Origin of the sequence: Leuconostoc suionicum (assembly GCF_001891125.1) — a bacterium.
Classification (GTDB): domain Bacteria; phylum Bacillota; class Bacilli; order Lactobacillales; family Lactobacillaceae; genus Leuconostoc; species Leuconostoc suionicum.
Genome location: NZ_CP015247.1, coordinates 372,328 through 429,998, shown reverse-complemented (window position 1 = coordinate 429,998; position 57,671 = coordinate 372,328). Strand labels below are relative to the sequence as shown.

The following is a 57,671-nucleotide window of genomic DNA, read 5'->3' as shown; positions in this document are numbered from 1 at the left end:
CATATTCGGCATTCTCAAACCCTTGCATTGAATCATCGGGATTTTCTGCGAGAATGAGTTTGACATTATCAGGCAATACCAGATCATTAATTTGTCGCTGTAAAACAAGATTCATTAGTTCACCTTGTACCGCTTGTGATCCTCGGTTGAATTCATCTAAAAACCAGATAATGGTTCGGTCCGGCTCGATTTCAGCTTGTTCTATAATTTGTATCAAAGTGTGTGTATAACCAAATTTAATATCAGCCAATTGACCATAATTTTTAGTTTGCAAGAATGATGTCTCATTCAAAGGTGGGATTGGAATTGCTAAATCTCCTTTTTCAGATAGTGAAACTACTGTTGTAAAAAGTTTCGCATCCAATTTTTTAGCTACTTCAGCAACAAGGGCAGATTTTCCAATTCCAGCTTCTCCCACAATGGTTGGTACGTTACCGCCACGCAAAATTAAAGGTACAGCTACTAGTAATTTTTGATAAGTTAAACTCATATAAACCTCATGTTTTATGTATAGATAACCGTGTCTAAAAGCCAATAATTATCGCCACGTTTATTTCTATACCCTTTCTAAGTATATTCTACCGCAACACAAACAATCGTGCTAAAATGAAGACATGACAAAAAACATTTTAATCCTCGGTGCCAACGGTCAAATTGCTAAAATTGTGGTTGACATACTGGCAAATACCGATACAAAAATTACATTAACTTCTCTTCACGCTCGCCCTGAAAAGTCAATCAAATCACTTGATGCCACTAAAGAAGAAAATTTAGTTCGTGCGCTAAAAGACATTGATATTGTTTATGCAAATATTGGTGCAGAAGGTCGACAAAAAAACGCCGCTAATGCCTTAGTTAACGCAATGCACACTGCTGGCGTTAAGCGCTTAATTTGGGTCGCAACAATCGGTATTTACAATGAGATACCTACTGAAACTGCTGACATTTGGCGTAATATTTTGGGTACCCCAGACAATGAAAACACCTACATGGGAGATCAAGCTGCTGCAGCTAGGCGCATCGAAGAATCTCAATTGGACTATACAATCATTCGACCCAACGAACTAACTGATGATAATAAAATGCAACAACTGAATGTCCAAGCTGATCCTCACGAAAAAATTATTGGTGGCCCAATCACTAGAACAAGTGTCGCAGAGTTTATTGCTCAGCTATTATTAAATCCCGAGCAACATATTGCAGAATCCATTGCGATTTCTTCAACTAAATAACAATAATTTGGCCAGAATTTTCTAATACGGAAGGAGATTCTGGTTTTAATTTTTCTCAATTTAAATAAAATTTGGTATGCTAATACTTATGAAAAGTAAAATTAAAAAATACACAATTTCACCGCTTGCACTCAGTTTTTGGATTCCTTTTCTTGTTCTAATCGGATATTTTGCTTATCGGAAAATGGCACCCTTTGGTTCCAACTCTATACTGACTGTTGATCTTGGTCAACAATACATTGATCAATTTGCAGCATTCAAATACACTATTTTACAACACCCATCCAGTTTCTTCTATTCATTTTCAAACGCATTAGGCGGAGATATGTTAGGTGAATGGGCCTACTATTTGATGAGCCCATTTAACTTCATTTTTCTTTTTATATCAAACGCTAATTTACCTGCTGCGATTCTATTGGTTATCTGTTTAAAGATTGGTGCAGCTGGTCTCTCAATGGGTTACCTTTTAAAAAAACTGCATTTACAACACGGCTACTATATTACCCTCTTTGCCATCAACTTTGCCCTATCTGGTTGGTTTGTCGCTAATAATCTCAACCTACTATGGCTTGATACAGCTGTCATGCTGCCACTTGTAATTTATCAGCTTGAACAAGTATTCTACCGTCAAACATGGTGGCGTTATAGCGTCTTATTTGCTATTACTATCATCACGAATTATTATATTGGCTTCATGGTAGCCATCTTTATTGTTCTTTATTTTTTGTGGCGCCTCACATGGCCTAATGTTAAACATCGTCTAACTATTTTATGGCACTTTACTCTTGGTTCTATTATTGGTGGCGCATTGTCCGCGTGGCTTATTTTGCCCACCTACTTCCAATTGACGCTTGGTAAATCACAATATAATTCCGAATTTTCTTTCAAATTTGATAACAATCCATTGCATCTACTTCTCAAGTTAATTCCGGGTAGCTTTGATTTTGACCAAATGCAGAGTGGTCAAGCCAATTTCTATGTTAGCGCGTTTATTTTAATCACATTGATTACCTTTATTACCACTCGTGTCATACATTGGCGTGTCAAAGTTGGTGCGTTTGCTATTTTAAGTTTTCTCTTCTTGGCAACAACATGGGCACCCCTAACCTTACTTTTTCATGGTTTTCAATATCCAGTTTGGTATCCTTACCGGTTTAGCTTCCTAATTAGTTTTTTTGTTATATACTTAGCCGCAATGAGTTGGCAGCCGACTTGGCGACCACAAAAAATAACGCTTGTTTTGCTATTTGTTTCTTTTGTAGGCATCGCGGTATATGCGTTTATAAATGATCAAAAGACAAGCTACATAGACAGTAATAGCATTGCCATTTTTATTGGATTAGCTTTATTAACGTTAGTCCACTTTACTTTTAAAAGTCACGATCGTATTTGGTTGCCGCTGCTTAGTCTAATCACCATCGTTTCTCTTGGCGCCAATGTAGCATTAACACTCAATCATTTTTCATATCTTACAAACACCGAATACCAAAATGCCATTCGCGCCCTTACCGACGCAACTCAAAAAATTAAAAAAGATCGTTCATGGTACCGCGTGGCACAAACATTCCAACGAACACGTGGCGACTCTATGATGCTTAACTATTACGGTGGTGCTCATTTTAGTTCTGCTTTACCAAAAGCGACACCAACTTTCTTTGGTAATTTTGGTCAACCAGATGGTGATAATTACGTTGTTTATAGTAATGGTAGCGTATTATCTGATGCCTTTTTAGGAATGAAGTATTTTATCACGGCGAATGGCAAAGATAATGGAGACGCTGGTCAGCCTAGCCAACATCTAATTGGTTTTCGTCCTGATACCAAAAATTACAAGCTTAAGGCCACTACCAAAACCACAAATATTTATCAAAATAAAAATGCTTTGCCACTCGCATTTGCAGCTAGTTCCGGTGCATTGAATACCAAAATGCTTTTCAATAATCCACTTCAAAATCAAGGTAATCTTTGGCAAGGTATAACTGGCTCAACGACCTCAACTGTTCATGTTGACAACTTCCAAAAATCCATCGGAAATAACCTTACTGCACCAAGTATGATTACTGGTTCAATTATCACTCGACAAAATGCTGCAAAACCTGCAAGTCTTGACTTACAATTTACGCCCACAACTAATGATAGTTATTATCTGACGATTGGTAGCGGATTAGACATTAAAAATTTTGATTTATTAATTAACGGCAAAGTAATTACGCAATTCAATACCTATCGACATACTGTTGTTGTTAATTTGGCTACCAATGCCAAGGATAAATTACAAACTATTACATTCAGGCTTAAAGATACCCAGACGCTAGCGCTGACAAATGTGACTCTGTATCACATCGATAATAAGCGAATAGCCAAGGATTCGACTAATCTGAAACAGAATAGCCTAAAGATAAGCAAACGCTCACAGCGACGCATTGAAGGCACTATCAAAACAACGACCAAAAAGCCACTCATTATGACAACTATTCCGTCGATTCCGGGCTGGCAAGTTAAGGTTGATGGTAAAATAGTCAAAACGACCAAAGTAGCCAACTATTTTATAGCAGTAAAAACGAGACCTGGTCTCCATAAAATCTCCTTTGTTTACACACCACCTCTTTTCTATTACGGGGTGATAATTAGCTTACTCGCCTTATTGCTATTGTTAATAATTAATCGAAAATCTATTGCAAAAAAAATCCACACATGATATGCTTTTTCCGTTATATTTTGCGGAAAAAAGCGCAAATTGAAAGGAAACACTTATGTCTGAAGAAAAAACATATCCAATGACTGCTGAAGGCCGTGACAAGCTTCAAATTGAGTTGGAAGATCTTATTGCTAATCAACGACCAGAAATTACAAAACGTATTCAAGTTGCAAGATCATACGGGGACTTATCAGAAAACTCAGAATATCAATCAGCTAAAGATGAACAAGCCTTTGTTGAAGGACGCATTCAAACTTTAAAAAATATGATTGATAATGCTGAAATCATTGATTCTAATGCAACAGCCAAGGACGAAGTTTCATTAGGTAAGACGGTGACATTCAAAGAATTACCAGATGAAGAACCTGAAACATATGCTATTGTTGGTTCTGTAGAAGCTGATCCTTTGGCAGGAAAAATTTCTAACGAGTCACCCATGGCCAATGCCTTAATTGGTAAAAAGGTCGGGGAAACCGTTGCTGTTCCATTGCCAAATGGCATTAGCATTGACGTCGAAATTATTAACGTAACTAAATAATTCCAGTGTTAAAAAAGCACCTGCCTAGGTGCTTTTTTAAATTATGCGAAAGTATAAATATTGCCGATGATAATTGCGCCAATAACAACTAATATTGTACCAATCACAATTAACTTCATTTGATAACTTGACTTCTTTTCTCCTAATATATAGATACCACCAAAAGTACCAACAATAATACCTAATTGTGAGAATGTCGTTGCGATGGTTTGACCAACATCAGGATTGGCAGCTGAGATGAACATGAAAATATTACCAGCAGCCCAAACTAGACCTGTTACAATGTTACGCCAAGTTGGTAACTTAAACATGATACTTGATTCTTTCAGAACAAAGACAACAATCAGAAAGGCGCCAATAACTTGACCGATAGCTTGTGGTCCAACAATGGCAGTCATATAATCGACACCATTACCACGTGCTTTAATTGCATCAGAAATGTAACCAACTTTATTTAAGAAGTTTGGTAAAACAAAATAGAACATGAATCCGATAGTTGAAACAATCAGGTAGATAAGCCCTTTAGTCCAGTCCTTTTTTTGCTCTTGTGCTTCGATTCCTTCGCTGTTTTTTGCTTTATCACGAGCTGAAATCAAAGTTGCACCGATAACAACAGTAATGATTGAGATCACACCAATTGCCCACATTTTAGCAGTTTTCCATTCACCTAGGACAGCGGCCGCCATTAAAGCATTTGCTACAATTTGACCGGCTGTTGACAATGGAATAGCAAGCGAAACGCCCAAATCCTTAATAGCCAAAAACTGCCCTGCTGTTCCAACTGCCCAAACCAAACCAGAAACGACACCGACAACCCAAATATGACTGCTTAATTCGATGTGGCGTGGCATTACAAAGAAAAACATTGTTGCTAGGCCAAATATCAAAGCACCAAAGGTCATGCCTAATGTCTGTTGACCGGCTGTCCCTCCCATTTTTGTATTGACGATTCCAACGGAACCCCAAGCTAGTGCCGGCACTAAAGCCAGTATGATTGCTAAACTCATGCTAAATATTGCTCCTTTTCCATATGATGTTCTGTAAAACATCACTTTTTCACACTATTTATTTTACATTAGTGAAACCGTTTACACAAGCCTTTTTTACAATTTCTGTAAACGGTTTCAAATACTTGTTAATTTCTTAAAAATTTTGAATGCAAATCATGAAAAAGTTTACGTTATAATACTACTGGTAATCCTGATTACTACTGGTATACACTTACTTTTATTAAGTACGATATAATTATTTACAAGATGATTTTTGTAAATTTACATCATTTTTTAAAATATTAAAATTAAATAAGAAATATATATTGAAAACATATTCAGTAATATCGTATATTAAAACCCGATTATCTAGAGTGTCTAGATAATCGGGTTTATATTTATTTATCAAAACGTTGTAAATTCCATGTTTCGACCAAATTTATAATCAATTTTGGATAATTAACATCGGTTGCGTATGAATCTTTATACAGAGCTTTAGCAGCTTCCTTGTAGTTCTTTGCATCCAACACATCTTGGAATTGATTAGGATTCCAAGTATTACCATTCACTAATGTTTCAGCATGTTCTTTCATGCTATCTTTCCAATTGCTATACACAGCAAAACGCGCTTTTTGTGTCTCAGGTTTCCCATCAACATACTCAGTTGTTTCCAAAACAACTGATTTTCCTGCTGTCTCATCCTGAGTTTTAACACCAAAATAGTTATTGTATTTAGATGATAGTTTTGAGTTATCCCAGTTTGATTCGTGTGCTGCTTGAGCTATCGATATTGATGCTAAGATACCATATTTTTTACTGAGTGTCTGAGCATATGGTGCAATTTTATTGACAAAAGCCAAACGATGTTCGAATTCGCTTTTACCCGAAGTAGCCATCAATGTTATAACAGCAGGCTTATTTATACCATCTTTATTCAAGTCTTTATAATACGACTTTAGTTGTTTATCTGAAGTTGCCAACAATTTCGTCATTAAATCAGTAACATCTGTCACTTTATTTAAATCGTAGGCAGCTGGGTAAACATAATCTGCCAAGCTACTCTTAGAAGACATATTTTTCAATAAATCAGGATACTTTGCCTTCATTTTAGCAATAATAGATTTATCACTAAATGCCTTATTCACTTTATCTTGTGACAATTTAGTCTCACTAGCAACGTTTTTGGCAATAGCCGACCGATCCTGACCCGTTGCTACCAAAACATATCCTTTGCCCAATTGTGGTCCAGCATTAGGTCCTAGCGTCATCTGTTTGAAAATCAATTGAACCGTTTGAGAAGGTGATATTTTATAAGTACCTGCTTGGAGATCTTCAGCACCGTGCTTTAATGAATATTTGTAAAAGGCCTCAGAACTTTTAATAACTTTTTGTTTTTGCAATGCTTTTGCCATCTGAGAGGGTGTAGATCCGGATGGTATTTTCACAGTTTTAAACGTTGTGTCATTCGGATCTAATGCAGCTGTATTATCTGTCAATAAAACTTTTAATCCGAAAAACAAACCTATCACTATGACTAAAAGTAACAAAAGTAATATCAGACGATTAGGCTTTTTACGTTTTTTTCTAGGGTTACCGCTCTTATTCCCACTATTCATTGTATCAGCAAATGGATCGAGGCCTTTCTCAATCGCCTCAGCATTTTTGATCTCATGCTGATGTCTTTCTTTTCTGGACTGCATATCTCATCTCACCTCTTACAGCGTAATAAAGCGGCTAGTGTAGTCCACTAGCCGTCCACATACTCTAACATCTAACTATGCTTTCAAAGATTCAACATCTCTAGCAATCATTAGTTCTTCATTGGTTGGGATCAACAAGGCTTTGACCTTGGAGTCATTCGTAGATATTTCAACTTCTTTGCCGCGAACATTATTTTTTTCTTCATCTAATTTCACACCAAAGTAGTTTAATTTATCAATAATCATTTTACGAACTGGGACCGAGTTTTCACCAATTCCTGCTGTAAATACGATGGCATCAACGCCTCCCATTTCAGCAACATACTGTCCCACATATTTAACAACACGATTAATAAATATTCTAATAGCCATGTTGGCGTGTTCATTAGTGTCCTGAACATCTAGTAAATCGCGCATATCACTTGAAATCGTTGAAATACCAAGCAAGCCGGACTTTTTATTCAATATATTCAACATCTCTTCATTAGTTAGTCCTTCACGTTCTTGAATATAATAGACTAGTGAGGCATCGACATCTCCTGAACGCGTTGCCATAGCAACACCCGCTAAAGGAGAAAATCCCATAGAAGTATCTAATGACTTACCATCCTTAATAGCCGTAATTGATGCACCTGCACCCAAATGTAATGTAATCAATTTCAAGCTCTTCAGGTCTTTTCCAAGTAGTTCGGCTGCACGCGATGCAACATATCGGTGCGATGTGCCATGCGCACCATACTTGCGAGCACCATAACGTGTGTAGTATTCATAGGGTAAGGCATAAAGAAAGTTTTCATCTGGCATTGTTTGATGGAAAGAAGTATCAAAGACTGCCACTGACAATGCATCAGGAAGAAGCTTCTGGAAAGCACGAATTCCCATAGCATTGGCTGGGTTGTGAAGCGGTGCATAATCTGCAAGACGATCAATTTTAGCCAGTACTTCATCTGTTACTACCACGGAATGATTAAACCATTCACCACCAGCAACAACACGATGTCCGACACCAGTAATTTCATTAAAGTCCTTAATAATCCCCAGATCTGTTAACTTTTGCAACATGAAGTTAATAGCTTGTTGGTGGTTTTTAATTGCAGTAACGTTTTCATACTTCTTACCTTTGCCGTCTTTGGACAAAGTAATATGTTCGTCATCTTCTGAATGGCCAACCAAGCGCTCTGCATTGATTTCTGCACCGTATTTAATCGTTACTATTGCATCGTCCATACCAATGCGTTCGATAACACCTTGTGCAATTACTTGTTCTGCAGGCATCTCTAATAATTGAAACTTTAGTGATGAACTACCTGCGTTAACAGCCATTGTTTTAGCCATGATATTCTTTTTACCTGTCTTTCTTACCTAAATTCTAAGTGACAATGCCACGAATACAACAATTTTACTCATTCTCTAGTTTAACCCACGCTTTGATTTCTTGCAAAAAATTTTGCAATGATTTCAAATCCTTGAGCGAAGGATATTGACCCATGAGTACTTCACTATTTTTAGATTTTTGCTTTTTAAGCACTAAAATAGCTTTTGCTGCACGCGGATCTTGGAAAAATTCGTTTGGCAATTGTAGAAACGCTTTAAGTTGTGCTTGTGATGTAACAAATTGTAGTATTTTCTTTGCTTCATCGCCGTTCAAAATATTTGCGGGTACAAGTAGGTATATCCATCCATCATCTGTAACAAAGTCCAATGACTTTTCAATAAGTAGATGATGAACAAAAGAATATCCATTTTGATTACGAGTTATAAATTTGTCACTTGGCTGAAGTGGATAATACCCAACCGGTAAATCAGCTATAACAACTTTGGCTTTAGGAGCATCTTCTACGCTGATGGTATCCTCTTTGTATAGAGTTGTTTCATCGCTATTGATTATTTCATCTGTGGCGGACGCGAGCGCTAGTTGTGTTTCATCATTGTCAATCCCCACGCGTTTAATTGACACGTCTAGCATCTCATTTATTGTCCATAAAAGATTACCTGAACCAACGTTCATGTCGATAATCGTATCGCCATCTCGTAACCCGGCTGTCTGGTTAATAAAATCAGCCAGCAAATAGCCAATTCCATCGGGAGTAATCTGATAATTAGAAGGAATTTGATCCTCACGATTAGCTTTCAAAACAGCCAACTGTAGTGCTTTGCGTTTTTCAGCTGGTGATAATAAAGACCAGTTCATATCAATTGTTGACTGTATTATTTGCACCACATCGTTACTTGGCTTATCAAATTCACGATGGACAGTATGCGAATTAATATCTTCAAGTATCTCAATTAGTGCATCGATATAACTGATGTTCGTGTCTTTAACCAAAGATTGCGAAGCCCTAGTTAAAGCATCAAAATATTGTGCTATTTTTTCTTGTGTCATAGGTTTATTTTAGCGGTTTTAGGACCAGTTTTCAAGGTCATTTCACAAGCAATTCACGCTGATATATACGCTTTCCTAAGTAAATTTTTATTTGCTTATCCATAATGGTGACTTTAGCCTCATCAAAATTGAATTTGGTGGCATTATGTTTGTATACTTGTGTACTGACAATCATTTGTATCTTGTCAATCTTTGCCATTTCAATCAAATGTGCTCGCGCCCGCAACTGTTGATTAAAAGACATATTCTGCAAAATAAATAACGTGCTTAATGCCCCCAGAACAAGAATGGTTGGTACTAAGACATAAGCATTTTTTTTATTCATTTTGTACCGTCTTCTTTAAATGTAGTATACTTGAAAATTTACCTTTGTTAGTTGTAATTGTTAAGTTTAAGTAATTATTGCTATTATCCACCGCCAAATCTGTTACGTTTTGCATTAAAATTATCTGGCCCGCACTACTGCCACTTAATTGTAATTTATCATTTTTGACTTCAAGATACATATCTTTACCCTCATAGCTTTTGAGTCTCGCTGATGTCAATGTTGCTGACGTTATAGTATATTTTTGTGTTTCGAGTTGATGCGTGATGGTTTGCAGTACTGTTCCCTTTGGAGCATCAGAGATTTGCTTTAGGAGCGGAACAACAAACTGTAAAGAAATCAAAACTAACGAAGCTATAAACAATGATATCAAAGCTTCTACCAATGTAAATCCATCATTTTTCATTTGACTCTTCCCACTGATTTATAGCATCAATTCGCTCTCGTTCTGCAACTTTTAGTTTTCTTTCCAAGTTGCTTTTGTGAACATGAAATTGATGAACTTGTTCATACTCAAATGACATGCACACTGATACTAATATTAAAGCTAACATTGATTCTGCCAAAACAAATGCGGACTGCTTATTTTGAATTATTTGTTTCAACACGATATTCTCCTCCTCCAAGACTAAATATTAGTTTTATCGTCTGTTCTCCTGTTAGTGTCACTGTGGTTGGTGCAACATAGCCTGTTGTTAAGACATTTATTTTTTGTCGCGTATCTTTTTTTATACCTGCTGGATAAACTAATACTTGATTATTAAGTCTAACTTCCTTCTCATCAAAAATAACCTCAACTGTTTTTTGTTCATGTTGTGCTGTTAGTCTTGCGTTTTGCCAGTAGGTTTGAAATGTTGCTAGCCATTGTTGAGTGTCTGTTTTGGGGTGCGCCGATGTTTGTACCCCGACAAAAAGCAGCAAACTCACAATCGCTAATGTTACAGCTGACTCGATTAATGTAAACCCACTATTTGCGTGCTTCATTATGAACAATTATTATTTTAAGATCTTGTGCTTTTTGAAACTGTTTCTCAGTTAAATAATTTTCTGACTTTAGTGCAGCGAGAGTCACATTATCCTGATTGGGATGGTCATTTTGATATAAATCAATTTGTGTTTGAACAGTTGATACCATCGCTGTCGCATGGTTTTCTATAGCGTGTTTACGCTGTGCATTTAAATTTGGCAGAATAAGTAACATTAATAAACTAATAATAAAGAGTACAATTGCTGCTTCAATTAATGTAAATGCTTTTTTTGATTTCTTAAAAATGGTCATTGATATAGTCCTCCGATTGTTTGATACATTGGTAATAGCATGCTTATATAAAGACCAACAATTGCAACGCCAATAATACCAAAGAATAATGGTTGTAGTGTACCGATAAAGCGGTCAGTTTGTTGCATAAGTAATTGAAATTGTGTTTTTGAATAATAATCGAGATAGCGAGCAAGCACCTTAGGCTTATGCCCACGAATAAAATATCCAGCCAATGAATCATTAACAAATGACTGTGATAATATATATCTTTCGACATTACCGCCTAATTTGAGCTGTTTTTGAATATCATGCGCAAGCGCAACTGCGTACGATTTATTATTTTGTTGTGCAACTTCATCAATAATTTCTGGTAACGTTAGTCCACTAAACATTAACATTGATAATTGTTGGCTAATTTGATAAGTAACAATACTGCGCACTACCGTCCCCATAAACGGCAATTTAGCTAGTATATTTAATTGTTGGATCGATGATAAATGATGCCAATACCATAACCACAGTGTTAAGAAGATTAAAGCTAAGATACCGGTGCAGAACATAAATACATACGGATAATTAGTCGCTTCTTGATTAGTTTCTCGCCATTGATTGATCATTGGATATAAAAAACATTTTAGTCCAATCAGCAACAAACCGAGGATACCCAATAAAATAATTGGATAACGCATGACCTGTGATAATTTGTTTTGTTGTTGTTGAAATTTGGCAAGGGTCTGCCCAATTCGAACCAGTGTATTGGAAACATTCCCATGTTGGTCTGATAACCGCAATTGTAATAAAATATTTGGACTAATAAATGCCTCGAGAGCTTGATAGAATGGTTGCCCTGTTGATAAACCCTCCTGAACCTGACTAAGGATTGATTGCCATTTTTGATGTGCACTAGCTAAAATATCAATACTCTGCGCGATACTATAGCCAGATGATAGGAGCTCACCCAGCTCTTGAAAAAATAATACCTGGTCCCGCTTATTAAAGCGCGCTAAACTTTTGATAGGTTTCATTTGTTATCTTTCCTTCTTTCACGGCATCCGCCAGCGTTTCTCGCCATCTATTAGTAAATTTTGGTGAATTTTTTAAAGGCATTCCTTCTACAAAGTCAGCAACGGCAGCTTGCTTATTATCTGTCGTGGGCACTAGCCTTTGATAAACAATTTTTGTTAGTGCTGCTTCAAGCTGACTTTTATCAACACCTAGTTCCAACAAACGTAAAGCAACATCTTTTGTTGACATTGCGTGAATAGTACTAAATACTAAATGTCCACTCAAAGCCGCTTGTATCACAGCTTGAGCTGTTTTGGCATCACGAATTTCTCCGATTAGTAAGATTTCAGGTCGGTGGCGTAAAGCTACTTTAATTAATTCTGTATAGTCAATGCCCGCTGTTTCGTTAACCTGCAACTGCACAAACTCTGGGGCATTAATTTCTACGGGATCTTCAATGGTTAATACTAATTTATTTTCTGCAATGCTTTTTAATAAATGATAAAGTGTTGTTGTTTTACCTGATCCCGTTGGTCCTGAAATTAAAAATAGTCCTGAATCAGGTAACTTTAATGACATCTCATTAAATTGCTTTTCTGCCAACCAATTTTGCGCATGCTGTGCAGGATAAATTATCCGTAAAACAACCGTTTCTCGATTCAAAAAATCTCCCACAGTTGAAACACGTATCCAAATATCCTGTTTTTGAAAACGTCCGAGTTGTGGTCTTCTCCGCTCAGAAATATTCATCTTAGCACGATATTTAATAGCTGAAATCATTTTTTCAGCAGCTTTATTTTCCAAATATTCTTGAGTTACTATTGAACCACCAGTATGAAACTTTATAATAAACCTATCATTGTTAGGCAATATGTAAATATCACTAACTTCCTCAACAACAGCGTTATCAAGTAATTGATTAATTTCCATTATTAACTCCTTTCTCTTTTTTGAGCTCACAGTATCATACGAGTTTAGATATCTTTTCGCACAAAAAAGCATCTGACGAATATGCCAGATGCTTTTTGTTTGTCGTTTTATTGATTTTGTTCTGCTAATGTTACTGTATTTTCTAACAACGTTGCGATAGTCATTGGTCCAACACCACCTGGGACGGGGGTTATATAATCGGCAATCCCCTGGGCTGAGGGGAAGTTCACATCCCCCGTAGCTTTCCCATCAACAACATTCATACCAACATCGATTACTGTAGCGCCTTTTTTCAGGTCTTCACCTTGAATAAAGTTTGGAATACCAACACCAACAACCACAATATCTGCATTTTTCAAAAGTGACTTTAAAGTCGTTGGTTCGGTATAGCGATGTGCTAGGGTTACTGTAGCGTCTGCGTTAGTGAGCAAAGCAAACATTGGCCTACCAAATAATTGTGAGCGGCCAACGACCACAGCATTTTTCCCTTTTAAAGGAATATTATATTGCGCCAAAAGTGTCATCACACCTTGAGGCGTTGCCGCAACAGTATAATTTTCCAAAGAATCACCGAATAACATTCCTTGAACTGTTGCTCCTAGACCGTCAGCATCTTTATGTGGTGCTACAGCAGAAAAAATTTGTCGTTCTTTAATTCCTTTGGTTAACGGACTCTGAACCAGAATTCCTGTAATACTTTCATCGTCATTTAGCTCTTCTACTAATTGAATAACACTTTCTGTTGTTGCATCAGTTGAGATTGGTATATCTTGCGTTGCAATACCGAGTTTAGCTGCTTGACGTGACTTCATACCAACATATAACTGGCTTCCATCATTTGAAGGGTCATAAATAACTGCTAAAGTGACAGGCTTTTTTTGTTTAGCCACACGTGCTTTTGTTTGTTCATTGATGGTTTTTGCAACCGCCTTACCATCTAAAATTTCTGTCATATTTTTTTACTCCTTCAAATAAAAATGTGTTATTATCATTCTAACAGATTTATTTGATAAAGGAAGTTATTCATGGCAGATCAGCGTATTAGTTGGCATCAATATTTCATTGCACAAGCAGCAATTTTATCCACACGATCTACCTGCACGCGATTACATGTTGGTGCCATTATTGTCCGTGACCATCGCATTATTGCCAGTGGGTACAATGGCTCTGTATCTGGCACTCCTCACTGTACAGAAGTTGGTGACTTGATGGTTGACGGTCACTGTATTCGAGCAGTTCACGCAGAGCAAAACGCCTTGATGCAAGCTGCAAAAATGGGTATAACAATTGATGGATCGGAAGTTTATGTAACAGACGTGCCTTGCGTTCAATGTACTAAATTACTTTTACAAGCCGGTATCAATAAAATTTATTTTATGAGAGATTACCGAAATAATACCTTCGCCGAAGAACTATTAGCACAAAAAGGAATTGAATTAAAACAAGTTCCACTTTCAGCATTAACAGCGAAGCAAATTGATATGAACCAATTCATTGTATGAATACGATATCCCTTAAACTTTTTTAATCCAATAGAAAGAGATATCACATCGAAACCCCCGTTAAATCATTTGCTATTTAAGGGGGTTTTCGTTAGTATTTTAAGTAAAGATTAATTTTGAAAGGAAATGTGTTCGATTAGGAATCGCCTGGAGGCATTGTATGCCCACGATTCAGTCACGCACATTACGTATTTTGACATATGTCTCAAAATGAACAACAATATCTCGACCTCGCAAAAAAGATTCTTGATGAAGGATCACATAAAGGAGACCGCACTGGTACTGGAACACGTTCATTGTTCGGTACGCAAATGCGGTTCAACCTGTCTGAAGGATTTCCCCTTTTAACTACCAAAAAGGTTTTCTTTGGTTTGATTAAAAGTGAACTATTATGGTTCTTAAGAGGAGATAATAATATCCGATTCTTGCTTGAACACAATAATCATATCTGGGACGAATGGGCGTTTAAAAAATGGATTGAATCTGATAAATATACCGGTCCCGATATGACTAATTTTGGTCTTCGTTCACAAACTGATGAAGATTTTGCCCAAATATACAAGGAACAAAAAGAAATTTTCGTTAGCAACATTCTCAATGATGATGAATTCAAGGAAGAATTTGGTTATATTGGAAATGTTTATGGAAAATTGTGGCGCAGCTGGGAAACAAATAGTCTGACCGCTGGTGATGAAACCGTTGATCAAGTAGCCAGACTTATTGATCAAATTAAGAAAACACCGAATTCACGTCGCCTTATTTTAACAGCTTGGAATGCAGAGACCACACCGCAAGCGCCCCTACCTTCTTGTCACGTACTTAGTCAGTTTTATGTTGCTGACGGTAAACTCAGCTTGCAAATGTATCAACGCTCTGGTGACTTTTTCCTTGGTGTTCCATTCAACATTGCCAGCTATTCACTTTTGCTACACATGGTGGCAGCCCAAACCGGCTATGAAGTTGGTGAATTTATCCATACTATTGGTGACACACATATCTACAACAATCATGTTGATCAAATAACAGAGCAATTGTCACGACCTATGCACAAATTACCCAAACTATGGCTAAACCCGGAAGTTAAATCATTGTTTGATTATACGATGGATGATATCAAAATATTAGATTACGATAGTGAACCAGCCATTAAAGCGCCCGTAGCTGTCTAAATAAAAAAGTTATCTGAAAAATCAGATAACTTTTTTTAATTGTTGATTTTCTGACATACTCCAATACTCATTTTGCGTCACAACAAACGAGTCAAATAAACGTAAATCCATTTGATGACCGATTGTTGCCAAACGCTGGCTGAAAGTAATATCTGCATTGGAAGGCATAATATTACCGCTAGGATGGTTATGTGCAATCATGAATCCAAATGCATTAGCTTTTAACACGCGTTGAAATATCTCACGTGGTGACGCTTGCACTTGACTTAAAGTACCCACAAAGACTACTTCCCAACCGATCACATTCAACTGCGTATCAAGCAAAGCAACACTTAATTGTTCCTGCATCAAATTACCAATTTGTTGTTGCGCAAACCGACCTATTTCTGCTGAATATTTGGCATTTAGTAACTGTGGCCGTCGCTGGTGCGCAACATGTCTGCCAATTTCAATCCCCAGTAGCAAAGCTTCATTAGCAATCGGATTGTGAGACAGAAAATCTTCCACTATATCATTTGTCAATTCATTTAAATTATAGTTATTTGGAAAGTAACGTTGAAACGTATGAATATCTTTCTCTTCTGTATACCCCAAAACATTGTAAAATTTCTCTACTTTTTCTTTCACCATATTGTTTACCTCTACAATATGATACGTCATTCTCTCTATTTTCTTGTAGAACTTAAAGCACTTAATGAAAGAATGGTCGCTAAAACAATCAGTACTATGTCCACTCTAAATGTCCATAATGCACCAATGTGAGTTGACGAAGCCAACTCACGTACGTTAATTGCTTGCTTTTGAAATGTAGCAATAATGCCAGCAGCAAGTGCAATACCAACTGCAGCGGAATAGTTCGTTGTTGCTGAAAAAATAGAATTTCCGGAGCTTTGAAATTCAACCGGTACACTGCTTACCGAATAGGTCATGTTGTTACCAAACCAAAAACCAGCCCCTATTTGCATAACCATGAATCCACCGGTTAAACTAATGAGATTAATTGGGATAAATGCAATTAGTAACGTTCCAACAAACATCAATGTCACACCAATTGTAATTGGTAGCCGTGCACTATATCGATCATATAGGCGACCTGAAATTATAGCCATCATAGCATAACTTAAAGCACCTGGAAGTAAAGTCAAACCGGAAACTTGTGGATTTTTGAGTAAAACAATTTGTAAAACCATAGGTATTGCATAGTTAAACGTTAGATTGACTATTTGAGCTACAAATGCCGCTGCTATACCAAAACGAAAAACCTTAAACTTAAATATTTCGGGTCTTAACAATGGATTGTCAACTCTTTTTGCATAAAGAATATAACCAATAATACCCACAAACATCGTCAAAGTCATCAATAAACTTAAGGGATTTACTAATCCATGTGTGCTGATTCTTTCGATGACAAAAATACCAGAGACAAAAAACAGACTTAACAACAGCCAGCCAATAATATCTAATTTTTCTTTTTTAATTGTTGAAACTTGCCTGATTGTGGCCCACCCAAGTATGAGAGAACCAATTTGAACGGGCAGCACAACCCAAAAAACCATATGCCAACCGTAATTTTGAGTTAGATAACCACCAAAAGCTGGACCAATTGCTGGGGCAAACGAAATAATTAATGAGCCAAGTCCAACCATCGTGCCACGCTTTTTTTCAGGAACTTGTTCAAAAATAACATTATACATTAACGGTAAGCCAACTCCACCACCAATCCCTTGTAACAACCGGCCGAACAACGTAATCACAAAGGTATTGCTCACAGCATCAATCAGCACACCTACAATCGATATAACAGTGGCAACAATAAACTGACTCCGATTAGTGAAGTTTTTCTTTAACCATGGCGACAAAATAACTATCATACTTGTCAACAAGATGACACCTGAGGTCAACCATTGTACGGTGCTAGAAGTTATCTTAAATTCTGTCATCAACATTGGAAAGCTGACATTCAAGGCAGTTTCTAACATAATATCAGTAAATCCCAGCAATCCAATCGCTAAGACACTTAGCACCAAACGTGGGGATAACTTATCATCTATCATATTGCTCTCTTACCTCACTTATAAAATATAATGATCCAGTTAATACCGTTAAATCCGCGGTTGATTTTTCAACCGCTTCTTGCCAATGTGGCATCGCAGATACCTGATACTTTTTTAATGTCTGATCAATGGATAAACTAGGACGACCATTAGGTCCAGTAAATGGTACAAGAACAATGTTAAATCTGTCATCTTGCAATATTTCATTGAATTCAGCAGTAACATTTTTATCCATCAAGCTACCAATAATCAAGGTAATTTTTTTCTTTGGATATGCCACTAACAACGACTTGTATAAAGCACGAAGTCCTTGAGCATTATGAGCACCATCTACCATAATATTTGGTGCAATTAGTTCAAACCGTCCCGAAAAGTGGCTCTCTTTTAACCCTTTTTGAATTGTATCATCAGAAATATTCTGAGCAAAAGCACGCACTGCTGCAACAGCAGTCGCTGTATTTTCTATCTGATATTCTCCTGGCAATCCGGATTGAAATTCATGGCGTAGACCTTTTATCACATGTGAGGTTTTCTTTTCAATGACCAAGCGTGCTTCATCTGGTAAATCACCGGTAACAACAGCAACATCATCATGAATAATACCGGCTTTCTGTGCTGCAATTTCAGTAATTGTATTACCTAACATTTTCTGATGATCTAATCCTACGCTAGTGATGACAGCTACCTTTGTATTTGGCATCACATTAGTAGAGTCAAGTAAACCACCAATACCCACTTCTATCACTAGTGCATCTAATTTTTTTGAAGCAAAATAGGTGAACATAATCGCTGTCAAAACTTCGAATTCAACAGGAATATCCGGATATAACTCTGCATCAACGTTTACTAATACTTGCGCAACTTTGTTAGTAGCATGCAGTAAATCATCTTTCGAAATCATCTCATTATTGATTTGCATTCGTTCCCGAAAATTAGTGATGAAAGGTGAAACAAACAAACCAGTGTCATAACCTGCCACACGTAAAATGTTACTAGCCATCGTTGATACTGAGCCCTTACCATTCGTACCAGTGATATGTATGGCATACGGTAAATCATTTTGTGGATTTCCCAAGGCTGCTAACAATGTAGTCATGCGGTATAGTGACTCTTTTTGACCACCTTTTGGCCGATTATGAATATAAGATATAGCATCTTCAACTGTTTTCATTTACTTTCTCCAACTAAAAACCGTCCAAAATGTTTGGACGGTTTCATCGTGTTACAAAATGTGTGGATGACAACTCAGTAATAGCTGAGCACCATTTTCCATAAGACATCATACAAAGATGTCTCAAACAGCATTTTAATTTATTAATCTTTTTCACGTACAGTAAATTCACGACGTGATCCGCCACTACTGTTGCGACGACTTTCAGTTGAGCGACCGTCACGACGCTTGTAATCTCCAAAACGGCGTTCGCTAGAAGCAACCCCACCGCCGCCTCGACGGCGATCATTACCGCGGGTGTCACCATTACCACGACGTTCGCGATTGCCACGGTAACCACCACTATTACGACGTCCACCGCCATTGCGTGAACCACCGCGTGAGCCACCATTACCACCCTTGCGACGTGGTAATGGACGTTCACGAGTAATCTCGACTGGTGTATTTTGCTTTTCTAAATCAGCAACGCTAGATAATAAAGCCGCGGCCAATTGTTCAGCAGTATACTTTGCTGTCAACGCATCTACCTGAGATTGAATTTCTGAAACCTCAGTTGTATCAATTAACTTAGCAACTTCACCAGCAGCATTGTTAATCTTTCCAATACGGGCGTCCTTTAGAGATGCTGGTTCAAGAGGCGTCATACGCTTCTTAGTCAAATCTTCAACAGCACGTAAGTAATCCATTTCGTTTGGTGCAACGAATGTGACAGACACACCCTTAGCTCCGGCACGACCAGTACGCCCAATACGGTGGACATAAGATTCTGGATCTTGTGGAATATCAAAGTTATAAACGTGAGATACGTCCTTAACATCCAGGCCACGTGCAGCAACGTCTGTTGCAACTAAAATATTAATTTCATGTGACTTAAATTGAGCCAACACACGTGAACGCATTTGTTGTGTTAAATCACCATGCAAACCAGCAGCATGATAACCACGTGCTTCTAATCCTCGGGATAATTCTTCAACTCGACGCTTTGTACGACCGAAGACAATCGCCAATTTTGGTGCCTGTACATCAAAGATACGCGTCATAGTATCAAACTTTTCGTTTTCACGCATACGAACAAAGTATTGATCAACCAAATCAGTTGTTAATTCTTTTGCTTCGATTTGAATATGTTCAGGGTTCGTCATGAACTTGACACCAATACGCTTAATTGCTGGTGGCATTGTTGCTGAGAACAACAGTGTTTGACGCTCTGCTGGTGTCTTTGAAATAATTGCTTCAATATCGTCTAAGAAGCCCATATTTAACATTTCATCAGCTTCATCCAATACTAATGTACGAACATTATCAATTTTTACAGTCTTACGGTTAATGTGGTCAAGTAAACGACCGGGTGTACCAACTAGGATTTGTGGATGTGACTTCAAATTTTGGATCTGGCGGCGAATATCAGCACCACCAAAGACAACCTGTACATCAACTCGCTTGTCGCGTCCTAGCTTTTTTAATTCTTCAGCTGTTTGAATTGCTAATTCACGCGTTGGTGATACAATCAACGCTTGAATGTTTTTATTATTTAAATCAATGTGCTCCAAGATTGGCAAACCAAATGCTGCTGTTTTACCAGTTCCTGTTTGTGCTTGTCCAATTACATCACGACCTGCTAATGTTAATGGAATTGTCTTTTCTTGGATTGGTGTAGCTTCAACATATCCATGCGTTGTAATAGCATCCAAAATGTCTTGTGACAAACCTAATTCACTAAATTTCAAAATTTTTCTCCTTGCGCTTTGTGCGCGTTTGCCATTACTTTGTTGGAATGGCAGTCATTTTTGTAAATAATTCTCTGGCTAATGGTTGAAAACTGTGATTCTTATAATATTGATTACTAAGCAATATTACCGCATCTTGTCCATTATTGCTTATAACAACCGTGGGTTCAAATCCTGGCAAAACCCCGTGAGCATTGAGGTATTTTCCCTCGTGATACATTCCCGCAGCATAGGTCTCACCGGCTCGCGTTTGCCATAACTGACTGGGATGTTTAATGATAACTTTATCAATCATTAATCGATAAAAGTGATATAATTCTCCAGTTGTCATGGCAACATTTCCGGTACCAGTTTCACGGTTGTACGCCACTTGATCTTCACTATAAGCTTTATCGTAACTATTATCATACCCAATAGAACGATGTTTGGAATTGATGAAATCTTGGTAATTTCTCACATTTAAATGATAAGTATTATTGAATACTTGGTTCAACAATACGGCAAACGTTTTATTAGTGAGTTTCATCAAAATACCTGCTAACAAACGATAATTAACCGGTTGGTAAGACCAACCGATCCCAGTACCAGGTTCACCAATTTTAACAGCATGAGCAGCAGAAAAATCAATGTTATCTTTTTCGGACTCAAATGTCGTCGGTTGAATGTGTTGACTTAAACCACTAGTCATGGTGATTAAATCTCTAATCGTAATACTATTAGCATTCACCACATTCGGATAATAATCACTCAACTTAGTATCAAATGACAGTTTACCAGATTCTATTTGCTGCATTATTAATACAGCAGTCATGGCTTTTTCAATTGAGGCAAGCTGAAAAAGTGTTGAAGCATCGTTATCACGATGCATTTTTTCATCAGCCTCACCATAGCCCTTTTGCAAAATAATTTCATTATGGTGCACAATCAGCGCTGTACCTATATAGTTTTCTGACTGAAGTTTTTTATCCAACGTCTCAGCAAATTTATTTTGTGGTGAGATGTTGCTTTTTAGTGCTGACATACTGGTAGCACTATACTTATTATCAGCGATTGGATTAATCGTATATTGACCGTTATTCAACCGTTTCGGCCATAATAATAATCCCGTGATACAAACTAATATTAAGAACACAGACCATTTTCTGATCTTAAATTGTTGCTTCTGACTGCGTTTCATTTTGTGCCCCTCAACACATAAAACTATTTTACCAATGCGTTAACAACGTTCTCAAGATGAATCCCATGACTTGCTTTTAACAAAATCACGTCCCCGTTTTCACCTAACGTCTGTAAATCTTTGATTAATTCGGCTAACTGATCTGTTTCATATTGGTGCAAGTGCGCTGAATCAAAGCGTCGTTGCAAGATTGGATATAGATATTTATTCATCAATGGTCCAACCAAGTAAACGCCATCAACATTCGCATCTATCACCGTTTCTGCCAGACAAGCGTGCAAGCTTGCAGCCTGTTCGCCTAATTCTAACATATCACCCAACACAACATACTTGTGTGTGGCCGGTATGATTTTTAATGTTGCCAAGACAGCAGCAACAGCCGTTGGATTTGAGTTATAAACATCACTAATTAAGTTCACGCCGTGAGATGTGGTGAGCTGTTCTGTGCGATTTTTTGTCAAATCAAAATGCTGAAGCGCTTCCGCAGCGTTTTTTAATTCAATATGTAATAAGATACCCGCTGAAATCGCTGCGAGCGCATTCATTATATTATACCGACCTAACAGTGGAATAGCAAATCGAGTATTTTGATAAGTAAAAATCGTCTTGGACGATGACGAATTAATATCTGTAATATCTTGTCCAAAGGTTTGCACATGTTGTTTAACTTGTGCATTTGTCAGAAGAGGTTCATCATAAGGAATCAATAATGTTCCTTGTGATTTGAGGCCTTTAGTAATTTCGAGTTTTGCCCTAGCGATTTTTTCACGTGTTTTGAAAAACTCAATATGCGCCTCTCCAATCATAGTAATGATGGCAATGTCTGGTTTCACTAACTCAGATAATGTCGTCAGCTGACCAGGTCGATCCATACCTAATTCTACTACCAAAACCTCTGTATCATCTGGCATGGTGAGCAACGTCAAAGGTACACCAATTTCATTGTTAAAGTTTTCAGGTGTTTTGAAGGTTTTGTATTGAGAACCCATGATTGCCGAAGTCATGTCTTTAGTTGTTGTTTTACCATTTGAACCAGTAATAGCAACAACTTTAGGATTAATTTGGTGACGCCGATATTCTCCCAATTGCTGAAGAGCTAACAATGTGTCTGATACAATGATAGCTGGTATTTTTGAGTCAATTTGATGCCTATCGTCCACTAAAACGGCTGTGGCCCCTTTCGTCAACGCCTGTTGCACATAATCATGCCCATCATTTTCAGCAACCAGGGCAACAAATAAATCTCCAGATTTAACTTTACGAGAATCAAAAGACACACCAGTAACTATTTTGGAGTCTATCTGTGTTGTCGCATTTAATATCTGACCTATCTTTTTTACTGAGTAATTCATTTTAATCCTTCCGGAACACTGTAATACTTTCGACGTGAGAGGTCTGTGGAAATTGATCCACTGGTAAGACTGAACCATCAATATGATACCCATTTTCAATAATTTCAACGGCATCACGACTCAAAGTTACTGGATTGCAGCTAATATATACTATTTTTTCTGGTGACATATCAGTTGTGGCGTTAATGAGGGAAGTCGTTAAGCCACGTCTCGGTGGATCAACGAAAACAACATCTGGCTTCAAACCTTGTTCTTGCCACTTTTTAAATTGGACAGGTGCATCAGCCAAAATATATTCGGCATTAGAAATATTGTTGACCTGTAAATTCAATTGTGCATCAGCAACCGCACCAGGAACAACCTCAACACCAAGTACTTTTTTAACCCGACTAGCAACGCTAATTCCAATAGTTCCAATACCTGAATAAGCATCAATAATAGTGTCTGTCGGCTTCAAATCCGCTTTTTGGGCAGCTAAATCATATAGAACTTCGGTGGTTTGCGGATTAACTTGATAAAACGAATTAGGACCAATAATGAACTCATATCCGAGCAAAGTATCATAAATTGCTTTCTCGCCCCATAGTGTTCGATTATTTGGACTTAACAAAACATAGTCTTTTTTGGGACTATAATTTAAAATCAAGCTTTTTAATTCTGTCAATTGATTTCGAATATCAGTAATAATTTCTGTTTCGTGCGAAATGACTTCTTCATTTGAAACCAATACGACCATTAATTCATGAGAATAATAGCCGCGACGTATCATTATATAACGAATGGCACCACGCTCCAAATCAGGATCAAATGCTGTGATATCATACTTCTCCAAAATATTTCGAACCACGATAATTGCCTGGTCAATTTTTGCATCGTTAACAAAATAATCATCCATGGGTACTAAATCATGAGTACCTCTCTTGTAAAACCCGCTGGTCAAATGATCATTCTGCCATTTTACTGGCACAATAGTCTTATTACGATAGTATGTTGGATTATCCATCCCAATCGTTCGGTCAACTGACACATCAATATGCTGATTTTCAAACAGCCTCTTCACTTGGGCTTGTTTTAGTTCAAGTTGTGCATCATATTTTAAGTTTACTAATGGTGCTGTACCGGCATCAATCAAATACTGCCGGTCACTATTTTGACGTTTATCTGAACTTTCCAACCGATCAAGAACTTTAGCATAGCCAGAAAATTTGTCTACTTGAGTTACCAGTAAATGCACCTTTTCTCCTGGTAATGCATCAGCAACATACAACGGATACTTTGCTGTGACATAAACAATACCCATGCCATCAATCCGAATATCATCGACTACAACGATCAACTCTTGATTTAATTTTACTGGTAAAACTGTGCGTGCGATAATTTTCACCTCATACATAAAAAGCGTTCACTAAAGTGAACGCTTCTAAAAGAACAATTACTTGTCTTCGTTGTTCTTGAAACCAAATCCAGCAAACTTCTTGTTGAACTTGTCGACCGCACCATCGGCTTGCGTAAACTTTTGCTTACCTGTGTAGAATGGATGTGAATCAGATGTAATATCCATACGAATTGCTGGATATTCTTTACCTTCAAAATCAGTTGTGTCATTTGATGTTACAGTTGAAGCTGACAAGAACTTCTTTCCTGTTGATGCATCAATGAAAACAACTTGATGATAATCTGGATGGATTTCTGCTTGCATTGTTCATTTCTCCTTAGCGCCCTGAGTCTCGTGACCCAGAGTCAGTTATTAACTAAACTAGTATACCAAATATTGATTCGTAACGCAATACATTATGGCATTAGATTGATAAGGTCGATGCCTTCAATATTAATATCGGCACCTAAACTTGTTAACTTCTCTTGAATACGATCATATCCACGTAAAATGTGATCGGCATTGTTAATGATTGTCTCACCATCAGCCATAATTGCTGCAATAACTAATGCTGCTCCTGCGCGAATTTCTGCCGCCTCAACATCGGTACCAACCAAACGCGGTGACTGATTAATTTTAATTTCGCCCGGCTTAGCTGAAGCAATATCACCACCCATACGACGTAACTCAGCAATATGCTTCACTCGTTTTGGATAAATGGTATCAATAATAGTACTTTCACCCTGAGCTATTAACAGTAAGGGAGTAATAGGTTGTTGCAAATCAGTAGCAAAACCAGGGTACGGCATCGTTTTGATAGCGACCGGTTTTAATGCATCTGATTTGTATACATGAACTGCATCTTCACCAATATCAAGGTTAACACCCATTTCAATTAGTTTTGATGTATATGATTCTAAGTGCTCTGGAATAACATTTTTTATAGTCACGCCATCCCCGTATGCTGCTGCCATACTCATGTATGTTCCAGCTTCAATCCGATCAGGAATCACAGTATGCGTATTGCGTGCCTTTAAAGTCGGTACGCCAGCAATACGAATAGTATCAGTTCCCGCACCACGGATGTTAGCACCCATATTGTTCAGAAATGTTGCAATATCAATGATTTCAGGTTCTCGTGCAGCATTCTCAATAACCGTTTGGCCTTTAGCACGAACCGCAGCTAAAACGATATTAATAGTGGCACCAACAGATACGGTATCTAAAGCGATACGTGCACCAATTAGACCATGATCCGTTGCATCAATATGAATAATATCATTGCTTTCAGTCACCACGGCACCTAGCGCTTCAAATCCCTTAATATGCTGATCAATAGGACGTCTGCCTAAATTATCGCCACCAGGGAAAGTCACTGTTGCACGGCCAAACCGGCCAAGTAATGCACCCATAAAATAATATGAAGCGCGTAATGACTTAATAGCGCCACTAGGCAAATCACTTTCTTCAATGCGTGTTGGATCAATATCCAACACCCCATTTTCAAACTTAGACGTCACATTCATTGCTTGCAAAATCAATTGCAGGTTTTTAACATCTAGAATTTGTGGTACCGTATCAAATTTCACCGGCGTATCAGCTAAAATGGCCGCCGGGATTAATGCTACTGTTGAATTTTTAGCGCCACCAATTGTGACTTCTCCACGTATGCGTTTACCGCCGTGTACGATTATTTTTGCCATGAAATTATCCTATAACTTTATAGTCTGCAACCCATTATATCGTATTTACAATGACAACTCAAATAACATTAGAAAAATAATTAACGTATTTCTACATTAAATTTAGATTGTAATTCACTCATAATATATTCAAAATCAGAGTTCACATCAGTTTCTATCAACGTGCCATCACTGTCTTGATAAGTTAATGTGTAAGCAAGTGATTTTTTGCCTTCTGGCAAATTTTCACCTGTATAAACATCAAACAAAGTCACATCAACTAAGTGCTTCCCTGCTGTTTCTAAAATTGTTGCACTAATTTCACTATTTGTTATCGCCTGATCAACTAGTAATGCGGCATCTCGACTAATCTGTGGAAAACGTGAAATAGGATTAAAATGAATGCCATCTATCACATGATCAAATACGGTAAATAAATTAAGTTCAAAGCCAAATACTGGCGCTAACTTTTGCTTTTTTGTAACCTTGGGGTGGATTTGACCAACAAAGCCGGCATATTGTTCTCCAATATAAATATCAGCCGTTTGACCAGGATGCATATTTTCATGGCGTTCTGTCGCAACATAACGGACGTTATCGACACCAATCTGATCTAAATAACTTTCTACAATTCCCTTGATATCATAAAAATCAACGGCTTTTTCTTGCTTAGATTTTTGCCATGACGATTTTTGTAAGTTACCAGTTACTACTCCCGCTATATGCTCAATTTCTTTTGGTTGCTCATTAGGTTCATTTGCAATAAACACTCGACCTTGTTCATATAGCGCGACGTTAGGTACAAAATGGCTCACATTATAACTGACATCATCTAATAATCCTGCTAACAAATTTTGACGAGCCGTTGTACGGTCAGAGCTCATAGGATAGTTTAATGTTACGACACCATCTGCTTTATCCTCAGCAAATAACTGGGACTTTTCACTCGTTGTTAATACATATGAAATTGCTTGATTTAATCCTAAACTCTCCATAATATGCCGGCTAGCACGAATTTGACGTTGCTGTCTAGACAATTTACCAGGCGTTGTGGGGCCGTAAGGCAATGTAACTGGCAAGTTGTCATAGCCATACAAACGTGCTACTTCTTCAATTAAATCGGCCTCAATAGAAATATCAGCACGACGTGCTGGCACATCAACAACTATTTTTTCACCATCTTTTTCATAAACAAAGTTCAGCTCATCAAAAATGTTAGCAATTTCATCTGTTTCTAATGATGTACCCAAAATATCATTTACCCGTTGCGTCGATAATGACAATCGGATATCTTTACGAACATCATCAGCAGCAACAATTTGGCCACGTGCTACTTGACCGTCGGCTAATTCATCCACTAAACTAGCCGCATGATCCAAGACATTAAGTGTTTCATCCCAATTTAATCCACGCTCAAAGCGTGATGAAGCCTCAGAATGTAAATTATGTCGTCTTGCAGTTGCTCGAACCAAACTTGGGTTAAAGATGGCACTTTCAATCACAATATTTTTCGTATTATTATCAATTTCAGAACCCAAGCCACCCATAACACCAGCTAACATTAATCCTTCTGATTCATCAGCAATGACAATGTCTTCACCAGATCGCAATGATCGCTCTTCACCATCGAGGGTTATCAACTTTTCGCCATCTTTCGCACGGCGTACATAAATATCTGAACCATTTAACTTATCCAAATCAAATGCATGTAGCGGTTGCCCATAGGTTAACATCATATAATTAGTGATATCAACGATATTGTTGATTGGACGCATACCTGCATTCCACAGACGTTTTTGTAACCACAAAGGAGAATCTTTTATGGTGACATTGTTCACAACGCGCAATGCATACTTTGAAACTAGTTCTTGATCATCAATCTGAACAGCAACTTGACTATCTGCTGTTTTTTCGTACTCCACCAATTCAAATGATGGTAGAGTAACCGGTTTATTTAACATCGCCCCAAATTCATAGGCTGTACCGATCATTGATAGCATGTCTGCTCGATTAGGCGTTAAATCAGTATCTAACACCGGCTCATTCATTCCCAAAGCTACAAGCGCATCATCTCCAGGTTTGACATCATCAGTTTCATTAAAAACATAAATTCCTGCTTCAAACGCTTTGGGGGCAATTTTGTCACTAAATCCAATTTCCTGCAGCGCAACTAACATGCCATAAGATAATTCTCCACGCAATTTAACTGCATTTAGTTCAATTAGCTCACCATTTTCACGGTTAATAATATGCGCACCAACTTTAGCTAAAATAACCATTTGCCCTTCAGCTACGTTAGGCGCTCCCGTGACAATTTGTATCGGTTCTGGTTCACCAGCATCAACCTGAGTAATGACCATGTGGTCAGAATCTGGATGTGGGATTACTGACAATATTTTAGCTACTACAAGACCGTTTTGCCCTGAAGCAATCGTTGTATTACTGTCGACTTCTACACTTGTACGCTCTACTTTTTCCGCTAAATCACTCACTGCTTTTGGGTGCAAGTCAATTGCATTATCCAAGTATTCATTTAACCATGTTAAGCTTGTCTTCATAATCAGTTCCCCTTTCGATTGAATTGTGACAAGAAACGCACATCATTCAGGTAAAATTGACGTATGTCATCTACGCCATATTTCAACATAGCAAATCGATCTGGTCCTAAACCAAAGGCGAAAGCTGAATACTTTTCAGGATCAATACCATCCATTTTTAACACATTCGGGTGTGTCATTCCAGCGCCAAGAACTTCAATCCACTCAATGTCTTCTGGATTCATATCTGGTGTAACTTCATTCCAAGAAACATCTACCTCCACAGATGGCTCAGTGAAAGGAAAATAAGAAGGTCGCATGCGAATTTGATGTTTTTCACCAAATAATTCTTGCATAATAGAAAGCAATGTACCTTTTAAGTCAGCCATTGTGATATTTTCACCAACAACCATACCCTCAACTTGATGGAACTGATGGGAGTGAGTGGCATCATCCGTGTCACGACGATAGACTTTTCCAGGAGCAATCATTTTCAGTGGTCCCTTTGAAAAATCATGTTTTTCAAGCGATCGAGATTGAACCGGAGATGTTTGCGTACGCAATAAAATCTCTGGCGTAATGTAAAATGTATCTTGCATATCCCGAGCAGGATGATCCTTAGGCAAATTTTCACGTTCAAAGTTATATTCGTCAGTTTCAACTTCTGGTGAATCAACTGTATCATCGATTATTTCAAACCCAAGGCCCAAGAAATGTTGTTCAATTTCGTCAATAATTTGTTGTAAAACGTGTGGTTGTCCTACCTGATGTGCGCTACCCGGCAGAGTAACATCAATTTTTTCTGCCAATAATTGTTGATTTAAAGCATATTCTTCTTGCGCTTGTTTTTTTTGTTTCAACAACTCTGTGATAATTTGACGAACATCATTACCGACTTCACCAACCATTTTGCGATTTTCTGCGGCGACGTCCTTCATCCCCTTCAGCAAACCTGTTAACTCACCCTTTTTCCCTAATAACTTCACACGTAATTGCTCAATATCAGCATTTTTATCATTAATTCGTTCTACTGCTGAATTTTTTAAAGCCGTAAGATCTTCAATTAAGCCCATATTTTTTCCTTTCACTATTGTGACCATTAACTTTTATCTTTACCAGCCACCTATACTTTACAAATTAAAAGCCCCATGTAATTCTTCCAAAAAAGAACTACATGGGACGTTAAATACCGTGGTACCACCCAAATTCCTGGATAAATCCAGCTTTGGTGTCCATAACGGAGACAACCGTTGGCGATTAAACCAATACTCCTGACTGAATTTCATCGTATTTTAGCCACGGCCTTTCACTAATCACCGTTCGCTGAGGGCATCAATACAATTACTGGGTCATTCATCGTATGCTTCTTTAGTATATCAAAATTTTGTTGCACTGTCAGGTTCTTCCAGGTTAGCAACGTTATTGAATTGATCTGACCATTCATGAATTGCTTTCATCATAGGTCGCATAGCTTCTCCCGCCTCAGTTAATTTATACTCAATTAAATTAGAATCTTCATAAGTTTGACGAATTACTATGTTTGCAGCTTCTAACTCTTTTAAGCGCTCAACCAACACCCGATCCGAACATCCTGAAACAGCACGTGATATTTCTAAAAACCTTTTTGCACCACTAATCAGCAATGTTTCAATAATTAGTCCGTTCCATTTACGCCCCAAAAGTTCGAAAGTACACGTAAAGTTCTTGCACAAAGTATTTTCAGTATTTTTTGTTTTTTTAACCATCATAACCCCCTGTTTTTAGTTAATTCACTTGAAATACAGCTCGTTCACCTTCCAAGACACGAACGATATCCTCTGCCGCTTTCAAAGCTACATTATCCATGGCCTCCTTGGAAATCATAGCGACATGTGGTGTAACAAATGCGTTAGGCAAGTGTAACAATGGATTTTCCGCTGTAATTGGTTCTTTTTCAACTACATCTACCCCAGCGCCAGCAATTTCTTCATTAGTTAATGCCTCAACCAATGCTTCCTCATCAACAAGCGCTCCACGTCCAATATTAACTAATACGGCACTCTTTTTCATTTTTCTAAAAACACTCGCATTAATCATATGCTTTGTTTCAGGAGTTGCTGGCAGCGCTGTCACTACAAAATCCGCTTGTTCATAGATTTCATCTAGCGTTGCCATATGACCATTAGTTACCTCATGTTGATGTCGTGCATAAGCCAATACTTTTACATTAAATCCTGTCAACATCCGATTAATTTCTTGGCCGATGTGCCCATAGCCAATAAGGCCAACTGTTTTCCCAGTTAACTCCTGACCGTGATGCGCGGCTAGGTAACGCTTGTTCGCATTATCAGTAATAGCTTGACGACGCTGATAAAACATTCGTCCAGCCATCAACATATGCATCATAGCCGTTTCAGCGACCGCGGTCGCATTCGCTCCAGGCGTGTTGGTCACAACAATATCATGTGCACTGGCTGCATCTAAATCAACATTATCATATCCGACGCCATGACGTGCAACAACCTTGAGATTGGGCATTTTGGACATCAGACTTTCACCAAAAGGATGCATCATAATTAGAATGCCATCAACATCTGCATGCTCCAGAAAATCATCATCTGAGGCCTGATCATTTTTAATCACTTGATATCCCTTGGATTCAAGATAGTCGACAGCTTTTTGAGATGTCATATTAGCTACTAATACTTTTTTCATTAGAATAGTTCTCCCGTAAATGGTAACTTTGGTGTTTGATCAAAATCATACGTTGCAATATCGTCCGAATTTGTGATGTAGGCAGTCAGTGATTCTGATAGCATCAAATTCACTGGGAACTTCAATTCATTAAATACAATAATTGGCTTTTTTTGTACCCACGCCATGCCCTGCTCAAAGGCTGTTCCTGAATCGGCATCATCATCACGATAATCAATAATCGACAAAATAATGCTCGCATCTGTGACATTCTTGATATCACGTTGAAAAACCTCTGCCGCCCATGGTGCAGTGAATTCAGGGTTTTCAGTCTTTTGATGTTTTCGGGGTGAATAATAATCAGTAACAGTTGGATTCGAATCAAGAGCAGCTTCAATACGTTTCACACGATCGATTTGTTCATCTGAAAAAAAAGGTCCTGCAAGATAGATTTGTGACATTATTATTCTTCTTTCTTTATTGTAATGAATTAAAGGATCCCGGCATTAGTTCTGCAATATTTGTTTCAATTTCTTTACCTTGCTCGTTAATCAACCAAATTGGCATTTCAGGATCAAAAAATTCCACCATCACCTGCCGACAAGCGCCACATGGAGCTATAGGTTCATCTGTACGACCTGAAATAACTAACCCATGAAAATGGCGTTGCCCTGCTGCTATTGCTGTAAAAATTGCAGTTCTCTCGGCGCAATTGGTTAGACCAAATGATACATTTTCAATATTAACGCCCTTGAAAATTTCACCGTTTACGCCAAGTAACGCAGCACCTACAGGAAAATGAGAGTAAGGGGTATATGTATCGTTAAGTGCTTGATTTGCAACGTCAACAAGTTTTCGTGGGGCCATGATCATTTTCTCCTAATATTATTTTAGCAAAAAATCAGCCGCAGGGACTGATTAGTTTTGCTTTTTATATACATGTTTAGCAGTTACTATTTAACAGATAGACAAATATTTTACTTTAACATGATTTTTTCAAACTCATTTAATCGCTCTTCAAACACTTTGAAAGCTTCATTTAAATAGTCCGGTTGACTCATGTTAACGCCAGCTTTTTTTATCACATTCAAAGCATAATCTGAATTACCTGCTTTCAGATAGTTCTTATAATCCTCAGCACCATTTTGTGTTAGTATGCGTTCTGCCAAAGTTGTGGCAGCAGCTTCGCCAGTAGAATATTGATAGACATAGAAATTGTAATAAAAATGTGGAATACGTGCCCATTCATAAGCGATAGCTTCATCTGGAAATAAGTCCGATCCATAAAACTTTTGATTCAATGATCCATAGAATGTACTCATTTCGTCAGCTGTCAAAGCCACTCCAGCCGCACTTTGTTCATGAATCCATTGCTCAAACTCAGCAAATTGAGTTTGGCGGAAAACTGTTCCTTTGAATCCATCTAGATACTGGTTCAATACGTAAGCCTGAAACTTGGGATCATCATTTGTCTTTAGCAAATAATCCGTTAATAATCCCTCATTAGTAGTTGAAGCAATTTCGGCTAAGAATATTGGGTAATCACCATAATGATACTCTTGATTATGACGTGTAAAGTATGAATGAACCGAATGTCCCATCTCATGAGCCAACGTATAAACGTTATTCAAATTATTCTGCCAATTGAGCAAAATGAATGGTTTTGTGTCATAAGAACCACTTGAATAAGCGCCAGTACGTTTCCCTTTATTTTCAACCACATCAATCCATCGTTCATCAAAAGCCTTTTGAACAATAGCAATGTAATCATCCCCTAACGGTGCCAAAGCCGCCAAAACAATGTCTTTTGCCTTTTCATATGTTACTTCAAAATTAATTTCGTCAACAAGTGGTACATATAAATCGTAAGAATGTACATCGTCAACATTAAGAATTTTTTTACGTAATGATACAAAACGGTGTAGTAATGGCAGATTGGCATCAACAGTTTTGGTTAATGTTTCAAAAACTGACTCAGGAATATCATTGGCTGTTACGGCAGCTTGACGAGCTGAATCATAGTGACGGGTTTTAGCTAAAAAGTTATGTCCCTTGACATGTGAAGATAAAGTTGAGGCAAATGTATTTTGCAAAGCAATATAACTATCATAAAGCGTTGTGAATGCTTCCTCACGCAATGAACGATCTTTAGACTCCAACAACAATGAATAGAGGCCATTTGTCAATGGCACAATTTCACCTGTTTCAGTATGGACATCACCAAAAACAATATCTGAATTATCCAATGCACCAAACGTCTGTTCAGAAGCATTAAAAATATCGCTTGCTCCTGCTAGTAAGGCTTCCTGTTCTGCAGGTAGCGTATGCGGTTTACGAGCTTTTAAAACTTCAAAGAAGTGTGCATATTTTTTCAAACCATCTGTCGCTAAGTATGCATCTAACTTCTCGTTTGACAATGCTAACACTTCAGGCTGGAAGAAGGCTGTATTCGCACTTAATTCAGCATACAATCCTTGAACACGAGCATTATACGCACTGTACTTTTGGTTAGTTGTATCTTGATCATAAATTTGATGAGCATATACGTAGACTTTTTCGAATTGACGTTCTACTGCCAAATCTGCTTCTAATGCTTCTCTCAAAACATCAGCAGAATCCCCGACGTGTCCAGCATACTTGCTTAATGCTTGTGCAGACTTTCGTGTTTCATCAAAAGCAGCTTCCCAAGCTTCATCTGTCGGAAAAATTGAGGATAGATCCCATGTGAGATTTTCTGGTACTTGATTACGTAATAGTTGTTTTTCAGACATAATTATTTAATTTGCGATCAAACGCATACTCCTTATCATTCAGTACTAATCATTTTATCATATTTTCACTATACTTTGTTAACGCGCATTTTTCCACTGTGGCAAATGCCGCACTAATATGTAATTATCTTGTTGCAAGATGTAATCATGTACTTCGAGATCATGGTATAATTCTGCAATTTGTTGTTGCTTAAATGTATTATCACCTAACAAAAAGGGGATTAGCTTACCTGTTAGTTCTGCCTTTTTCACAACATTTTGTTGACCTATTTTTTCTAGAAATAGAATAGTAATCAAGCGCCAATACCAATTAGGTACCTTAAGCCCGAAAGTATTTCCACCATGTACCCATACGGGCACATTCATTAGCAACCGATTCTTTTTGTATAGATAATCAACCAACTTAGAATCGACTCGCTGCTGCAAAATTAAGCTTTGCAGTTTATAGATTTGTTTAGTAACATTTAATCTCGTTCTTTGTTTTGGAACTTTCGCATTAAATAATGTTGTATCTATTTTATCAACAAAATGTACACGTGAAAAATCTTGTTTTCTAAAATGCTGCCGATGCACAAAATACTGTTTATCGGGCAAATAGAAAATCAATGCATTATCAGCCATGAATTTCAAAATTGTTCCTTGTGTCATTGTTCTATTAAAATAAGTTTGCCCTAAAATCCAAATAACATAAATATTTTCAGCTAAATATCCTTTATTTCTCATGTCAAGTTTTTTTTGCGATATGGGACTGCATTGATACTCGATAGCTATTCTTTTATGGTTATGTATTAGAAGTATATCTGGTCGCTGTTGAATTTCTGGCAAAACTGCTTCAATTTGTACATCACCATAACACTGTAGTTTAGACGCGAGTTGCAACTTTCCAGACAAATGTTGTATCGATTCGTTTTCAGTAAAAGTCACACATGCCGCACCGGCACAATGGGAAAAATGTTTTTGTTTGACTTCGCCATTCTTTAAAATAACTTTTTCCTGGCATCCAGGGCAAAAATAATTATTTCTTTTATTTGCTTCGTCGGCCCGTACATATTTCTTGTTACTATCACATGCAATAATCATAAAAACACCTCTAATTCATCATACGAATTAGAGGTGTCCTTATCACTGTATTTTCTTTTGAACCCAGTTGCTCAACCATGTGAGTAATGTAATAATTATCAAATAAATAATAGCGATAATTGCCCAAACACGAAAACCTTGTGAATTTCGCGCCACGATTAAGGTTCCAGTTTGTGTTAACTCTAAAATACCGATAGCTGACAAAATTGAGGTATCCTTCAACGTGATGATAAATTGGTTAATGAAACTTGGCACCATAATCTTCAATCCTTGTGGCATGATGACCTTACGCATCGAGCGATTATAAGTGAATCCCAAGCTTCGTGCTGCTTCCATCTGACCTTTATCAACGGCTTCAAAGCCACCACGCACAAAGGCCCCTGTATAAGCACCTTCATTTAAGATTAAGGTAATTAGTCCTGCTGTAAAGGCGGGTATCTTTGTCCCAATAACTCCTGGCAAACCAATATAAATGAAAAATGCTAATACCATCAATGGCAACCCACGGAAAATATAAATCAGTGTTGTTGACAAGCCACGAAGTGCACTGTTTTGACTAACACCCATGACACCTAGAATTACACCCCAAATTGAGGCTAAGATAATTGCCAATACAGTCAGCTCAATTGTTAACCATAATCCTTTTAGAAATGCACCATCATTGGCTTTTAAAATACCTAGCACTGAATTATTGTTTTTCTTAGAACCAGTAAACGTTGACTGTGTCGCACCAAGATATTTTTTGATAATTTTGTCGTAGGTGCCGTCTTTTTTTATTGATGCAAATCCTCTGTTGAAGGATGCCAACAATTCTTTATTTTCGCCTTTTTTAACAAAAAAACCGTATGATCCAGCATTACCTGGATTATTGGTATTCATTACCTTAAGCTTTACACCATTTTTTATAGCATATTGAATGACTGGCATATCCTCAAAAGTGGCAGCAGAGTTACCCACAACGACATCATTATACATCGTATCAGTATCATTAAAATATTTGATGTTAAAACCGTATTTTTTTTGAAGTGACTTACCATATTCAGAGGCAGCTGTGCCCGTTTTCAAAGCCACTGTTTTTCCTTTCAAATCTTTCAAAGACTTAATTTCGCTGCCATTTTTTACAATCCAAGCAACACCAGTTTTATAATACGGCGTCGAATTATCATAAACTTCTTTGCGTTCATCTGTAATAGCCATACCGGCAATAATGCCATCCGCTTGACCATTAGCCACTAGTTGCGCAGCTGAGGTAAAGCTCATTGGTTTAAGTGTATAGGTAAAATTTTCTCGTTTAGCAATTTCTTTCAAAATATCTTGATCAATACCAATATAATCATTGTTCTTATCCTGAAAGTCAAATGGTGGATAAGTGGCATCTGTGGAAATTGTATAATGTGGTTTATCGGCATGAATATGATCTGCCGCCAATGAAAAAGATAGTAGTGCTACAACCAGTGTAACAGCAAAGATGAAACGTTTTTTGAACATGTTTTTCCCTCTCAAAAAAAGATGGCATTTTAAGCCATCTTACTTAATTATTGTTTGTTTATGCTATTATGCATGCATAACTTTGCTCAAGAATTCTTGTAGACGCTCATTTTTTGGTGCATTGAAAACTTGTTCTGGTACACCAGATTCTTGAATCTTACCTGATTCAAAGAACACAACCCGATCTGCCACTTGTTTAGCAAATCCCATTTCGTGTGTCACAATAATCATTGTCATACCTGATTCGGCCAAGTTCTTCATAACATCCAAAACGTCCCCAACCATTTCTGGATCCAAAGCGGATGTTGGTTCATCGAAAAGCATAATATCTGGCTCCATGGCTAAGGCACGTGCAATAGCAATACGTTGCTTTTGTCCACCAGATAATGAATTCACTGACACATCTGCTTTTTCAGCTAAACCAACCGTTTCCAGTAATTCACGAGCCTTTTTCTCGGCCTTTTCTTTATCCATCTTACCAAGTTCGACAGGCGCCAACATGATATTTTCTAAAACAGTATAGTTATTAAATAAATTGAAGCCTTGGAAAACCATACCGATATTTTCACGAACTTTATTGATGTCCGTGCCCTTATCAGAAAGATCGTAACCATCAACAACGATTGTACCATTGTCGGGCGTTTCTAACTGATTCAACATACGTAAGAATGTTGACTTACCTGAACCAGATGGCCCAATCATTACAACAACTTCATTTTCATTGATATCTAAGGAAATATCACGCAAAACATGGTTCGAACCGTATGATTTATTAACTTTATCGACATGTACTTTAACTTTAGTTTGTGCTTCACTCATGCACGTGTCCTCTTTTCTACCCAATTACTCAACCACGTGAGTAATGTAATAACGACTAAGTATATCACAGCCACAATAGCCCACACACGGAAACCTTGTGAATTACGTGACACGATTAAGGTTCCAGTTTGTGTTAACTCTAAAATACCGATAGCTGACAAGATTGAAGTATCCTTCAACGTGATGATAAATTGGTTAATGAAACTTGGCACCATAATCTTCAATCCTTGTGGCATGATGACCTTACGCATCGAACGATTATAAGTGAATCCCAAGCTTCGTGCTGCTTCCATCTGACCTTTATCAACGGCTTCAAAGCCACCACGCACAAAGGCCCCTGTATAAGCACCTTCATTTAAGATTAAGGTAATTAGTCCTGCTGTAAAGGCGGGTATCTTTGTTCCAATAACTCCTGGCAAACCAATATAAATGAAAAATGCTAATACCATCAATGGCAACCCACGGAAAATATAAATCAGTGTTGTTGACAAGCCACGAAGTGCACTGTTTTGACTAACACCCATGACACCTAGAATTACACCCCAAATTGAGGCTAAGATAATACCCAGAATCGTTAACAACAATGTTTGCCACAAGCCACGCATGAACGCCCCATTGTTAGCTTTTAAAATACCCAATACTGAGTTGTTATCCGACTTTTTACCAGTGAAATCCGATGCTGGTGCACCAAGATATTTTTTGATAATTTTGTCATATGTACCGTCTTTTTTAATTGATGCATATCCCTTGTTAAAGGAAGCTAAAAGTTGTTTGTTTTGACCCTTTTTAACGGCGAATCCATACCATCCTGATTCATATGGTGAATTCGCGTTCATAACTTTCAACTTTGTGCCATTTTTAATACTGTATTGCAACACTGGTAAATCACCAAATGTTGCCTGTGCATTATCATTCACAACATCATTGTATAGCGTATCTGAATCATTAAAATAGGTAACCTTGAAGCCATACTGCTTTTGAATTGAAAGTGCGTAATCAGCACCCGCAGTTCCCGTCTTTAAGGCAACGGTTTTTCCTTTTAAATCGCTTAACGATTTGATATTAGATCCTTTTTTTACTGCCCATGCAATACCAGATTTATAATAAGGTGTTCCAAAGTCAAACACTTCTTTTCGTTCGTCAGTAATTGACATACCAGCGATGATCCCATCAGCTTGACCTGATGTGACAGATTGTGTTGCCGCATTGAAGCTCATAGGCTTTAATGTGTACGTGAATCCTTCACGTTTTGCGATAGTTTTCAAGATTTCTTGATCAATACCTGTATATTGATTATTGCTATCTTGAAAATCAAACGGCGGATATGTTGCATCCGTTGTGATGATGTAGTTTGGCTTTGCTGCGCTGACTGTCGTTACAGACGCCATTGCAATGAAACTAACTGCAAGCGTTGTGAGAATTATCCATATTTTTTTCATAGTATATTTAGTATAACAAAAAATCGATTGGTTAGACCAGATAATGTTAGATTTTAATCTAAAAGCATATAAATTATAGCAGAAACTGGCCACTTTATTTTTGAGTTCAATATTACATAAAAAAAATTATCGACTTATCACTCGATAATTTTTTTACTTAGTTGTTCGTTTTTAAGGATGCACTGGCACAGTGATTTTCCCACTAATAATCTTCTTTTGTGCCGTCTGAACTGCTGACCAAACATCATCTGAAGCTGAATCCTTTGATAAGCTTACCCCTTTTTGCTTCAGTCCATATGTAATGGTCTTTCCGCCAGGGAACTTATCGTTTTTCGCCTTGTTTGCAACATCTTCAACCGCACTGTCAACGCGCTTAACTGCAGATACTAAAGTAAAGTTAGAAGTTTTACCGTCTTTGTCTTTATAGTTACCATCAGTTTTTTGGTCACGATCGACACCGATGACCCAAACTTTTTTATCTGCATTTGCAGCTAACTTTTGGTTTTCTGCCTTTGCTTCGGCAAACACACCATTACCTGCACCACCGGCAGCTTGGAAAATTACGTCAGCACCATTCGCAACCATTGAAGCCGCAATTGTCTTTCCTTTGGCCGCATCTGTAAATGAATCTGTATATTGCGTAATGACCTTGATGCTGCTGTCTGTGTCTTTTACACCCGCTTTAAAGCCAGCTTCAAAAGTGTCGATTGTGTCACTGTGAATACCACCGACGAAACCAACGGTCTTTGACTTAGTTTGCTTTGCCGCAGCGACACCCGCCAAATAAGATGATTGTTCTGACTTGAAGAGCAATGAGGCTACGTTTTTGTTGTTTACGACTGAATCAATAATCGCAAAATTAGTCTTAGAATTAGCCTTGGAAACACTAGTAATGGCAGGGGCGGCTGCGAATCCCACACCATATACTAATTTATAACCACCCTTAACAGCAGTTTGCAAATTAGTTTTTATATCCGAAGTATCTGAACTTAAGAAATAGTTATAGCCACCTTTCCCTTGTTCGAGGTTGTTAGCCTTTCCATAGGCTTTCAATCCCTCCCATGCTGATTGGTTAAATGATCGGTCGTCAATACCACCGCCATCAGTAACCAAAGCTACAGCGTATCCTGTACTTTTAGTAGAAGACTTTTGCGTTGTGGCATAAATACCACCACCAATAACGACTACTGCTGCTACACCAATACCAATTTTTGCTGAACGTTGCATATCTTTTCTCCAAATATTCTTTATGCTCTTATTATCCGTTTTTTAAGCAGCTTTTTTCTTAGAATTTGATTAAAAGTCTGTTTTATATCCGAATATTCAATGTCTTGTTATTTTATAGTTCGTTTTTTGACAGAAAACATTTAAAAACGTTCGGATTTTGATATAATCGTACTATGACAAACTTTATAACTCATACAATAGAACCTTGGATGCCACCAGGTGCTTTAAAAGCTAAAGCGGACTACGCAGCAATTGCCGCTGCAACTGGTTGGAAAATTTTACCTTTAGAACGCTATAACGATGGACGTTTTGACAGCAAAACACGTCAACAAAAGATTCAAGCATGGCTAAATATGGTAGATCCGGGTGATCAGGTCATACACCAGTTTCCAACTTATATGAGCGCTGATTTTGAACTTGAATTTATCACGTCCTTGAGTAAACATCAGGCGCGGAGCGCTATATTGATTCATGATATTGAGCCCTTACGCTTGATTAAAACAGCGCCTTGGGAACTAAATGTGTTAAATAGCTACGATACCATTATCGTTCATTCGCAAGCAATGTATGATGAGCTTAAGAAATTAGGTATTCACGTACCTGCCATTATTCAACCTTTTTTTGATTATTTAGGTGACATCACTAAAAAAGCTACTTTTAGTCACAAAATTAACTTTGCGGGTACTTTTCAAAAATCTCCGTGGCTTAAACATTATAATGGTCCCAGAATAGATCTTTTTGGTTCAAGGCCAAAGCGTTGGGCTGACGTAACCTTTCCGTCAAGCATTAACTATCGTGGAAACTTCGACCCTACCAGTATTTTAGATGCTTTTCATGATGGCTTTGGCTTATTATGGGATAATGATTTTGAGGGTAAGACATACCAAACCTACACACGATTCAATGCACCACACAAAGCTAGCTTATATTTACGCGCTGGTTTGCCGTTAATTGCTTGGAGTCAAAGTGCAATTGGTCATTTAATCCTTCAATACAATCTGGGTTTTGTTATTGACTCCTTGTCTGAGCTTGAGAGAGTTTCTTCGATATCGGAAAAACAATATGCTAATTGGCAAAAAAACATCATTCCTTTGGCCAAACAGCTAGAAAATGGTTATTTCACACAGCAAACACTAGCAAAATTAATGTAATAAAAAACGAGTAACTTACTGAGTAAGTTACTCGTTTTTTCAAACCTCATCTGTAATAGGTTACCGTTCTTTAACGACCGGCACCCATCATAATTTTTGAAACATTTGCTTGTATTTTACCAAGATAAAGTTCCTGGTCTTCCTCTGATTTAACGTATAATGCATCATCTACTGTCTGATCGGTAACATTTAATGCATCGCTCATCATATTGGTTGCTTCAGCATAGGCACTATAATTTTTAGCCAATGACTTATGCAGACCCAACAAACGAACAGGGGCTTGAACCGTATTTAAAATTTGAGCATTTTTTTGATATGCCGCTACAGCATCTTCAAATTCTGCTTTGATTTCAGCAAACTCTGCTGCAGGAATATCCGCAACAGCATTCGTTTCCTTTGCATCATCTAACTTTGTAAAGAATGGTGCCACACGATCAGCAGTGTCTTGGGTTATTGTTAATACTTCTTGCAATGTTTGTACGTAAACTTGTGCTTGTTTGGGGTTAAATTTTGCCAATGTTGTTTATCCTTTTTTGAAAATTGATCTCTGTATCAATTTTACCAGTTCTACGATGACAATGATACTCATTCCAGCCACTAACACAATAGCCCATTGGTAACCGTCTAAGTGTGATACGTGGAAAAGTGGGTTCAAACCTGGAATAACAACAACTGCAGCCATTACTATGACAGATCCTAACAATGCCCAGTTAAACATTTTGTTTTGGAAAGCTTGCGGCCCTATCATTGAACCATAGACAGATTTTACGTTTATGGCATTAAACATTTGCATTAAACCAAGCGTCATAAAGGCCATTGTCAAAGCATCTTGGTGTGCCAAATGTACTTCTGGATGAACGGGAGCTGCTAACGCAAACCCATAAACACTTAACACAATCACAGCTTGCAAAATACCTTGCCAAATAATTGCTGGTCCCACACCACCTGATAAGAAGCTAGCGCCACGACCTCTAGGTGTATTCTTCATAATACCCTTTTCAGCCGGTTCAATACCTAATGCAATAGCTGGCAAAGTATCCGTTACTAAGTTAATCCATAAAATCATGATTGGTGCCAATATATTCCAGCCTAACAATGTCATAACGAAAATCGCAATAACTTCAGCTAAGTTTGAGGCCAATAAGTATTGCAAAGCCTTTTGTATGTTAGCAAAGACCTTACGTCCTTCTTCAACGGCATGAACGATTGTAGCAAAGTTATCATCAGCCAAAACCATGTCAGAAGCACCCTTAGATACTTCTGTACCAGTGATACCCATGGCAATACCAATATCGGCTGTCTTCAAGGCTGGGGCATCATTAACACCGTCTCCTGTCATGGCGACGACTTTGCCCTTCTTTTGCCAAGCATTAACAATTTTAACCTTATGCTCAGGCGCTACTCGTGCATAAACATTATATTTATCAACATTTTGTGCAAATTGCTCTTCACTCATTGCATCTAAATCAGATCCTGAAATAACAGCTGTTTCTTTATCCGCTTCATCTAATATACCCAATCGAATAGCAATAGCTGCTGCTGTATCTCGATGATCACCAGTAATCATCATTGGGCGAATACCAGCTGCTTTAGCTTCTGCAACGGCTTGTGCGACTTCAGGACGTTCCGGATCAATCATGCCAACAAATCCGGTAAATACTAGTTCCTGTTCAACCGTTTCTGTATTCATATTGCCAGGTATTTGATCAACTGTCTTATAAGCGAAACCAAGTACGCGAAGAGCTTGTGTTGCTAGCTCTGAGTTAATCGACAAAAGCTTTGCTCGAATATCATCGGATAATGGCTTAATTTCACCATTAATCTCAATTCGTGTCGCACGCTTAAGTAATTCATCAGGTGCGCCTTTGACAGTTACGATGTACCCAGTAGGTGCCGGATGAACAGTTGACATTAACTTACGTTCTGAATCGAATGGAATTTCAGCCACACGTGGCATTTCTGTAAACAGCTTATCTAAATCACGTCCATGATTTTCATTAAAAGCAATCAAAGCTGTTTCTGTAGGATCACCGATAAAACCATTTTCAGTTCGCTTTGTATCGTTATTTAAAGCCAGAATATCTGCTAAGCGTGCGTAGGTTCCTGTCAATTCTTCAGTAGTAGCAGCATCAGAGATTTCAGTATTGACGACTAATTTTTCCACAGTCATTTTGTTTTGTGTCAAGGTACCCGTTTTATCAGATCCGATAATATCTGTAGATCCCAAAGTTTCTACAGCGGGCAGCTTACGAACTAGTGCATGACGAGCGGCCATACGCGTTGTTCCTAATGCTAAGGTAATTGTCACAATAGCAGGCAACCCTTCTGGAATTGCTGCAACAGCAAGAGAAATGGAAGTCAACAACATGTCAATAATTGTTTCCTTACCACGTGCCAGGCCAACAATGAAAGTAACCACAGCAATACCGAGAATCAAATAAGTTAATACTTGTCCCAACTTAGCCAAGTTTGCTTGCAATGGTGTTTTAGTTTCATCAGTTGCTTCTAACATGCCAGCAATATGACCAATCTCAGTTTGCATACCAGTACCTATGACGACACCAACACCACGACCATAAGTCACATTGGTGTTCATGAATCCCAAGTTTGTACGATCACCAAGTGGCAAATCTGTCTCTGCCAGTGTTTCCGCACCCTTATTAATTGGCACAGATTCACCGGTCAGCGATGCCTCTTCAATTTGTAAGGACGCAGATTCAATCAAACGCACATCGGCTGGCACAATGTCTCCAGCTTCCAAACGAACAATATCACCGACTACTAATTCTGTGGACTTAATTGAAGTTTCTTTACCGTCACGAATTACACTAGCATTTGGCGTCGACATTTCTTTTAGGGCATTAATCGCATCTTCAGCTTTGGCTTCTTGAAAAACGCCAAAAATGGCGTTGATAATAACAATAGCTAAAATGAAAATTGCATCAACCACTTCTCCAGTAAATGCGGCAATAATAGCGGCGACCAACAGAATAGCAATCATCAAGTCCTTAAATTGATTGATAAATTTTTGGACTAAATTCGTTGACTTAGCTTCATTCAATTGATTAGCGCCATTTTGCTCAAGACGTTTATTAGCTTCAGAACTCGAAAGCCCCTTTTTTTCATCGGTCTGCAGGTGAGATAACACTTTTGCGCTATCTTGGTTATAGAGTGGCTTATCTGCCATGTGGAATATCTCCTTATATTTCAAATAAATTTCCGAATGATTACTAACAAAAAAGAAAAAACCCATGTAAACACAAATAAAAGTGTGTTTACATGAGTCTCACTGTTTAATGCTAAACCGGCGCGATAAAGCGCGATATAAAACATTGCTGTTTTGCTTTGACGATTCAGCCACGATCATTCCGTCAGTTACTCCCTCAGAAATTAACTTATGTTTATAGTATAACAAATTTTTCTAAGTACGTGTCATTTTTGTTTGGAAGTTTTATTATTTTAGAAAGCACCATCACTGCCGACGCCAGCACCTCCTGATGAGCCGGTGGAAAATCCCCCACCGTCGCCATTCACATTATTATCGACGTGAAAAGCACCATCATTTTCAATATTATAAATCAAGTTCTCGCTCCAGTTATCGCCATATAGCATGATTGGCACAAAGATTATAGAGTCATCTGTATCAACCTTTTGTGACCAAACTTTCATTTGTTTTGCGACATTTTTTGCCTCGCCAAATATGACAGCATAGGCCAATAACTTATCCCAAAGTTGTACGTCCAAAACCGTTTTATTCTCTAAATGAGCAATATCATGTAGCATTTTGGCAAATCCATCCCACTGCCATTTTTCCTGAAAACCATTAGGAACCTTATAAAATATTGCTGGTTTAATACTAAAAATAAGAACTAATATGACAACAATAATTTCCGTAAAACTAACATACCACATGGACCATACTTGTGTACTATAAGCAAAAATTGCTAACAAAAAGGTCGATATGATGGTGCTAATAATTAGGGCTAGCGTTAGAAAAAATTGCTGGTTTTTTATTTTGTTAGTCAATACGTGGTCGATTATTGAAGCCTGCTTTTCAGCTTCCTTAAGTGCTTTTGTAAAAGAACTGATATCTTTTTTAATCCGATTTGACACTCCTGATTCTGGCTGCTTAAATTCGGCATGTACAACCGGTCTACGATACTTACCAAAAATCATATTGATGAAAACTAATTCAAATGGCTGTAAATTCGTTTCATCCAAAACTGAATACGTTATGCCATCTTGCTTTTGAATATCGTCATATGTCATTGCAATTTTGCGACGAGCAATCAAATCGAGCAGTGTTGCAATGATAAGTTTCGCATTGGTAACTGATTTAGCAATTCGTTCACTGACCAGAGCCGGTCCAATATCATTTGGTATATCAAAGATATGGACAATGTCACCAGTTACACCGCTCTTTTCCCGCGCGCTTTGTAATAGCTTTCGTCGTTGGATAGTCTTTAGAATAATAATAAATACGAGTATCAAAATAACAATTGGAGAAACAATAAATCCAATTACTTTCTTTATCTGTAGGGTTTTCTTATTTTTTAACACAATCGCTTTTTCTTGCTTTTGAATATAGGCAGCACGGTTACCTGACTGCTTATTCGTATTCAACGGCGTCTGACTAGTATCAAAATAAGTATGGACTTCGACGGTATCATCGGGACCAATTTTCCCGCTATTAACTATTAGGTTTGCCTGTTTCTTATTCACAAGAACATTTCCCACCGACCGACCATGTACCCAAGCTTTTAAAGTTGATGCTGGTTGATTAGGCAGTACAAATTCCAAACGTAATTTTTCGATGGCAACATCCCTAGTTCCTATTGGTAGCCAGTTTATCTCGGCAATATCATCCCAATTTACCACGACACCTTTTAAAGTGTAATGATAAAACATTGTCAACTGATCATTCTCTTGAACTGGATAATATATTTTTTCTTGAACCTGCTGACTGGTCTTTGTTTCAACATAGCCATAACTACTGTCACCCTGACGAGGTAAAATAGTCTGCTTTTCCCCGTTGTTATGGCTAACCTCAATTGAAGTTAACCCTCCCCACTGTAACGACTGTGAATCAGTTCCTTTTTTAAGTGATTCTTTAAAATAAACACCGTTCATCTCATCATCAAAATGATAAGTTACCTTTTTAGTAATATTCGCATCCCCATTGGCATCAATTCGTACAACCACATTCAAATCAGTAATACGATAATCGCCATCTGCGGAAACCGTTAAAACACCCATCATGGCAAATAAAAATGTAAATACCACTATCTTCAATTTTAACAATAAACTTCCCCTCTCTTAATGGTAATATCAGTATATCTATTTTTTACTAGTATTAGCAAATCAGGCGTGTTAAAATAATATTTTTTAGGAGATGTTATGATATTGAAGAATAAAAATCCAATGCAAGAACGATTGCGTATTGGTCTACTGCTCGTCATGAACTCGGGTTTTATCGACTCGTACACATTTGAATACCACCACGAACGATTTGCTAGCTTGCAAACTGGAAATATTATCCAAGCAGGATTCCACCTCGCTCAAGGGCACTGGGAAACAACATTATTTTTTGTTATTCCAATCATTTTCTTCGTGCTTGGGGCTGCATTTAATACCGTATTAAATCATTTTGTTCCAGCTGGCAAATTATCTTTACAACAGCATAGTATTTTGATCGAATTTATTGGTATTGCTATTATTGGTATCTTTAATTATCATCTAGCTAGTACGGTCATCATATCGGCACTGTCCTTTCTATTAGCAATGCAGTTGGACTCGTTTCCGAAATTACGTGGTCTACCTTTCACAAGCGTTATGTCAACCGGAAACTTACGTAATGCGGGCACCAATCTCGTAAAATACTTTATTAGCCGTGACCATATTTTTCTACATAATGCATGGGTCTTTTCAATACTAGTTGTCTTTTTCATGGTTGGCGCGTTCTCTTCTGCCGTTCTTTCTGGTATCTTTGGCACTTTCGCACTACTTGGTTCCAGCATAATTATGTTTGTTGTTTTCTTGTTATTATTCAAAAATTAAATAAAACATTTGACAAATAATTATAATCTAGTTATTATAGGCTATAACGATTTTTAAAACGAAAACAAATTGAACAGAAAAGTAGCAATTTATCGAAGCTAAGAAAGCTGACGGTTGATGAGAGCCAGCGTGAGTGCGATTGTGAAAATGACCTGTGATTGGTGTATGCGAATCGGTTTACCGTTAAGCATACAACGACTTGGCCCCCGTTACCGGGCACACCATTCGGCTAGGATCATCTCCCGATGCCTGATGGTTAGTGAGCAAATATTTGGTAACAAATATCTACAACTCAGAATGGTAACACGCTATTTTTAGCCGTTTCTGTATCTATGACTATGATATGGAAACGGCTTTTTTGAACTCATCAAAACTGTTTTGTTCTGTTTTTTGTTTTAAAAATCTGTTTTGCACGTTATTTGGGAATATTGAGGAGAATATATATTATGAGCAAAAAATCCAAATGGCTTATTGGTGGTGCTGCAGTAATTATAATTGCTGGCGCCGCTTACGCCAGCTTTGGGCAACACTCAAAAGCATCGTCCAAAACAGTAACCATCGGTATAATGTCTGGCTCAAAACAAGACCAAGCCATTTGGAACACTGTTAAGAAAACTGCTAAAGATAAATATGGCATTACAATTAAATTCAAAGAATTTACAGATTATTCACAACCGAACAAAGCTTTGGCTGCAGGCGATATTGATCTTAACGCCTTCCAGCATTATGCATTCTTAAAGGCGTCAAATAAAGCAACCGGTAATAAAATTGTTTCAATCGGCGACACGGTTATTTCACCTATCCGATTGTATTCTAAAACATACACCAAGGTTTCTCAGTTCAAAAGTGGCGACACAATCGCCGTACCAAATGACCCATCAAATGAAAGCCGGTCACTGTATGTTTTAAAGGCTGCTGGATTAATTGATTTAAAAAATGGTCTAACGACTGCAACAGTTAAAGACATCACAAAAAATCCTAAAAATTTGAAAATTAAAGAATTAGCTGCCGATCAAACAGCTCGTACCTTATCTGACATCCAAGGCGCAGTAATCAACGGTACTTATGCAGATTCAGCTAAATTAGACTATAAAAAAGCCATTTTCGTTGAACCAATTAACAAGAATTCACATCAATGGGTTAATATTATTGCCGCAAACAGCAAAGATAAAGACAATAAAATTTACAAGCAAGTTGTGAAGGCTTACCAAACAGATGCCGTTAAGAAAGCCATTAATAAGCAATACGATGGTGTTGAACTACCTGCTTGGGATAAAGATTTTTCAAAATAATAATGAGATACTAAGGGAGACTTTATTATGAGTAAGAAAAAGAACTATATTATCGCTGGTGTTGCCGTTGTCGTTATCGCTGGTGCCGCCTACCTATCATTTGGTGGACAAGGAAAAACAGAATCTAAGACCGTTACTATTGGTGTAATGGCTGGGTCAAAAGCGGAAGATGAAATCTGGGCTTCCACTATTAAAACTGCCAAAGATAAGTACGGCATTACTTTGAAAACAAAGAAATTCACTGACTATTCACAACCAAACAAAGCCTTAGCAGATGGTGACATTGATCTGAATGCTTTCCAAAACTATCCTTTTTTGAAGAACTGGAACAAGACTTACAAGACTAACATTGTTTCTATTGGAGATACTTGGACAACTCCACTTCGTATATACTCAACATCATATAAGAAAATCTCTGAATTTAAATCTGGTGACCAAATTTTGGTAGCCAACGATGTCACTAACGAAAATCGTGGTATTCATCTTTTGGCTGAAGCAGGACTAATTAAGATTAAGGATACTGACACTGCTACACCAAAAGATATCACATCAAATCCTAAAAACTTGACGATTACGCCGGTTGATGCTTCGCAAACCGCTAAATCATTAAATGATTCAAAAGTTGCTGGTGCCGTGGTGAACACTAACTACGCCGTATCAGCTAACTTAGATGTCAATTCAGCCATTTACGTTGAAGGTTTGAATAAGCAAACAGAACAATACTTCAACTTCATCGCTGCTAATAAGAAAGACAAAGACAACGAGACTTACAAAAAGGTCGTGAAGTCATTGCAAACTGATAAGACAAAGAAACTAGTTAAAAAATATTACGGTTCAGCGGAAGTTACAGTTTGGGATTATAACAAGTAAGGGCATGCGCTTCGGCGCGTACATAATTTCTGTGGAAGGTAATAAATGAACATGAGCTCTAATCAAAAATATTTAAAGTTACTCCGCGATTTAGTTGCACTACCCAGTGTTTCGGCAACTCATCGCTGTTTACCCGAAGCAGCTCAACTTTTGGCGACAACTTTTCGTGAATTAGGTGCTCAAGTAACCTATGATGATACCTATTTTGCACCATTCGTATTAGCTCAATTTAGGAGCAGTGTCCCTGATGCTCAGACGCTAGTTATCTATAATCACTATGATGTGCAGCCAGTAGAACCAATATCATTGTGGCAAACAGATCCTTGGACACTTTCTGAACATGACGGTAAATTATATGGACGCGGAACTGATGATGACAAAGGAAATATCACTGCCCGCTTGACAGCTATCGAAGAATACTTAGCTGAACACGAAGGTCACTTACCAGTAAATATCACTTTTATTATTGAAGGTTCTGAAGAATCATCCTCTCAGCACTTGGATGAATACTTAAGTAAGTATCAAGATCAATTATTCGCAGATTTAGTTATTTGGGAATCAGGCGGAAAAAACGTGCATGATGTGGTGGAAATTTTTGGTGGTAACAAAGGTATCGTAACATTCAATATTGATGTACAAACAGCAAAGAGCGATCTTCATTCATCTTTAGCTGGTGTCGTAGATTCTGCTGCTTGGCGTTTGACCCAAGCTTTAGCAACCCTATTTGATAGCGAAGGTCACATTGCTGTCCCAGGATTTTATGACGATGTGGCCACCCCTAATCAACGCGAAAAAGACCTGGTTAGAAATCTTCCTACAACAAGAGACACATTGATTCAACAACATGGTCTAACTTCGCCACTTTTAAGTGATAAAACTGGCGATGACCTAAAAGAAACATTATATTTTCAACCAACATTAAATATAGAAGGTATTCAGAGTGGTTATTTAGGTGAAGGTGTCAAAACCGTTTTGCCTGCTGTTGCCTCTGCTAAACTTGAAGCACGTTTAGTTCCTAATATGGATCCTGACAAAACCCTGCAACAAATTAAACAGCATTTCCAAAATGAAGGATTTTCTGATATCGTGGTAACCAAGACGTTAGGTCAACCAGGATATCGTAGTGACATGTCGGATCCAGAAATTTTGCGTGTTATTGATATCACTGAAAAGTATTATCATCAGCATCCAGTTATTATGCCAACGTCTCCAGGTACTGGCCCAATGTATTACATTCACGAAGCATTGAACGCACCCATAGCTAGCTTGGGTGTAGGATATGCTCATACATTAGACCATGCACCCAATGAAAATATCCGATTAACAGATTATAATCAACATATTGCTGTAATCAAAGAACTAATTAGGAGTTATGAAAAATGACAGAATCAATCATTGAACTAAAAAATATCGATGTCACTTTCCATCAAAAAAAGCGCACCATAGAAGCTGTCAAAAATGTTTCCATCAATATTGAACGTGGTGATGTTTACGGTATCGTGGGCTATTCTGGTGCTGGAAAGTCAACACTTGTACGCGTGATTAACTTGCTACAAGAACCAACTAGTGGTTCCGTAACCGTTAATGGAGAAACTTTTTTTCAGGCTGATAGTCAGGATGCTAAAAAAACACGCATTGGCACAAACGACTTACGTGTTCGCCGTCGAAAGATTGGAATGATTTTCCAACATTTCAACTTATTAAATGAACGAACAGTCACAGAAAATGTTGCCTTCGCATTGCAACACAGTAAATTAAAAGACGATGAAAAGAATGCTAAAGTAGCTGAGCTACTCGAATTAGTTGATCTATCTGATCGTGCAGAACAATACCCTTCACAACTTTCTGGTGGTCAAAAACAACGTGTTGCTATCGCTCGTGCGTTAGCCAATGATCCCGAAATTTTAATTTCTGATGAAGCAACTTCCGCATTGGATCCTAGAACAACGAACCAAATTTTGGCCCTATTAAAAAAGCTAAACCAGGAATTTGGTTTAACAATTGTATTGATCACACACGAGATGCAAGCCGTCAAGGAAATTGCAAATAAAGTAGCTGTGATGCAAAATGGCGAAATTATTGAACGTGGCTCACTTCTGGAGATATTTGCCCAGCCAAAGCAACAGTTGACACGAGAATTCATTGAAACAGCTACAAATATTGATAAGGCCATTGAAACAATTAGGCACGAACCGCTAGTGAATGAGTTAAAAGAAGGCGAAATTTTTGCTCGTTTATCATATGTTGGTGAAACAACTGATGAACCATTAATTGCTAGCTTGTTCCGTGATTTCAATGTTACGGCAAACATTCTGTATGGTAATATCGAAGTCTTGCAGGATACACCAGTTGGATCTTTGCTAGTTATTTTGTCAGGTGAACCAACGCAAGTGCAAACAGCCCTATCTACATTACATGATCATCATGTTGAAGTCACAATTCTTAAAGGAGGCAACTAATTATGAGCCAATGGTTTACAAATACATTTCCTAACGTTGTTTATCAAGGTTGGAGCGGCGATACTGGTTGGTGGACATCTATTGTTCAAACAATCTACATGACATTCTGGTCAGCTATCTTTGGTGGTATTCTTGGTCTAATTTTTGGTCTAGGATTAATTATTACTGCACCCAGCGGTATTGCACCGAACAAAGCTTCATTTTGGATTTTTGATAAGGTTGTGTCCCTTTTCCGTGCTATTCCATTTATTATTTTGCTGGCCTTTATCGCACCATTTACAAAGCTCCTCATTGGTACCCAAATTGGTACCACAGCTGCTTTAGTGCCATTATCATTGGGTGTATTCCCTTTCTATGCTCGTCAAATACAGGTAGCCTTGAGCGAAGTTGACAGTGGAATTGTTGAAGCTGCGCAGTCGGTGGGTTCGTCCTTTTGGGATATTGTCTTTGGCGTTTATTTACGGGAAGGCCTTTCGGAAATCATTCGTGTATCAACTGTGACCTTAATTAGTCTGATTGGTTTGACTGCCATGGCTGGTGCCATCGGTGCTGGTGGTTTAGGTAATATGGCCATCTCATACGGATACAATCGTTTTGCAACCGACACAACTTTGGTGGCTACACTACTTGTCTTAATCTTGGTGTTAACTGTCCAAGTTACCGGTGACTTCTTGGCTAAGAAGTTTAATCATAAATAAAAAAGATGGTTGATCTATGATCAACCATCTTTTTATCTTGTTAAAGTAAATTCGAAACGCTCACCCACATAATATGATCGTACATATTCAAACGGCGTATCATGTTGATCATATGAGACCTGTCTTACAGATAAAATTGGATCACCTCTTTTTATCTGTAATAATTCCGACAATCTTTCATTTGCTAACGTGGCCGTAATTGTTTGTTCAGCATGTCCAGGGTATACCCCCGCTGATGCTAAGGTGGCGTACAATGATTCTGTCAATGCGCCACGAGTGAATGACTCAATTAATTGGACTGGCAAAGTTGTACGTTCTAGTAAAATAGGTTCATCATCCCCCAAACGTAAACGCTCCATGATCAATACTTTATCTGTGCTGTCCAGTTGCAAATGCTCAATTTCTGAAGCGGATGGTGTCGTAGTCTTATAGCTAACCGTCACCGTATGTGGCGTTCGACCTGTAGCTGCCATTAATTCTGTAAAACTAGTAACACCCAGGGCACGTTCAGAGACCTTCTGTTCAGCGACGTAAGTGCCTGATCCGACTTTACGTTCTAATATGCCTTCGTCAACCAATGTTTGAACTGCTTGGCGTAATGTCATACGCGACACGTTAAATTCAAGTGCCAAATCTCTTTCAGCAGGTAAACGTTCTTGTGATTGCCACTCACCAGCTTCGATACGTGACAGTATTTGATTATGAATTTCAATATATCGAGGTTTAGCCATTGTTTTACCGTGCAAAACGGCGACCAAGTGAATACGTCGCCTCTAAATGCAATTCCTTGTTAAAAATGTTAAAGTCAGCATCCTTACCTTCGGATAAGTTGCCTTTTTGGGTTAGCCCAAACTCACGTGCTTGGTTAACTGAACTCATTTGCACTGCATCATTAATATCAGCACTTGTGAATTTTTGGATGTTGGTGAACGCATCATCATAAGCCAGTACAGAACCAGCCAAGTGACCATTATCTAAGCGCGCTTGCTTATCTTTAACAGTAACTTTTTGTCCGCCAAGTTCAGATATACCATTTCCTAATCCTTCAGCTCTCATTGAATCAGTTACTAATTCTAATTTGTGAGCACCTTTGATTCTAAAAGCTAATTGTAACATGTCAGGTACAATATGAAAACCATCGGCGATTAATTCACCAGTAATTGCGCCCTCTAGCATACCATGTCCCGTGACGCCAGGTTCACGATGTTGTAATGGCCTTTGGGCATTATACAAATGAGTAATATGTGTTGCACGCGAGTGTACCAATTGTGCTCGTGTCGCGTTAGAATGTCCAATTGATGGAATAATGTTATGCTGTAGCATAAATTCTTCGAAATCAGGAATACCACCGTTTTCTGGCGCATAGGTCACTAACCGAATACGTTCGCCAGAAAGTGCATACCATTTTTTCAAAAGTTCTGTGTTGGGATCAATAATATATTCTTCTGGTTGTGCACCCATAAAGGCTTTGTTAATAAAAGGCCCTTCTAGATGAATTCCCTGAATAACCGGATTAGTTTTGGCAACTTGATCAATGGTTTTCAAAGCACGTTCAATATTTTCTGGTGATTGTGTAATTGTTGTTGGGAATAATGATGTAATTCCTTCCGTAACCATCGTATTAATCATGATGTTTAACTTTTCGGGATCACCATCCATCGTGTCTAATCCATAACCGCCATGTTTATGAACATCAATGAACCCTGGAACAATTATCTTTCCTGAGGCCTCATTTAGCAATTCGTCATCAGCTTTTTCCCTGAAGTCAATCATGTAACCGACTTCCTCAACCGTATCTGTAAAACGCATGAAGGCATCTTCCATATGTTGATACCCTGTGTAAAGATCAATATTTTTAATTAGTTTTGCCATAATATTTCGTACGCGAAGCGAAGTCACCTCGCAGCACATTCCTCCTAAATCTTGCCTCTACAACGATAATAATGAAGTCTATAATTACAGTATAATTGGTCTAGACCTATTATGCAAATTTAACTACAAAAAAATAACGCCTAAGCGTTATCTTGGTTTGGTAGAACAGAATCAACTCTACCGGTCGCATACTTGTGCGCAACCTTAGATGCTGCAGCTGCGGCCAGTGCGCCCACAATATCATCTGCAAACGTCGTGACCGCTTCAGAAGTTTTTCCTTTACGATCTAATTCGCCAACAAGGCCAACTTTTGTTTTATCAATATAACCATAGTTTGTGACACCAATTGTATCAAAGGACATTGCAATTGCTGTACCGATAGTCTCATCAACGCCAAAAAGCCCATCATCATTTTCAACCAAATCTTGCAATGGAGCTTCCAGCAAATGAGCTTCCGCCAAACGATCAAGTTCTAAACCAACCCACACCTGGTGCTGAACAACTCGCTTATGTAAGATGCTTTCAACTGCATCTTCTACTTGTTCAATTGTTAATCCTTCGACATACGATTGCTCATTGTTGAAGGCTATTCGCGCGATATCTGAAATCGTAATATGATGCGCAGCCAACTTTGCGACTGTGTTTTCATATGTTGCATATTGCATAGTATTCCCCCTTAAAGTATTTTAACCAGTATAACGAATTTATCTCCTAATTTCCACTTGCAAATTGATAACAAATTCTGTAAAATATATAAAGTAATTGCCCCTTGGCCAAGCGGTAAGGCGGTGGCTTCTGGTGCCACTACGCGCTGGTTCGAATCCAGCAGGGGCAATAATTTTAAAAGGTGAACGACTTAATGTCGTTCACCTTTTTTCTTTTATGAAACAATGATTCGTTGCAGTCTCGGTGCAAAATCATTCATTAACGCCACAATACTACTTTGTGTATGCTCAGCCAAATCCTGCATCGTGATACTTTGGTCACCAACACGCCCAATTAAGGTCACCGTAGTGCCAACTGCAACTGGATTAGCAACAAAAATCATTGACTGATCCATGGCTACGCCCCCAACAATATGACCAATTTGTCCATCCGCAACCAGAGCACGCATGCCACTCCCATTGAATGGATAACCGTCAGAATGTCCAATTGGAATAGTAATCAAATACCCATCATTTGGTGCATGATATTCTGCCCCATACCCAACCGCATCACCCTTTTTTAGCGGCTTGCTGTTAACAACCTTAGCTTTCAATGATAAAGCTGGTATCAACTCGAATGGCATCGACATTATTGGCACAGAACCGTTAATGCCAAATAATCCAATACCCAAACGAACAATATCCGTATTAATTTTTTCGGGATACCAAGTAGCAATACCTGTATTCGCAAAATGCTTTTCAATTGGTTCTGCTGGTAAATCATGTGTCAAGCGCTGCCATTCAGAAATTTGAAAATCCACATAGTCAACATTTGGTGTATCTGCAGTAGCAAAATGTGTCCACATACTTTGAAAAATGAGTGTATCTTGCGCTGATAACTCTTGAATTGCTGCTACTAAATCTTCACGACTTTTGAAACCAATACGGTTTAAGCCTGTGTCAACGGGTAAAGATACCTTTAATGTTAATCCTGTACCAACTAACTGTTCGGCTGCTGCTTTTATTGATTCTTTGGTACTAAAAGCTAACGTAATATTACGTTCAGCAGCCAATCGCGCATAGCGTGAATCTGTTAATCCGAGTACATCAATTGGTTGCACATACCCCAAATCACGTAATGTCAAAGCTTCATCGAGCATGGCCATGCCAAAACGGGTAGCCCCAGCTGTAATACTCAAAGCGGCCATCTCGGGCAATCCATGCGAAAAAGCATTAGCTTTCAATACAGCCATGATCTCTTTGGCATGCGCGTTCTCTTTAATCACTTTTAAATTATGCACAACTGCTGATTGAGACAACTCAATTACAGCATGTCGATGTGGTGCATTATAGTTCATTCATTTTCACACTTTCATTTTATAAATAATTTCTCATGTAATTCTTTTAATTATACAATAACACAAGAATTTTATAAAACTGTATGTTGATACATGTTCGTTCCTAATTTTTTATAAGGAACTGAACGATTGAATTAGTATGTTGGCAACTTCCGTTATTTCAATCTTTTCACGATCAAATTCAAGCCATTCCCCGTATACGTTCCACAAGCCGCCAACCCCATACCTTGTTGTATGCGCTTTCTTATTACTACTTTGCTCTCCTATCGCTTTGTTGTCAGATAAACGTCAAAAGAAAACATATTGAAAACAAAAAAGCATAATCAACACTACGGTGACTATGCTTTTTTTGTTTTTGGGTTCAACTTAAAACCATAAAAAGTGTTCCCCTTAAAAGTTTGTTTCGCCATTTTTCCAACAGCCGTGTAGGATTTGCCACGTTTAGACTTGGCTGGAAAACTGACTTCTGCCCCAGCTAGTAGTTTTTGCAATTCTTCATCTGTAAAAATGTGTCCACTCCATTCGCGAGCAAAGGTAATTTCCTGTCCTCGCCACATACCGGTCATCTTTTCAGATATTTTACGTGGCTTTTTTACGCTTGGGTTAGGTTTGCCAAGTAATGTTTCAAGCGCTTGCGCATTGTCTAACATAATCGGCATATCGTGTTCAACTACTTTCGTCACTGAATCTAGTACTTGCGACATCGTCATTTCAAAGCGACCAACCTGATCCATCATTTCAAATAAACGCTTTGTGATTTTTGGCGAAGCAATCCATGTATCTTTTACCATGATAGCAGATACATTCCCCGTTTCTGTCAAACCTAGTTTGCCACGCTTTTCAGTTAACATGGCTTTGGTGCCACGGGACATTTCAGACAGTGTTGACACGCGCGTTGCACCAGTACCAACGTTATGCTTTTCTAAAAAAGCCATAATCCATTTGGTTGTTGGTGCTTGTGGCTTT

General features: G+C 38.0%; 54 protein-coding genes, 1 tRNA gene and 1 other annotated feature (2 of these 56 only partly in view). Of the genes, 13 read left to right on the top strand and 42 right to left on the bottom strand.

All coding sequences use genetic code 11. From position 1 onward, the window contains the following. On the bottom strand, positions 1-490 hold the 5' portion of the coding sequence (locus A6B45_RS02350) for an AAA family ATPase (RefSeq protein WP_072613168.1). It extends 662 nt beyond the left edge of the window; only the first 490 of its 1,152 coding nucleotides appear in the window; its start codon is at positions 488-490; the stop codon falls past the left edge of the window. A 124-nt stretch (positions 491-614) separates the two neighbouring features. Here A6B45_RS02350 and A6B45_RS02345 point away from each other — a divergent pair, with 124 nt between their 5' ends. From A6B45_RS02345 to greA, 3 genes are all read left to right on the top strand, one after another. Then, a complete protein-coding gene (locus A6B45_RS02345; RefSeq protein WP_072613167.1) occupies positions 615-1,232 on the top strand; it encodes an NAD(P)-binding oxidoreductase in 618 nt (205 codons plus the stop codon). Between the two features lie 88 nt (positions 1,233-1,320). After that, positions 1,321-3,930, top strand: coding sequence for a YfhO family protein (locus A6B45_RS02340; RefSeq protein ID WP_072613166.1), 2,610 nt, complete (start codon positions 1,321-1,323; stop codon positions 3,928-3,930). Between the two features lie 55 nt (positions 3,931-3,985). After that, entirely contained in the window at positions 3,986-4,468 is a 483-nt protein-coding gene (gene greA, locus A6B45_RS02335) for a transcription elongation factor GreA (RefSeq protein WP_072613165.1), read from the top strand. Between the two features lie 41 nt (positions 4,469-4,509). Here greA and A6B45_RS02330 read toward each other — a convergent pair whose 3' ends face one another. The 12 genes from A6B45_RS02330 to A6B45_RS02275 all read right to left on the bottom strand — a co-directional run bounded on the left by A6B45_RS02330 (position 4,510) and on the right by A6B45_RS02275 (position 14,014). Then, positions 4,510-5,475, bottom strand: coding sequence for a GRP family sugar transporter (locus tag A6B45_RS02330; RefSeq protein WP_072613164.1), 966 nt, complete (start codon positions 5,473-5,475; stop codon positions 4,510-4,512). 380 nt (positions 5,476-5,855) lie between these two features. After that, entirely contained in the window at positions 5,856-7,157 is a 1,302-nt protein-coding gene (locus A6B45_RS02325) for a glycoside hydrolase family 73 protein (RefSeq protein ID WP_072613163.1), read from the bottom strand. A 75-nt stretch (positions 7,158-7,232) separates the two neighbouring features. Further along, on the bottom strand, positions 7,233-8,492 hold the full coding sequence (locus A6B45_RS02320; RefSeq protein WP_072613162.1) for an acetate/propionate family kinase: 1,260 nt from the start codon (positions 8,490-8,492) through the stop codon (positions 7,233-7,235). A 64-nt stretch (positions 8,493-8,556) separates the two neighbouring features. Beyond that, entirely contained in the window at positions 8,557-9,540 is a 984-nt protein-coding gene (locus A6B45_RS02315; RefSeq protein ID WP_072613161.1) for a class I SAM-dependent methyltransferase, read from the bottom strand. Between the two features lie 37 nt (positions 9,541-9,577). Beyond that, a complete protein-coding gene (locus tag A6B45_RS02310) occupies positions 9,578-9,865 on the bottom strand; it encodes a hypothetical protein (RefSeq protein WP_072613160.1) in 288 nt (95 codons plus the stop codon). Beyond that, on the bottom strand, positions 9,858-10,271 hold the full coding sequence (locus A6B45_RS02305) for a prepilin-type N-terminal cleavage/methylation domain-containing protein (RefSeq protein ID WP_072613159.1): 414 nt from the start codon (positions 10,269-10,271) through the stop codon (positions 9,858-9,860). Before A6B45_RS02305 ends, A6B45_RS02310 begins: the two co-directional genes overlap by 8 nt. Then, positions 10,261-10,473, bottom strand: a complete 213-nt coding sequence (locus tag A6B45_RS02300) for a hypothetical protein (protein WP_237048956.1) — start codon at positions 10,471-10,473, stop codon at positions 10,261-10,263. The genes A6B45_RS02305 and A6B45_RS02300 overlap by 11 nt, the downstream gene beginning before the upstream one ends. After that, positions 10,448-10,849, bottom strand: a complete 402-nt coding sequence (locus A6B45_RS02295; RefSeq protein WP_072613158.1) for a type II secretion system protein — start codon at positions 10,847-10,849, stop codon at positions 10,448-10,450. The genes A6B45_RS02300 and A6B45_RS02295 overlap by 26 nt, the downstream gene beginning before the upstream one ends. Further along, positions 10,833-11,144: a competence type IV pilus major pilin ComGC gene (gene comGC / locus A6B45_RS02290; RefSeq protein ID WP_072613157.1), complete on the bottom strand. Its 312-nt coding sequence runs from the start codon at positions 11,142-11,144 to the stop codon at positions 10,833-10,835. Before comGC ends, A6B45_RS02295 begins: the two co-directional genes overlap by 17 nt. Continuing rightward, positions 11,141-12,151 carry a type II secretion system F family protein gene (locus A6B45_RS02285; RefSeq protein ID WP_072613156.1) on the bottom strand — a complete coding sequence of 337 codons (1,011 nt, stop codon included), beginning with the start codon at positions 12,149-12,151 and terminating at the stop codon, positions 11,141-11,143. Before A6B45_RS02285 ends, comGC begins: the two co-directional genes overlap by 4 nt. Continuing rightward, positions 12,120-13,133 carry a competence type IV pilus ATPase ComGA gene (gene comGA / locus A6B45_RS02280; protein ID WP_438501789.1) on the bottom strand — a complete coding sequence of 338 codons (1,014 nt, stop codon included), beginning with the start codon at positions 13,131-13,133 and terminating at the stop codon, positions 12,120-12,122. The genes A6B45_RS02285 and comGA overlap by 32 nt, the downstream gene beginning before the upstream one ends. A 35-nt stretch (positions 13,134-13,168) precedes the next feature. Next, the gene (locus tag A6B45_RS02275; protein ID WP_072613154.1) at positions 13,169-14,014 is read right to left on the bottom strand and encodes a bifunctional 5,10-methylenetetrahydrofolate dehydrogenase/5,10-methenyltetrahydrofolate cyclohydrolase; all 846 of its coding nucleotides are present in this window, start codon (positions 14,012-14,014) and stop codon (positions 13,169-13,171) included. 72 nt (positions 14,015-14,086) lie between these two features. Here A6B45_RS02275 and A6B45_RS02270 point away from each other — a divergent pair, with 72 nt between their 5' ends. Together A6B45_RS02270 and A6B45_RS02265 are read left to right on the top strand one after the other, a co-directional pair. Continuing rightward, complete coding sequence (locus tag A6B45_RS02270; protein WP_072613153.1) at positions 14,087-14,563, top strand: deoxycytidylate deaminase; 477 nt, start codon at positions 14,087-14,089, stop codon at positions 14,561-14,563. A 200-nt stretch (positions 14,564-14,763) separates the two neighbouring features. Further along, positions 14,764-15,732: a thymidylate synthase gene (locus tag A6B45_RS02265; protein ID WP_072613152.1), complete on the top strand. Its 969-nt coding sequence runs from the start codon at positions 14,764-14,766 to the stop codon at positions 15,730-15,732. 21 nt (positions 15,733-15,753) lie between these two features. Here the strand turns inward: A6B45_RS02265 and A6B45_RS02260 are convergent, their stop codons facing one another. The 21 genes from A6B45_RS02260 to A6B45_RS02160 all read right to left on the bottom strand — a co-directional run bounded on the left by A6B45_RS02260 (position 15,754) and on the right by A6B45_RS02160 (position 40,304). Continuing rightward, positions 15,754-16,362 (bottom strand): JAB domain-containing protein, encoded by a 609-nt coding sequence (locus tag A6B45_RS02260; protein ID WP_072613151.1) that lies wholly within the window; start codon positions 16,360-16,362, stop codon positions 15,754-15,756. Between the two features lie 35 nt (positions 16,363-16,397). After that, positions 16,398-17,786, bottom strand: coding sequence for an MFS transporter (locus A6B45_RS02255; RefSeq protein WP_072613150.1), 1,389 nt, complete (start codon positions 17,784-17,786; stop codon positions 16,398-16,400). Beyond that, positions 17,776-18,957, bottom strand: a complete 1,182-nt coding sequence (locus tag A6B45_RS02250) for a bifunctional folylpolyglutamate synthase/dihydrofolate synthase (RefSeq protein ID WP_072613149.1) — start codon at positions 18,955-18,957, stop codon at positions 17,776-17,778. Before A6B45_RS02250 ends, A6B45_RS02255 begins: the two co-directional genes overlap by 11 nt. A 143-nt stretch (positions 18,958-19,100) precedes the next feature. After that, entirely contained in the window at positions 19,101-20,684 is a 1,584-nt protein-coding gene (locus tag A6B45_RS02245; RefSeq protein ID WP_072613148.1) for a DEAD/DEAH box helicase, read from the bottom strand. Between the two features lie 34 nt (positions 20,685-20,718). Further along, positions 20,719-21,861, bottom strand: a complete 1,143-nt coding sequence (locus tag A6B45_RS02240; protein WP_072613147.1) for a serine hydrolase domain-containing protein — start codon at positions 21,859-21,861, stop codon at positions 20,719-20,721. A 23-nt stretch (positions 21,862-21,884) separates the two neighbouring features. Further along, the gene (locus tag A6B45_RS02235) at positions 21,885-23,213 is read right to left on the bottom strand and encodes a UDP-N-acetylmuramoyl-tripeptide--D-alanyl-D-alanine ligase (protein ID WP_072613146.1); all 1,329 of its coding nucleotides are present in this window, start codon (positions 23,211-23,213) and stop codon (positions 21,885-21,887) included. Position 23,214: 1 nt separating this feature from the next. Continuing rightward, on the bottom strand, positions 23,215-24,606 hold the full coding sequence (rlmD, locus tag A6B45_RS02230) for a 23S rRNA (uracil(1939)-C(5))-methyltransferase RlmD (RefSeq protein ID WP_072613145.1): 1,392 nt from the start codon (positions 24,604-24,606) through the stop codon (positions 23,215-23,217). Positions 24,607-24,645: 39 nt separating this feature from the next. Further along, complete coding sequence (locus A6B45_RS02225; RefSeq protein ID WP_072613144.1) at positions 24,646-24,912, bottom strand: type B 50S ribosomal protein L31; 267 nt, start codon at positions 24,910-24,912, stop codon at positions 24,646-24,648. Positions 24,913-25,004: 92 nt separating this feature from the next. Continuing rightward, entirely contained in the window at positions 25,005-26,291 is a 1,287-nt protein-coding gene (locus A6B45_RS02220) for a UDP-N-acetylglucosamine 1-carboxyvinyltransferase (protein ID WP_011679296.1), read from the bottom strand. Positions 26,292-26,371: 80 nt separating this feature from the next. Beyond that, complete coding sequence (pheT, locus tag A6B45_RS02215; protein WP_072613143.1) at positions 26,372-28,828, bottom strand: phenylalanine--tRNA ligase subunit beta; 2,457 nt, start codon at positions 28,826-28,828, stop codon at positions 26,372-26,374. A gap of 2 nt (positions 28,829-28,830) precedes the next feature. Further along, on the bottom strand, positions 28,831-29,880 hold the full coding sequence (gene pheS / locus A6B45_RS02210) for a phenylalanine--tRNA ligase subunit alpha (RefSeq protein ID WP_072613142.1): 1,050 nt from the start codon (positions 29,878-29,880) through the stop codon (positions 28,831-28,833). Positions 29,881-29,979: 99 nt separating this feature from the next. Next, positions 29,980-30,173, bottom strand: a binding site (T-box leader). Between the two features lie 10 nt (positions 30,174-30,183). Beyond that, positions 30,184-30,552 carry a winged helix-turn-helix transcriptional regulator gene (locus A6B45_RS02205; RefSeq protein WP_072613141.1) on the bottom strand — a complete coding sequence of 123 codons (369 nt, stop codon included), beginning with the start codon at positions 30,550-30,552 and terminating at the stop codon, positions 30,184-30,186. A 19-nt stretch (positions 30,553-30,571) separates the two neighbouring features. Beyond that, positions 30,572-31,501, bottom strand: a complete 930-nt coding sequence (locus tag A6B45_RS02200; RefSeq protein WP_072613140.1) for a phosphoglycerate dehydrogenase — start codon at positions 31,499-31,501, stop codon at positions 30,572-30,574. Then, positions 31,501-31,941 carry a nucleoside 2-deoxyribosyltransferase gene (locus A6B45_RS02195; protein ID WP_072613139.1) on the bottom strand — a complete coding sequence of 147 codons (441 nt, stop codon included), beginning with the start codon at positions 31,939-31,941 and terminating at the stop codon, positions 31,501-31,503. Before A6B45_RS02195 ends, A6B45_RS02200 begins: the two co-directional genes overlap by 1 nt. Positions 31,942-31,957: 16 nt before the next feature. Further along, complete coding sequence (locus tag A6B45_RS02190; RefSeq protein ID WP_081371156.1) at positions 31,958-32,347, bottom strand: cytidine deaminase; 390 nt, start codon at positions 32,345-32,347, stop codon at positions 31,958-31,960. A gap of 110 nt (positions 32,348-32,457) precedes the next feature. After that, entirely contained in the window at positions 32,458-34,251 is a 1,794-nt protein-coding gene (gene pepF, locus A6B45_RS02185; protein WP_072613137.1) for an oligoendopeptidase F, read from the bottom strand. Between the two features lie 78 nt (positions 34,252-34,329). Continuing rightward, positions 34,330-35,331 (bottom strand): competence protein CoiA, encoded by a 1,002-nt coding sequence (locus A6B45_RS02180; protein ID WP_072613136.1) that lies wholly within the window; start codon positions 35,329-35,331, stop codon positions 34,330-34,332. Positions 35,332-35,373: 42 nt separating this feature from the next. Next, positions 35,374-36,819: an ABC transporter substrate-binding protein/permease gene (locus A6B45_RS02175; RefSeq protein WP_072613135.1), complete on the bottom strand. Its 1,446-nt coding sequence runs from the start codon at positions 36,817-36,819 to the stop codon at positions 35,374-35,376. A gap of 66 nt (positions 36,820-36,885) precedes the next feature. Further along, positions 36,886-37,638: an amino acid ABC transporter ATP-binding protein gene (locus A6B45_RS02170; RefSeq protein ID WP_072613134.1), complete on the bottom strand. Its 753-nt coding sequence runs from the start codon at positions 37,636-37,638 to the stop codon at positions 36,886-36,888. Continuing rightward, the gene (locus tag A6B45_RS02165; protein ID WP_072613133.1) at positions 37,635-39,077 is read right to left on the bottom strand and encodes an ABC transporter substrate-binding protein/permease; all 1,443 of its coding nucleotides are present in this window, start codon (positions 39,075-39,077) and stop codon (positions 37,635-37,637) included. Before A6B45_RS02165 ends, A6B45_RS02170 begins: the two co-directional genes overlap by 4 nt. A 171-nt stretch (positions 39,078-39,248) precedes the next feature. After that, positions 39,249-40,304, bottom strand: a complete 1,056-nt coding sequence (locus A6B45_RS02160) for a BMP family lipoprotein (protein ID WP_072613132.1) — start codon at positions 40,302-40,304, stop codon at positions 39,249-39,251. Between the two features lie 173 nt (positions 40,305-40,477). On the opposite strand from A6B45_RS02160, the gene A6B45_RS02155 reads away from it, so the two are divergent. Continuing rightward, positions 40,478-41,455 carry a sugar transferase gene (locus A6B45_RS02155; RefSeq protein ID WP_072613131.1) on the top strand — a complete coding sequence of 326 codons (978 nt, stop codon included), beginning with the start codon at positions 40,478-40,480 and terminating at the stop codon, positions 41,453-41,455. Positions 41,456-41,525: 70 nt separating this feature from the next. Here A6B45_RS02155 and A6B45_RS02150 read toward each other — a convergent pair whose 3' ends face one another. The 3 genes from A6B45_RS02150 to A6B45_RS02140 all read right to left on the bottom strand — a co-directional run bounded on the left by A6B45_RS02150 (position 41,526) and on the right by A6B45_RS02140 (position 46,756). After that, positions 41,526-41,972: a chemotaxis protein gene (locus A6B45_RS02150; protein WP_072613130.1), complete on the bottom strand. Its 447-nt coding sequence runs from the start codon at positions 41,970-41,972 to the stop codon at positions 41,526-41,528. Positions 41,973-41,978: 6 nt separating this feature from the next. Beyond that, positions 41,979-44,642 carry a calcium-translocating P-type ATPase, PMCA-type gene (locus tag A6B45_RS02145; protein WP_072613129.1) on the bottom strand — a complete coding sequence of 888 codons (2,664 nt, stop codon included), beginning with the start codon at positions 44,640-44,642 and terminating at the stop codon, positions 41,979-41,981. A gap of 272 nt (positions 44,643-44,914) precedes the next feature. Continuing rightward, positions 44,915-46,756: a DUF2207 domain-containing protein gene (locus A6B45_RS02140; RefSeq protein ID WP_081371155.1), complete on the bottom strand. Its 1,842-nt coding sequence runs from the start codon at positions 46,754-46,756 to the stop codon at positions 44,915-44,917. A 96-nt stretch (positions 46,757-46,852) separates the two neighbouring features. Between A6B45_RS02140 and A6B45_RS02135 the strand changes: the two genes are divergently transcribed. The 6 genes from A6B45_RS02135 to A6B45_RS02110 all read left to right on the top strand — a co-directional run bounded on the left by A6B45_RS02135 (position 46,853) and on the right by A6B45_RS02110 (position 52,831). After that, positions 46,853-47,512 (top strand): YoaK family protein, encoded by a 660-nt coding sequence (locus tag A6B45_RS02135; RefSeq protein ID WP_072613128.1) that lies wholly within the window; start codon positions 46,853-46,855, stop codon positions 47,510-47,512. A gap of 446 nt (positions 47,513-47,958) precedes the next feature. Then, on the top strand, positions 47,959-48,804 hold the full coding sequence (locus tag A6B45_RS02130; RefSeq protein ID WP_072613127.1) for a MetQ/NlpA family ABC transporter substrate-binding protein: 846 nt from the start codon (positions 47,959-47,961) through the stop codon (positions 48,802-48,804). 27 nt (positions 48,805-48,831) lie between these two features. Further along, on the top strand, positions 48,832-49,674 hold the full coding sequence (locus A6B45_RS02125; protein ID WP_072613126.1) for a MetQ/NlpA family ABC transporter substrate-binding protein: 843 nt from the start codon (positions 48,832-48,834) through the stop codon (positions 49,672-49,674). A 45-nt stretch (positions 49,675-49,719) separates the two neighbouring features. Beyond that, on the top strand, positions 49,720-51,057 hold the full coding sequence (locus A6B45_RS02120; RefSeq protein ID WP_081371154.1) for a M20/M25/M40 family metallo-hydrolase: 1,338 nt from the start codon (positions 49,720-49,722) through the stop codon (positions 51,055-51,057). Beyond that, on the top strand, positions 51,054-52,133 hold the full coding sequence (locus A6B45_RS02115; RefSeq protein ID WP_072613125.1) for a methionine ABC transporter ATP-binding protein: 1,080 nt from the start codon (positions 51,054-51,056) through the stop codon (positions 52,131-52,133). The genes A6B45_RS02120 and A6B45_RS02115 overlap by 4 nt, the downstream gene beginning before the upstream one ends. A gap of 2 nt (positions 52,134-52,135) precedes the next feature. After that, entirely contained in the window at positions 52,136-52,831 is a 696-nt protein-coding gene (locus tag A6B45_RS02110) for a methionine ABC transporter permease (protein ID WP_072613124.1), read from the top strand. Between the two features lie 32 nt (positions 52,832-52,863). On the opposite strand, the gene A6B45_RS02105 is transcribed toward A6B45_RS02110, so the two are convergent. From A6B45_RS02105 to A6B45_RS02095, 3 genes are all read right to left on the bottom strand, one after another. After that, on the bottom strand, positions 52,864-53,562 hold the full coding sequence (locus tag A6B45_RS02105; RefSeq protein ID WP_072614460.1) for a GntR family transcriptional regulator: 699 nt from the start codon (positions 53,560-53,562) through the stop codon (positions 52,864-52,866). A gap of 4 nt (positions 53,563-53,566) precedes the next feature. Beyond that, entirely contained in the window at positions 53,567-54,703 is a 1,137-nt protein-coding gene (gene nagA / locus A6B45_RS02100) for an N-acetylglucosamine-6-phosphate deacetylase (RefSeq protein ID WP_072613123.1), read from the bottom strand. 140 nt (positions 54,704-54,843) lie between these two features. Further along, positions 54,844-55,368, bottom strand: coding sequence for a phosphatidylglycerophosphatase A family protein (locus tag A6B45_RS02095; protein ID WP_004164692.1), 525 nt, complete (start codon positions 55,366-55,368; stop codon positions 54,844-54,846). Positions 55,369-55,466: 98 nt separating this feature from the next. Between A6B45_RS02095 and A6B45_RS02090 the strand changes: the two genes are divergently transcribed. Continuing rightward, positions 55,467-55,538 (top strand) — tRNA-Gln (locus A6B45_RS02090). Positions 55,539-55,583: 45 nt separating this feature from the next. Here A6B45_RS02090 and alr read toward each other — a convergent pair. Both alr and A6B45_RS02075 read right to left on the bottom strand, forming a co-directional pair. Beyond that, positions 55,584-56,705 (bottom strand): alanine racemase, encoded by a 1,122-nt coding sequence (gene alr / locus A6B45_RS02085; RefSeq protein WP_072613122.1) that lies wholly within the window; start codon positions 56,703-56,705, stop codon positions 55,584-55,586. 338 nt (positions 56,706-57,043) lie between these two features. After that, positions 57,044-57,671, bottom strand: the 3' portion of a protein-coding gene (locus A6B45_RS02075; protein ID WP_072613121.1) for a DNA topoisomerase. Its footprint extends 1,463 nt past the window's final position; only the last 628 of its 2,091 coding nucleotides appear in the window; its start codon lies beyond the right edge, outside the window; its stop codon occupies positions 57,044-57,046.

What these genes read in the sequence shown, in the direction of transcription:
- A6B45_RS02135 (WP_072613128.1), top strand. Translation starts at nt 46,853, where the DNA reads ATGATATTGAAGAATAAAAATCCAATGCAAGAACGATTGCGTATTGGT.
- nagA (WP_072613123.1), bottom strand. Translation starts at nt 54,703, where the DNA reads ATGGCAAAACTAATTAAAAATATTGATCTTTACACAGGGTATCAACAT.
- greA (WP_072613165.1), top strand. Translation starts at nt 3,986, where the DNA reads ATGTCTGAAGAAAAAACATATCCAATGACTGCTGAAGGCCGTGACAAG.
- pepF (WP_072613137.1), bottom strand. Translation starts at nt 34,251, where the DNA reads ATGTCTGAAAAACAACTATTACGTAATCAAGTACCAGAAAATCTCACA.
- A6B45_RS02205 (WP_072613141.1), bottom strand. Translation starts at nt 30,552, where the DNA reads ATGGTTAAAAAAACAAAAAATACTGAAAATACTTTGTGCAAGAACTTT.
- A6B45_RS02330 (WP_072613164.1), bottom strand. Translation starts at nt 5,475, where the DNA reads ATGAGTTTAGCAATCATACTGGCTTTAGTGCCGGCACTAGCTTGGGGT.
- A6B45_RS02145 (WP_072613129.1), bottom strand. Translation starts at nt 44,642, where the DNA reads ATGGCAGATAAGCCACTCTATAACCAAGATAGCGCAAAAGTGTTATCT.
- A6B45_RS02120 (WP_081371154.1), top strand. Translation starts at nt 49,720, where the DNA reads ATGAACATGAGCTCTAATCAAAAATATTTAAAGTTACTCCGCGATTTA.
- A6B45_RS02295 (WP_072613158.1), bottom strand. Translation starts at nt 10,849, where the DNA reads ATGAAGCACGCAAATAGTGGGTTTACATTAATCGAGTCAGCTGTAACA.
- A6B45_RS02125 (WP_072613126.1), top strand. Translation starts at nt 48,832, where the DNA reads ATGAGTAAGAAAAAGAACTATATTATCGCTGGTGTTGCCGTTGTCGTT.
- A6B45_RS02175 (WP_072613135.1), bottom strand. Translation starts at nt 36,819, where the DNA reads ATGTTCAAAAAACGTTTCATCTTTGCTGTTACACTGGTTGTAGCACTA.
- A6B45_RS02105 (WP_072614460.1), bottom strand. Translation starts at nt 53,562, where the DNA reads ATGGCTAAACCTCGATATATTGAAATTCATAATCAAATACTGTCACGT.
- A6B45_RS02110 (WP_072613124.1), top strand. Translation starts at nt 52,136, where the DNA reads ATGAGCCAATGGTTTACAAATACATTTCCTAACGTTGTTTATCAAGGT.
- A6B45_RS02180 (WP_072613136.1), bottom strand. Translation starts at nt 35,331, where the DNA reads ATGATTATTGCATGTGATAGTAACAAGAAATATGTACGGGCCGACGAA.
- comGA (WP_438501789.1), bottom strand. Translation starts at nt 13,133, where the DNA reads ATGCTTTTTTGTGCGAAAAGATATCTAAACTCGTATGATACTGTGAGC.
- A6B45_RS02340 (WP_072613166.1), top strand. Translation starts at nt 1,321, where the DNA reads ATGAAAAGTAAAATTAAAAAATACACAATTTCACCGCTTGCACTCAGT.
- A6B45_RS02310 (WP_072613160.1), bottom strand. Translation starts at nt 9,865, where the DNA reads ATGAATAAAAAAAATGCTTATGTCTTAGTACCAACCATTCTTGTTCTG.
- A6B45_RS02200 (WP_072613140.1), bottom strand. Translation starts at nt 31,501, where the DNA reads ATGAAAAAAGTATTAGTAGCTAATATGACATCTCAAAAAGCTGTCGAC.
- alr (WP_072613122.1), bottom strand. Translation starts at nt 56,705, where the DNA reads ATGAACTATAATGCACCACATCGACATGCTGTAATTGAGTTGTCTCAA.
- A6B45_RS02195 (WP_072613139.1), bottom strand. Translation starts at nt 31,941, where the DNA reads ATGTCACAAATCTATCTTGCAGGACCTTTTTTTTCAGATGAACAAATC.
- A6B45_RS02160 (WP_072613132.1), bottom strand. Translation starts at nt 40,304, where the DNA reads ATGCAACGTTCAGCAAAAATTGGTATTGGTGTAGCAGCAGTAGTCGTT.
- A6B45_RS02270 (WP_072613153.1), top strand. Translation starts at nt 14,087, where the DNA reads ATGGCAGATCAGCGTATTAGTTGGCATCAATATTTCATTGCACAAGCA.
- A6B45_RS02275 (WP_072613154.1), bottom strand. Translation starts at nt 14,014, where the DNA reads ATGACAGAAATTTTAGATGGTAAGGCGGTTGCAAAAACCATCAATGAA.
- comGC (WP_072613157.1), bottom strand. Translation starts at nt 11,144, where the DNA reads ATGACCATTTTTAAGAAATCAAAAAAAGCATTTACATTAATTGAAGCA.
- A6B45_RS02220 (WP_011679296.1), bottom strand. Translation starts at nt 26,291, where the DNA reads ATGGCAAAAATAATCGTACACGGCGGTAAACGCATACGTGGAGAAGTC.
- A6B45_RS02170 (WP_072613134.1), bottom strand. Translation starts at nt 37,638, where the DNA reads ATGAGTGAAGCACAAACTAAAGTTAAAGTACATGTCGATAAAGTTAAT.
- A6B45_RS02190 (WP_081371156.1), bottom strand. Translation starts at nt 32,347, where the DNA reads ATGGCCCCACGAAAACTTGTTGACGTTGCAAATCAAGCACTTAACGAT.
- pheS (WP_072613142.1), bottom strand. Translation starts at nt 29,880, where the DNA reads ATGGGCTTAATTGAAGATCTTACGGCTTTAAAAAATTCAGCAGTAGAA.
- A6B45_RS02235 (WP_072613146.1), bottom strand. Translation starts at nt 23,213, where the DNA reads ATGAATTACTCAGTAAAAAAGATAGGTCAGATATTAAATGCGACAACA.
- A6B45_RS02305 (WP_072613159.1), bottom strand. Translation starts at nt 10,271, where the DNA reads ATGAAAAATGATGGATTTACATTGGTAGAAGCTTTGATATCATTGTTT.
- A6B45_RS02130 (WP_072613127.1), top strand. Translation starts at nt 47,959, where the DNA reads ATGAGCAAAAAATCCAAATGGCTTATTGGTGGTGCTGCAGTAATTATA.
- A6B45_RS02155 (WP_072613131.1), top strand. Translation starts at nt 40,478, where the DNA reads ATGACAAACTTTATAACTCATACAATAGAACCTTGGATGCCACCAGGT.
- A6B45_RS02255 (WP_072613150.1), bottom strand. Translation starts at nt 17,786, where the DNA reads ATGATAGATGATAAGTTATCCCCACGTTTGGTGCTAAGTGTCTTAGCG.
- A6B45_RS02345 (WP_072613167.1), top strand. Translation starts at nt 615, where the DNA reads ATGACAAAAAACATTTTAATCCTCGGTGCCAACGGTCAAATTGCTAAA.
- A6B45_RS02115 (WP_072613125.1), top strand. Translation starts at nt 51,054, where the DNA reads ATGACAGAATCAATCATTGAACTAAAAAATATCGATGTCACTTTCCAT.
- pheT (WP_072613143.1), bottom strand. Translation starts at nt 28,828, where the DNA reads ATGAAGACAAGCTTAACATGGTTAAATGAATACTTGGATAATGCAATT.
- A6B45_RS02240 (WP_072613147.1), bottom strand. Translation starts at nt 21,861, where the DNA reads ATGAAACGCAGTCAGAAGCAACAATTTAAGATCAGAAAATGGTCTGTG.
- A6B45_RS02265 (WP_072613152.1), top strand. Translation starts at nt 14,764, where the DNA reads ATGTCTCAAAATGAACAACAATATCTCGACCTCGCAAAAAAGATTCTT.
- A6B45_RS02315 (WP_072613161.1), bottom strand. Translation starts at nt 9,540, where the DNA reads ATGACACAAGAAAAAATAGCACAATATTTTGATGCTTTAACTAGGGCT.
- A6B45_RS02320 (WP_072613162.1), bottom strand. Translation starts at nt 8,492, where the DNA reads ATGGCTAAAACAATGGCTGTTAACGCAGGTAGTTCATCACTAAAGTTT.
- A6B45_RS02165 (WP_072613133.1), bottom strand. Translation starts at nt 39,077, where the DNA reads ATGAAAAAAATATGGATAATTCTCACAACGCTTGCAGTTAGTTTCATT.
- rlmD (WP_072613145.1), bottom strand. Translation starts at nt 24,606, where the DNA reads ATGTATGAGGTGAAAATTATCGCACGCACAGTTTTACCAGTAAAATTA.
- A6B45_RS02325 (WP_072613163.1), bottom strand. Translation starts at nt 7,157, where the DNA reads ATGCAGTCCAGAAAAGAAAGACATCAGCATGAGATCAAAAATGCTGAG.
- A6B45_RS02250 (WP_072613149.1), bottom strand. Translation starts at nt 18,957, where the DNA reads ATGAAAACAGTTGAAGATGCTATATCTTATATTCATAATCGGCCAAAA.
- A6B45_RS02260 (WP_072613151.1), bottom strand. Translation starts at nt 16,362, where the DNA reads ATGGTGAAAGAAAAAGTAGAGAAATTTTACAATGTTTTGGGGTATACA.
- A6B45_RS02095 (WP_004164692.1), bottom strand. Translation starts at nt 55,368, where the DNA reads ATGCAATATGCAACATATGAAAACACAGTCGCAAAGTTGGCTGCGCAT.
- A6B45_RS02285 (WP_072613156.1), bottom strand. Translation starts at nt 12,151, where the DNA reads ATGAAACCTATCAAAAGTTTAGCGCGCTTTAATAAGCGGGACCAGGTA.
- A6B45_RS02225 (WP_072613144.1), bottom strand. Translation starts at nt 24,912, where the DNA reads ATGCAAGCAGAAATCCATCCAGATTATCATCAAGTTGTTTTCATTGAT.